This window comes from Cohnella sp. GCM10020058 (genome assembly GCF_042683485.1).
Classification (GTDB): domain Bacteria; phylum Bacillota; class Bacilli; order Paenibacillales; family Paenibacillaceae; genus Cohnella.
The window spans coordinates 173,015-230,685 of record NZ_JBHUJV010000016.1; the positions used below are offsets into that span (position 1 = coordinate 173,015).

A 57,671-nucleotide genomic window follows, 5' to 3' on the forward strand; every position below is an offset into this window, starting at 1 on the left:
TGGATGGCGAAGTCAGACGCGAACGATCGGGTTAAGCGTTCGGCCGTTTCGCCTGGACATCGTTCTTTTTAATGAAGTCATTGATTTCTTTATCCGCCTGGGCCAGCGATTTGTCGATGTCCATGCCTTCGATGATGACGCGATCGATGGCGCTGCCCATCGCAAGGCGAATATCGAACGGGTAAGACGGCTCCGGCAGCGCGTAAGGAATGATTTTTTCCATGATCGCCTGGAAGAACGGATCTGCGCTCGCCTCCGGATCGCTCTTGACGGCGTCGTTCAGCTTGTTCGTGATCGGGAACCGGCAGTAGCCCGCCGCTTTGAAGAAGTCGAGCATCGGCTCGTTATTGTCATAGAGCAGCCAGGAGATGAATTCGGCCGCCGCTTCCGGATGCTTCGCCTTGCCGTCGATGCCGAGGAACCAGCCGCCCATCGACGTCGTCGTGACGCCGGTCGCGCCGTCCGGCGTCGGCATCGACGATACGCCGATGTTTTTCATATCGACCTGGTCCTTGTACGCGCCGCGAAGCTGGCCAAGCCCCCACGAGCCCGAGAGCTGCATCGCCACTTTGCCTTCGCTGAGCGGCTTCAGATCGGACCAGCCGGACAACGGCTGCTTCGGTACGATCTTTTCGTCGTAGAGCTGCTTCCAGAATTGCAAAATCTGCTTGTGCTTGTCGTCGTTAACGGTCGCTTTCGACCAGTCTTCAGAGATGGCGCCCGTACCGAGCATATACTCGAGCTCCCACGAGACGATGCCCGCTTCGGCGGCCGGACCCGCCATCTGGAAGCCGTATTGTCCTTCTTTGGTCAGCTTCTTGCCGTATTCGATCAACTCATCCCAGCTTGCGGGCGGTTTCTCCGGATCAAGCCCGGCTTCGGCGAATTTATCTTTGCGGTAGTAGAACACGCCTGCTGGCTCGACGAACAGCGGGTAGGCATAATGCTTGCCCTTATACGTGACGGCTTGCTGGGCGATCGGGAACAGGTTGTCGAACGCATCTTGGCTGAGATAGTCGTCGAGCGGCAGCATCAGGCTGTTCGTCGCGTACTTGGCGATGACGTCCGTCCACGAGCTCTGTACGATTTCAGGCGCCGTTCCGGCCGCTTGCGCCGCTTTCAGCTTTTGCTGGTACGGCTCGCCGTTCGGCACGATTTCCAATTTAATGATCGTACTGTCGCTTTGCGCGTTGAATTCGGCAACCCACTTTTTCCACCATTCGTCCATATAGGGCTCGAATTGCAGCGCCCAGAACGACACCTCGACTTTTTCCTTGGGTTTGTCGGAGGCCGCGGAAGCCGTGTTCGCAGCCTGCTCCGAGGCCGGCGCGCTCGCGGACGGGCTCGGGGAATTGTTCTCGTTATGGTTGCCGGAACAGCCGGCGAGCAGCGTGAAGAGCACCGGCAGCCCTGCAACTGCGGCTAGCGTTTTGCGCTTGTAATTCGATATCATATTTTCAGTCATCCTCCTGAAAATTCAAATTGATGTTGCGGACTCCCCGCTCCGTGATAGCTTCATCGACGCTAAGGCATCGCCGCCGCACGTTCGTTCGCGACGCGAATCGCTTCGCTACCGCCCCGCTCGGTCAACACCTGCGCGACCATTTGCTTGAAGGCGGCATCGATGTCGGGATATTTGCCCAGCACCGCATTGTTAAAAAACAATTGGGTCAGATCCGTGTAATTAAATCGGTCGAGCGCGGGCTCGTACAGATAGTTGATTCTCGCGCCTTTATCTTGCTGAATATACTTCTGATAGATGGCGATATGTTTCTTCTCCAGATCGACGAGCGCTCTGGCCAGCGACGGATTGCCCCAGCCCCCGTCGACGTCCCACGAGACGAGCAGCTTCAAGTTGGTCGTCGGTTTTTCGACGTTCAGCGAATTCGGCGTTCCGGAAACGCTTTCAGCTTTGCGAAGATCGACGTATTGGCCGTCTTCCTTACGATAGTCCCGGTCCTCGATGCCCCAACGCATCAGCTCAAGTCCCTTGTCAGACAGCAGGTAATCGTACAAGCGCAGCGCGCGATCCATCTTTTCGTCGCTCATATGCGCCCCGAACAGCGTCGCGGAATAGTGGTTGAACTGGTTGGTCATCACCAGATCGCCGTAAGGTCCCTTCGTAATCGGCAATAAATCCACGATATCGTAAGGATCGGGCACCGTTTTCGCCAATTTGTCGAATAACGTGACCTGCATGCTCGTCGCCTCCAGCTGTGCTCCGACGGCGCCGATCTGTCCTGCCGCAAATTTGTCGCTGACCTGTTCCGGCACTTCGGTGGCGAAGTCGGAATCGATCAGACCGTCGTCATAAAGCGTTTTGACGAACTTCGTATAAGCTAAATACTTGTCTGAAATGTACGAAGGAACATAGCGCCCGTTTTCCTGAATCCAGCCGTTCGTCAGTCCGTACAGACTTTGCAGAAAAAGTAAGCCGACACTGCCGGGACTGAACGGAATCGTATCGGACTTGCCGTTCTCGTCCGGATCGCCGTCGCGCATCGCTGTCAGCAAATGGACGAATTCGTCGAGCGACGCCGGCATATCCGCAAAGCCGAGCTGCCGCATGTAATCCGTACGTACGAGAATGCCGACGGACAGATGCTGGTTTTCCGGCTGCCAGGCCAGCCTTGGAATCGAATAATGCCTGCCGCCGATTTTCATGTAATCGTATTGCTTCATGACCCTTTCAATGTTCGGATATCTCCCGAGATCGTCCGGCAGCGGCTTCAGAATGCCGCTCTCCGCCCATTTGATATACACCGACTTCGTTGAGGGATCATCGAGGGCCGGATAATAGAACATGTCGGGAACGTCTCCCGAAGCAACCATGACGTTAAGCTTGTTGGCTGCATCGGACCAGTTTAAGCTGACGAAATCGAAAGCGATGCCGAACATCTTCTCGAGCCGTTCCGCAATGTCGTCTTTCCCCCACTTCGAGCTTTCCATCCAGGCAATACGAAGCGTTTGTGCAGGTGCGGTTCCGCCGATGCCGTTGTTGTTCGCCGACCTGTCCAAGCCGGAATCGGATTTGCAGCCGGCGCCGCACAAGAACCATGAAATCGTTATCAATAAAACCAGGAAAAACCTTATCGCACGGCCCTTCATGCTGAACCTCCTTCTTGTGCTACGACATTATCGTATCCTAACCGGCTTGCCATTCGGATGGACTGTGTTCGGCTTCGACATGTCTTATTTTCGGTATTTCGATTTTTACGGTCGTTCCAAGGCCGGGCTCACTTTCCATCGTCAGGCCGTAAGCCGGTCCATAGATAAGCGCAATTCGTTTGGCGATATTCTCAAGCCCGATGCTGCGATTGCCGCCATGCATCGAAAAGGAAGATCCTGCCTCTCTCAGCATTTGATTGAGGGAAGCGAGCCGTTCCGGCGGCATGCCAATGCCGTTGTCCGAGACAATGATGACGATTCGTTCGTCCTGCACAGATGCCGTCAGCGTAACCGTTCCCTTGTCGTAGCTGTTTTCCAGACCGTGATAGAAGGCGTTCTCGACGATCGGCTGCAGCAGCATCTTGAACGTCCCGCACCCAAGGAGCGATTCCTCGATTTTCATTTCGAAAGCGAAGCGCTCTTGGAACCGAATGTTCATAATCTTAAAATACGCATTCAAAATATCGAGTTCTTCGCGCAAAGCGACGAAATCGTCCGCTTTGATGCTGTAACGGAAAATATGCGCCATGGCCGAGGAAATTTGCGCAATTTCATCCACGGCCCGGTATTTTGCAATGCTGCGGATGCATTCAAGCGTGTTGTACAGAAAATGGGGATTGATCTGGCTGTGGAGCGCGTTGACTTCGGACTGCTTCTTCTCGAGCTCCGTGGCATACAATCGCTCCTGCGTCTGCAGCAGCGACTCGTTCGCGGATTCGATTTTTCGCAGCATGCCGTTAATATGGAGGGAGATGATGCCCACTTCGTTTTTCCCGCGTACCTGGAGCCTGTAGCCGCCCTCTCTGCGGCTCGCCTGGACGATGTCGGCCAACAGATGAGAGATTTGCCGGTAAATGACGCGAATGAGGAAAAACCCGGCAACGAGGAAAAAAAGCAGCTCCAAAATGCTGATGACGAGCCCGCTTTGCTTTAACCCGGCCGTGTCTGTCGTAATGTCCTTAACCGGAATGGACAGAAAGATCGACCAGCTGTCGTTCTTCATCTGAGTGAATTTAAGCAGTTGCTTGTCCGTTTTGCCCGATTGTTCGCCCTTTGAACGAATTTGCGCCAGCTCGGCGCTGAAGTTGGAGGTGAGCGACCGACCCAGAACATGCTCCCGGTTGGTCGATAGAATCGTATCGTTGAGGCTGAAAGCCAGTACGGAGCGTGCCGATAACGGTATTGAATCGACGAGCGCTTGCAGGCTGTCCGCACTGCAGATGAAAACGCCGATCGCGATCGGCTCGAACGAGAAATCGCCCGGCATCGTTTTGAAAATGGGCTGCACGTAGGCATAATAATAAAAATCGCCTTCCGGATCGCGATAAGGGCCCGTAAACAGCGGTTTTTTGAGCGCATTTTCCTTGTCCAGCAGCTTCTGCATGTCGATGGCCTTAAAGATGTCGCCGGTCACGGCCGTAAACTCGTCCCCTGCGTTGGTTCCGATGTAATGATCCCGGCTTTCGAAAACGCGAATGCCTTTAATATAATCGGTCGAGTGAATGACATTGGAGATGTAATCGACGACAAGCGGGAAATACTCCGCCTTCTTCGACTTGTCCGGCGAATTCAAATATTCCTGCAGCAATCGGCTGTAGGCGATTTCGTTCGATTTATTTTGGATTTCCTTTTGCGTCGTCTCGACCCGACCCTGCACCTGCTCGATGATGGACGAGAAGTAATCATCCGCTTTGTTCCGCGTGATCAGGTCGAAGTTGACGTAATAATACGCCTGAAGAATGACATTGGTCATAACGGCCGTGAAAGCGAGCAAAATAAACAAATAAATCAGTTTGACGTTATAGAGCTTTTTCATGCGGGAATTCGCCCTTCCGATATTGGGCGGGACTAACGCCATAATTTTTCTTGAACAGCTTGCTGAAATAAAAGTAATCCTTGAAGCCGACCTTTTCCGAGATTTCGGCCATGCTGACATCGGATAGCTTCATATACTCACGGGCTTTGTCCAACCTCAGCTCGTTCATGTATTTCGTAAACGTTTGACCGGTTTTCTTGCGGAACAGCTCGCACAAGTATGTCGGGCTGATATGGAATTCCCGGGACAAGTCTCCCAGGTAAAGGTCATCGCTGTAATGGGCATGAATATGGCTGAGCAGCTTGCCGAAATCCTCGTCGGAAGCGCTCTGCTTCGGTTGGCCGATCGTATAGACGCCGCAGGTCTGATACAGATACTCCGCATAATCGGACGCGTTCTTGTGCCTGGCAGCCAATCCGTTGTAGGTGAGCGGCTCCAGCGCAGCTTCCGCGAATCGTTCTCCATACTTGTAACGGTAGAGCACCGCCAGACTGTTATGGAAATATTCGACCGCCTCGATTCCGAAGCCGGGCTGCTTGAACAGCGCAGGGAGCGAACGGCACAGATCGCCGAGCTCATCCGCATGCCTGGCGGAAGCGGCCGTGAAGAAACGATCGACCAGCTGCTTCACGGCCGCTGTGTCCGCGCGGGTATAACGGCGCAGCGGGGTATCGGAATCGAGGAAGCCTGAGGCGTGCGCCTTATTAGCCTGTTCCAGCAGCTTGCTCCAGTTGGCCGAGCGATTCGCCGCCTCGCTGAAGCCCGAGCCGGGAGAGCCGCCAGACCGTTCGGTCTCGCGCAGCAGGCGGTCGATCGCCTCGTCAACGGCCTGAGCGGCCGCAGGCGCGAAGTTCAGCAGAACCATATATTGTTCATAGCCTGCTTTCAAGATTAAGCTTGAAACCTCCTCGATCGTCAATGCCGACGCGATCTCGTTCGGAGCGACGCCAGAAAGCAGGCACGCCTGGCTGCTTGCGTAGCGGTTGCCCGGTCCGACGCCGGTTCGGTCGAAGAGTTCCTCGAAATCGAACAAATCGGCGCCGCGCTCGGAGACCGACCTCTCCGACAGATGGACGACCAGCTTCCGTGCGAGCTTGCGCAATTCCTCTTCATTGATGGGTTTGAGCAAATAATCGTACGCACCGTATTTGAGCGCGCTTTTCGCGTATTCGAATTCAGCGTAGCCGCTGACGATAATAAAATCCGAAGAGATGCCTTTCTCGCGGCACATTCGCAATAAATCCAGGCCCGAATAGACCGGCATGCGAATATCCGAAAATACGACGTCCGGCTTCAGCCGCTCGATCGCCTCCAGCGCAGCGACCGAGTTCGTCGTCTCGCAAACGACGGACAAGCCCGCCCGCTCCCATTCCAGACTGCTTTTCAGTCCCATAAGCGCCCACTGTTCGTCGTCCACCAGCAAGACCGTGAACATAGCTGCATCCCCCCCTTTGCTGAAACTTCCCTTTGCTGCCGGAGAGCCTTTTTGAATGCGCATACATTTTTATTAAAACATAGTTGTACGGTATCGAAAAGACCGTGATTGCAGCCATTGAGGCCACATCCCGGTCCTTCTCTGAGTTAAAATCTTCGCTTTGCCGCTTATCCGATGCGGAGGATCACCTGCTGCCCCGCCTTCAGCGTGAGCGGCTCCTCGAAGGAAACCTCGCCGTCGGCATCCGCACGGCAGGCAACCGCACGCATGGCGACCTGCGTTCCGTTAAGCGACGAGCCGTCCCCGATCCAAGCTTGAACGCGGCTTGTTTGCGTCAGCTTGGGGCTGCGGAACGTATTCAGCGTCAGCTCGCCATATCGCAGGTCGAGGCCGATCTCGCGCTCTGCGACCGTAACTTGCCCCCAGCCTTTGCCGACCGACCAGAAGCAGCGGAAAACCGGAACGCCGGTGCGGTCAACCGCTTCGGGCATGGCGGGCGGATGAAAACCGATAACGCCCGCCCGCATGTCATAGGTGAACCCGCTTAACGCTAGCAGCAGTCCGTAAGAAGCCATCGAGCGAACGTAGTTGCTGCCGCATTCGAATTCATTCCACGGATTGCGGCGTTCTCCGTCGTATCTGGCGCGAATCGCGTCCACGATGTCGAGCCCTTCCCGCACAAGCCCTTCATGAATCATGTGACAGGCCGCCTGATATTCGAACCCGTTCATGCACTCCCCGGCATACGGAATCGGGATTAACGGGCTGTTGTTGCGCGGATAGGTGCAAATCATGACGCCTTTCTCGTCGTTCAGCGCATAGATGCGGCAAGCGTTCGCATAATCCCGCATCGGGCCGACAAAGTTGTGGCGATAGATGGCCGACAGAGCCGACCTGACTTTCTCCCGCTCGAAAATATAGCCCAGCCCCGTCGTATGCGCGAACCATTGCCCGATCACCTGGTCGATATGACAGCCTTCCGCCACCTGATACTTGACTTGTCCAAGCTCGGGATCGACCGGATACTTCGTGTCGGTCAAATCGATCGACTGATAGAAGTAGTCGCCGTTGAACAGATGCCGATCCACCCATTCGCTGCCGCGCCGGAACAATTCCCGGTACGCATTCCCGTCCGGATCGCCGACCGCATCGGCCATTTGCGCGGCGGCCAGCAATGCCGCATGGTAATAGCCGTTCAGCCACGAGCTGGGTCCGTAAAGTTCCATATCCAGCGTGTGATGCTGCGTTCCTTCAAGCACGCCGTCCCGATCCGCATCCCACTTGTCGGCGTTTTCTTCGGACCAGGCATACTCGAGCGAACGCTTGACCCTCGGCCACTGCCGGCGCAGCCATTCGTCGTCGCCTGCAATTTTCCATTCGCGGTAAAACCGGACGATACTGCCGAGCTGCCCGTCGGCTGCGGCATGAAAATCGAGCTTGTCGCGCCCATCGGGCGGCAGCATCATGCGGAAAGCCATCCGCCCGCTATCGAAAAAGCAGTACTTGTATTCCGCCTCGCGCATCGTACGGGCGAGATGAGGGAACAGGAACGGCGTCACCTGTTCGTAGTTCCAAACATGCGTGCAGGAGCCTTCGCAGGAGCCTTCCTTCACGTGATTGCCTTCAAAGCCGTACAGCGTGCCGTCCGTCAGCCGGGCTACCGTCGGCGACTTGATGACGGACAGATTGGCGGAAACGGCATCGAGCACCGCTTCCGGCAGCGTCGAGGAAAAGAGGACGTCGCGGAAGGCAAAGGTCTGCGCTTCCAGCTCGCCGAGTCTGCTCCACACATGGGCGGCCGTATCGACGGAGTCGGAGAAACGCGTTGCGTAGTGGTTTTTCCATACGGGAGGCTTTTCGGCTCCCGGATTCCAGTAGTTGGCATAGTTCGGATAATGCCACGTCAGCACAAAGCGAAATGTCCGGCTCTCGCCCGGAGGAATCGACTGTCTTCCCGCCAACGTCGCCGTATCCTTATGATTGTGAATGACGTGATCCTGTTTCTTCCGTTCGTCATCATAGTCGCGCGGCTTGAACGGTCCGGGCTGATTGAATTCTTTCCAGAATACAGTGACGTTATCGAACCAGATGCCCCGAAACCAATATTTTTGATGACTTGTATCGGCCGCATCCGTGCTGATCGTCAAGCTGCCGTATTCCGTCTCCTCCTCGCCGATCGTCGCCGTGCCCAAGCGGATGCCTCGAAAGCCTTCCCGCTCCTCATAGCTGTTGACGGCTCCGCCTGCTGCCGGATTGGCCATGCACCCGGCCACCGTCACGTCCAGCGTCTCGTCGGTCACGTTCGTAATTTCGAAAGCAAGTATGGCTGCGGGAAGCGACGAATCGTCGTCGGCATGCGGAATGAACGGGCTGTACGCCGTCAGCTTCGCCCGTAAAGGTGAGGTCCCGCATTCTGCTGCGCGTCCGCTCCATTGCGCCTCGTCCCCGGCTGTGCAGTCTTCTGCCTCGTCGTCGGTAAAGGTTACTTCCGCGACCGGATACTGCCCCTTGAAGGAGGCCGTCCGGAAATGAGGGAAGCCGGACATCGACTCCCGCTGCACGCCATGCCCGTAACCGGCGTAAGGGGTATCGCCCGTGCCGTGGTACGGCGGCGCCAAATCGCCGTGAAGCACCTTGGCGAAAATGACTTCTTCCTCCTTTTCCGCCTTGACTGCGAAAAAGGAAAATCCGTTGATGCCGCCTTTGTTGGGGCGGTTGAAAATTTCCCAGTCGACGAGCCGGCCGTTGCCCGCCAGCCCGATGCTGCCCGTGCCGATGCCGCCGAGCGGGAACGAAATTTCGTTCGTATTTTTTCCCGTATACGTAAATTGTCGTCGCATTTGCCGTCAGCTCCTTAAATGACTTCGATCTCGTCCCGGGTCGGGAACGGCGGGAAAGGCGCGCAAGGAATCGTCTGGTACCAGTAGGCGACCGATGCCATGTCGTCCTGCCGCGGCAAATACCTCGTCTCGCCCCGCCAGCCAAGATCCTGAAGCGTCACTTTAAGATCGCTTTCGAATCGGATCGGATCCATCACATGCCAGCGGTACATGGAAAACCGCTGTTGGGATACGTAAAGTCCGTCTGAGGGGAGAATCTGATGCAGCCCCATATACGGAGTCGTGTAGGACGTATATTTTCCTTCTACATCCCAATCGTAGGCGCCGCCGAAATAATCCTCCGTCCCGGTTCCGCAAATCGTCGGAAACTCGCCGTCCCCGTCCATAAAAAACTTGATTTCTCCTTCGCCCCACCAATTACCCGCGCCGTTCAGGCCGACGAAAAGCGCCGTCCCGACATAGTGCCCTTCCCCTTTAATGCCGTCGACAATCGTATAATCCTGCTTGTAAGGGACGGGATTCGTCCGCCGGAACTGCGCGTGGAAATAAGCCGCGTTGTCCGGCACCTCGGTCAGCGCATAGTTGATCTGGAAGTATAGACCATTGTCTTTCGGCCCGATATTTTCGATCGTCATCTTGCAATGCTCGCGAAACGGCATTTCCCAAAAGCAGTTCAGACCGCGGTTCGGATTGACCGCGACCGGAACGGAGCTGATCTGGGCGTGCGGCCCGGTAAACGGTCCGCGCGCATTCGACTCCCAACCTAAAGCAAAAAAATCGCTCAGCGGACTTTCCACCGAAGGCGCTTCCAAACCGTCCCAGTAAATACGCAAAATAAAGTCGCGGCCGACATAACCCCCGAACCACATGCTCTGAATCGCTCCGGGACCGTCCACATCCGCAATGACTGCAGTCGTTCCTGCCGGAATGGCGATGCTCGGCGATATTTTCCAACCGCGCCCCAGTTCTCTCGCGCAATGCGAGCCTGTCCCTTGCTCGGCCATGCCGCCTTTTCCCTTATCGCCAGTCGGGTTTTCGGGACTGATCGAACGCGTTTTCGCTTTGGACAGAAGCGATAAATGGCCCAAATTCATGCCTAACCCATTGAATGGTACAGTCATCGGATAACCCCCGTTTAGTCAGTGCTGACCTTTACCTTATTACAAGGTCGCGGGGCATCCCATGGTCACGATTCGGAATGGACATGGATTAAATTCGGCATTTAAAAACCACAAAAGACGGTTGGCAACATTATCTCAGTAAAATGCGACTTACTTTATAAGAAGCAAAAAAGAGCCCGCTGCGCCCGCGTCGTCAGACGCGAGCAGCCGGCTCTTCTTCTTTTTTGCGGTTCGCCCACCAAATGCGGATGCCCAGCGGCAGCAACTGGCCGAACCAGCGAATCTGCCAAGGCTCGCGCTTTTTTTTTCGCCGCTCGCGGCGCTCGTCCGCAGGCAGATTCAGATACGCAACCGATCGCTCCGCTACATACTTCAGATAGTCTGTCGTATCGCTCATCGGGCTTTCCTCCCTCGCGATGCTTGATGAGTTCAGTTTGCCCGTTTACAACTCTTTATATCCTATTTGTATTAGAGATGCCCATGCGCCCCAGTCGCGTCCCGAGAAGCCCGGACGGCACCGCGAAGCTTGAAGCGTAAGGCTGTGCCTTCGCTTCCTTGTCGCCAAGCCTATGAATGAGATCGCTCTTCCCGAGCCACGCTAACGGCAAAATCTTCGCCCCGGACCGGAAGGAGACGGACGATCGAATGTTACCCTCTTATAAACACCGCTTCTGCGCAGTGTTAGTGTGCCTCTTGGCAGCCCATGGCTCGCTCCCGCTTCCCTCCGCCAGCGCGTACCATGCGGAAGCGGGCCTCGCACTGCCCTTCGCGGGCAGTCCGACGGCGCGGCATACGCTTCCCGCAGCGGACGTGCTGATCGACGCCGGACACGGCGGCATCGACGGCGGGACGCATGCCGGGAACATCCTGGAGAAGGACATCAATCTTGCCATCTCGCGCAAGCTCTATCTCATCTTGAAAAGCCGCGGCATGCACGCGGTGCTGAACCGGACCGGCGACTACGCGCTCAGCGACGACAATCGCTGGCTTCGCTCCTCGCGCCATCAGCGCGATCTGTCTCAGCGCAAGGGCCTTGCACGCGATATCGGCGCGGGCGTGTTCATCAGCGTCCACGTCAATTGGTCCAAGCGGAAATCGGTACGCGGACCGGTCGTGCTTCACCGGCTCGATGCCGGAAGCGCGCTGCTCGCCTCGCTTATTCAGGACAGTCTGAACAAGCAGCAGAAAACGAATGTCCCGCCGCTCGCGGGCGATCAGTTTTACGTGCTAAAAAAAGCCGGCCCCCCGAGCGTCATCGTCGAGACCGGCTTTATCAGCAATCCGGGCGATTTGAACATGCTTACGACGCCGGCGGGCCAAACGGCCATCGCCACCGCGATCGCCGACGGCATCGCGGCTTATCGGCTCGTAGGACTATCTGCCGGCGTTTTCGAACCAGGCTCGGATTCTAAAGATGTAGAACCCGGCAGCTCCGCACCAGGCATCAAGTAAGGCGAAGACGGCGAGAGAAGCTCGGACAGCTTGACGAACCGGACCGAGGTTTGGCGCAAACCGGGTACCGCTGCCGCAAGTTGTCCGGACGTAATGAGCCCCGGCGGACCTACGTGGCCGATAACTACGGTCCGATCATGCTTTTGCACGCGCGCCTTGAGCAGCAGCATTTGACCCGCCACATGCCTGTCCGTGTATACGTCGTCCAGAAATAAATCGTTCTGTAGCAAGGGCACGCCCATTTCGCGCGCCAGCTTCGGCACGACCGTTTTATAGGAAGTGCGGCTGTCCAGAAAAAACAAGCCGTGTTCCTTGCATACCTGCAGCACGATGCGCATGACGCGTTCGTCGGCTGTCGCGCGCGATCCCATATGATTGTTCATCCCGACCGCATGCGGCACATCGGCAATCGCCGCTTCGGTGCGCAGGCGGATCTCCTCGTCGGACAGGGAGGTCAATATCGCTCTTGGCCCGAGCCAGCTCGGCTTGCCTTTGACCGGCTCCATCGGCAAATGCACGATCACCTCCCGCCCTGCGGCATGCGCCGCTTCAGCGTCCGCCTGCGAGGTCGGCAAAAACGGCATGACTGCGGCCGTAATCGGAATCGGCAGCCGCAGCATTTCGGCCGTGCCTTTCATCCGGTTGCCAAAGTCGTCAATGACGACCGCAACCACATGTTCAGCCGGCGCACGCTGCTCGGCCGGCACGCTCGTTTCCGCCGCCGTCAGCGCCGGACGCGCGCTTAAGGCCATAAACACTGCCACCGCAAAGGCCGCCAGTCGAATGCCCCCTCTTTTCAGCAGCCGCTTCTTCCATCGCCATCCTTTTTTCATCCCGCATCCCCTGCCTTTCTTCATCCCGTTGTTCGCTCGGCTGTCTCATTTTGCGTGGAAATTACAGCCATTATGCGCACTGGGACAAGAAAAGTCGGGCGACATCCGTTATAATGGGAAATTATCTGCACAAAAGGGGCTGCCAGTCATCGAAAAGCTAAAAACGAAAATCCGCCAGGAAGGCCGCGTGCTCGGCTCTGACGTACTTAAAGTCGACGCCTTCCTCAATCATCAGGTCGACCCCGTTCTGATGGCCGATATCGGCGAAACTTTCGCCTCTTTATTTAAGGACGCCGGCGTTACCAAGGTACTTACGCTCGAATCATCCGGCATCGCGCCGGCGCTGATGACCGCGCTCGGCCTCCGCGTGCCGCTCATTTTCGCCAAGAAGCGCAAGTCGCTGACGCTCAAGGACGATCTGTGGACCGAGCGCTCGTTTTCCTTTACGAAGCAGGAAGAGAGCGAGGTTTCCGTCGCCAGGCAATTCCTCGCGCCGACCGATGTCGTACTCATTATCGACGACTTCCTCGCGAACGGACAAGCCGCCCAGGCGATGGCAGGCATCGTACTGAAGGCGGGCGCTTCCGTGGCCGGTATCGGCATCGTGATCGAGAAGGCGTTTCAGCCCGGGAGGCAGCTGCTGCTTGACGCCGGCTACCGCGTCGAATCGCTCGCCCGCATCGCGCGCCTATCCGAGGCAGGTATCGAATTCGAGGAATAAATCTTCCGCTAGGCGGATGAACAGACCAACAGGGCGACCGACCCGTATACTGTACCATCCCAAGCGAAGGAGTTGGCAGATATGTCGGATTGCCCAAAATGCGTTAGCAAGACCGTATACGATCCGCCGCAAACGGTATATGAGGACTATTACCACCCGCAACACGTGGAGGTCGTGCAGACCGTCGAGGTCGTCCGGCGCCATCATTGCGTCCCCGTCTACCATCACGTCACCGTATGTACGACGAAGGACGTATACTCCGACGACTTCGAAGGCGGCTACCGCGGCGCCACCCGCTCTGCCGGCGCGCCGCGCCGCCGCTGATCCGGACGGCTCGCAACGCAAAGAGGGACGAAGCAGAACGATCTGCTGCGTCCCTCTTTTTGTTTGGTGAGCGCACGGAAAACCGTGGAACGCTGCAGAAACTGCAACCCGGCGCGAGGTTACACGGGATTACCGCATAACCCTCATCCTTCTACACGCCGGACTGCGGCGATAAGCGCAAATGGGCACTAACGCCGGCTGTTTCATCACGTTCTTTGCAAAGTTATTGACGGATGCAGAATCCGGCAGGCGGATCCCGTCAGAGATGCGCCAAAACATTGACGAGCCTGCCGAACGGATCCCGCACGTAAAAGCGCCGCACGCCCCAGGGCTCGTCGACCGGCCCGTATTCGACGTCGAATCCCGCGCTTCGCATGCGCGAATGCGCCTCGTCGACGTCGTCGACTTCGACGGAAAAGTCCGGCACGGGCGTGCCGGAGCCACCCTCAGCAGCGAAGCTGATCTGCACCTTCATATCGGCGTCCGCCCCATACGTCGCGATCCATCCGTGGTCCATCAGGATGTCCAGTCCGAGCGCTTCCCCGTAAAACCGTTTGGCCGCCGACAAATCGGGCGCAGCGATGTTCGCCACAATCCGCTTTACCTTCATCTTCCGCCTCCTGTAGAAATGCGCGTCGCGCATCCCGTCATCGTTATGGGGTCTTTCGCCCGTAAACCATTCAGCATTCGATCGTCCCCTATGCACAAGTCACACGCCGTACAGCCATGCCGCCGCCGCTTCGACCTCGGTTCTCGAAAGCTGGTGCCCGCCGTTCTCCCAGTGCGTCTCGACACTAGCTCCAGCCGCGCCGAGCGCAGCAGCCAGCTCTTCGCTCTCGGCCATCGTGCAGAGCGGATCGTTGCGGCCCGCTCCGATAAAGACGGGTACGCCGGCCAGATCTGGAAGTGCGCTGCCGCGGCGCGGCACCATCGGATGGAACAGCACGGCTCCCTTCAGCGCGTTCTGGTGATGATACAGCAGACTGGCCGCGATATTGGCGCCGTTGGAATACCCGACCGCAACGACGTTGTGCCTGTCGAAACCGTACTGAATCGCGCTTTCGTCGACAAAAGCGTTCAGTTCAGCCGTCCGCGCAATGAGATCTGCCTCGTCGAACACGCCTTCTGCGATGCGCCGGAAAAACCGGGCCATTCCGCGCTCGGATACGTTCCCCCTGACGCCAAGCAGTCCCGCTTCAGGATTCAGCATACGGCCGACGCCGACCAGATCGCGCTCGGAGCCTCCCGTTCCGTGAAGCAGAAGCAGCGTAGGCGCATTCGGGCTAGTGCCCGGCTCAAAAATATGGATCATGGACATGGGATTCTCCTCCTTTTTAAATACAGGTCATCATCGTCAGATCGGCTGCAATCCGGCCTCGATGCGTTCCCGCTTCGGCTCCAGGAACGGCGGCAGCGCGAGCCGCTCGCCAAGTTGATCCAGCGGCTCGTCCGTATCGAATCCGGGACCGTCGGTCGCCAGCTCGAACAGGATGCCGTTCGGTTCTCTGAAGTAGAGCGACTTGAAATAAAAGCGGTCGACATAGCCCGAGTTGACGAGACCCGCCGATGTGATCTTCCCGATCCAGGCGCGCAGCTCCTCCTCGTCTTCCACGCGGAAAGCCACGTGATGCACCGCCCCGATGCCTTGGCGTTCCTGCTTCAGATCGTCGCGTTCCTCGAGGTGGATCTCCGTGCCGCTGCCGCCCTCGCCGGTCTCAAATACGACGATATCGGGCTGTCCTGCGACGTCGGATGCATACTGCCCCTTCCTTCTATAGCCCATCAGCTCCGTCAGCACCCGTTCGGTGCGTTCCGCGCGGAGAACCGTAAGCTGCACCGGACCGAGTCCGACGATGCCGAATTCTGCGGGTACCTCGCTCTTGTCCCAAGGCTTGCCGCCGGCGACGCCGGCATCGTGCTCGTCGGATACGAGGATGAGCCGCTGACCTTCAGGATCGCGGAAGGCCAGCGTCAGGCGCCCGCCGCGCTCCACGATCTCGTCTTGATCGACCTCGAAGTGTGTAAACCGATGCTGCCAATACGTCAACGCCGTATCGCCCGGCACGCGCAGCGAAGTCGCGGAGATGCTGCTCGTTCCCGGCCGGCTGCGCCATGCGGTAGGAAATTCGAAAAACGTGAGTTCCGTGCCCGGATTCCCTCGCTCGTCCCCGTAGAACAAGTGATAAACGGACGTATCGTCCTGGTTCACCGTCTTTTTGACCAGCCGCATCCCGAGCGTCTTCGTATAAAAGTCAACGTTGCCCGCTGCCGTGCCCGTGATTGCCGATACGTGATGAATGCCTTTGAGCTTGAGTTCCATCGTCTTCAACCCCCCGAGTTTATATTGCGCATTTCGTCGTAACGCGGTTCAATCGACTGCCTGTGACGCTATTGTCGACGTTCCTCTTCTGTAAGGCCTGACGCGGCTAGACCGCCCCGCCTTTACCGAGCAGCTTGAGCAAGCGGATCGCTTCCTGCTGCTCCTCTACGGTCAGAACATCCATCATGCCCTGGATCTTGCTCGCATGCCTCGGGAAAATGTCATCGAACAACGCCGTCCCTTTTTCCGTCAGCTCGGCGAACACGACACGGCGGTCCTCCCGGCTAAGCACCCGGCGGATCAACGCCTTGTCCTCCAGCTTGTCGATGTTGTACGTCATCGTACCGCTCGTCAGCAGCATCTTGCCGGCGATTTGCTGGATCGGCGTCCTTCCCTTCGCGTACAGCACCTCCATGATGCCGAACTCGGAAGGACTGAGTCCTTGGTCGCGCATATCCCGCATCGCTTGATCCATAAGGCTCCGGTGCGCCTTGGACAGTACGACGAACAGCTTCAGCGATATATTGTTATCCGATACGTCAGGATCCGACATGGTCGATCACTCCGATTCGCTTTATCTCAATATCATTTATCTTAAATTAAAGATATCATGCCGATTGAACCTTGTCAACCCGACATATCCGCCACAAATGTCTCATACATTGATTCAGACAAGCATATCTGGTAGTATATAAAAGAATAAATCAAGCCGTAAGTCAAATACCCCTTTCCGAATGGAAAGAGGTGGAGGTCGCATCAAGCGCCAACTTGACGGTCTCCGTTATTTGATTGCCCGGCTCACGAGAGCGAGGTGAACAACATGGCAAAGGACGTTCGCTGCGAAGTCAATTCCTGCCGCTTCTGGGCAGAAGAGAACCATTGCAGAGCGGAAAGCATTTTTGTCACGATGCACAGCCGCAAGGAGCCTTCCAAGTCCGAAGAGACGGACTGCGGTACGTTTGAAGTAAAGTAAGCCAATAAATGCTTGAGAGGAGAAGGAACTTCGCCGGTTCCTTCTTTTCTTTTTGAATTATAACAGGGCTGATAATGATTATCAAGCTTAATTAGAACATTTCGCCGAATTGCTTAGAGCATCTCCAGAATCAACCCGGCCGTCTCCTCGATCGCACGCTCCGTCACGTCGATAACGGGACATTGCAGACGATCCATAATCCTTCCCGCGAACTCGATCTCCTGGCGAATCCGGTCCGGCGACGCATAATGCGCCTGACTCGGCAGGCCTAGCGCCTTAAGCCGCTCCGAGCGAATGCGCGTGAGCCGCTCGGGATCCATCGTCAATCCGATCAACAGACGGTCTTTCCCCTTCATGAACAGCTCTTCCGGCGGCTTGACCTCGATCGTCAGCGGGTAGTTGGCCGTTCGGATGCCTTTGTGCGCGAGGTAGATGCTGAGCGGCGTCTTGGACGTCCGCGATACGCCAACTAGCACGACCTGCGCCTTGAGCAGGCCGCGCGGGTCCTTGCCGTCGTCGTATTTGACCGCGAACTCGATCGCCTCGATCTTGCGAAAATAAGATTCGTCCATCTCGTGCAGCAATCCGGGCTGATACTTCGGCGCGTCGTTAAACGTGTCGATAAACGCCTGCATCATCGGCCCCATGACATCGACTGCGCGTATGCCAAGCCTGAGCGCTTCCTCGCGCATCGTGTCCCGCAGCTCCGGCTGCACCAGCGTATAGGCGATGAGCACGCGCTTGCCGACCGCTTCCTTCAATATGGCCTTTACCTCGTCCTCGCTCTTGATATGACCGAAGCGCCTTATGACCGCTTTATCCGTCGCGAACTGGCGCAGCGTCGCCCGCGCTACCGCTTCGGCCGTATCCCCGAGCGCATCCGAGCACACGAATATCGTATGCTCCCCATGGTCAGACATCTCGTCTCCCCCATCCCTTGCCTTCTATGTAATCTCGGTCAGATCGACCAGCGCCTGCGTCATCGTCGTCTTGGACACGCGGCCTACGACCTCGAGCAGCATCCGACGGCCTGTGCCGTCGCCGCTCGCCGGCTGCACGACCGGCATTCCGCCGATCTGATGGTGAAGCAGCTTCTTCGCCGCATCCCAGAGCGAGTCCTCCGGCGTCACTGTGACGATTCTCGGAAAGCGGGTCATCACCATACTCACCGGAATCGATGCCGCGTTGGGATTGCCCAGCGTCACCTTCAACAGATCCTTGATGGTAACGAGACCCGCGAGATAGCCTTCGTTGTCCGTCACCGACAAAATGCCGGTATTTTCCACGAACAGCGAGATGACGGCATCGTTCACGCTGGCCGTCTCCTGGATGACGACCGGCCTGCTCATCATGTCCTTCACCTTCAGCGCAACCAGCCGATCCCTGGCCCTGCCGTCCGCAGTCAGCTGGCGTCCGGGAAAATAACCGACCTTCGGCTTGGCGTCGATAACCCCGAGCATCACCAGCACAGATAAGTCCGACCGGATGGTCGGACGGCTGATGCCGAGCGATTCGGCGATCTGATCCCCGGTGATCGGGGCATGGCTGCGCACGCGCTCGATAATGGCAAGCTGTCTTGGCGTCAGTTCGATTGGTGCTCCCTCCCGGCTGTCCTAACTATTGCGAGAGCTTCTCCAAAAGGGGCATCCGCCCCCGCCGGACTCCGTCAGGACCTTTTTCGGAGTGAAGCTATGAATAGTGTACAGGATTGATTAATAAGCCGCAATATTGGGCGAAAGCGGCGCTTCGGCGCTGCGAACGGCCAAGTCGAGCAGCAGCGGCTTGCTGGGCAGATGATGAAGCGAGCGGATATGCCGGATCGTCCGCGTCTTCGCCCGCATGACGATCGAATGCGTCTCCGCGCGGTCGCCCGGCAAGTACCGCACGCCGCCCATGAATTCGCCCGGCGTCACGCCGGTCGCGGCAAAGATGACGTCGCCGGTGCCGACCATGTCGTCCATCGTCAGCACTTTCTCCGGATCCGCCAGTCCCATCTCGAGACAGCGGTCGTATTCGCGCCGGTCCGCAGGCATGAGCCGACCCTGAATCTCGCCGCCCAGGCAGCGCAATGCGGCCGCGGCCAGCACGCCCTCCGGCGCGCCGCCCGAGCCGACGTACAGATCGATGCCCGCTTCGGGGAACGAAGGCGCGAGCGCGCCGGCAACGTCCCCGTCGGACAGAAATTTAATGCGCACGCCGACCTCGCGCAGCGTCCGCACGATATCCGCATGCCGGTCGCGATCGAGCAGCATGACCGTCAGCTCCCGGACGGGCTTGCCCAGATGCTCGGCAGCCGTGTACAACGTCTTCTCCAGCGGATCGGACAGGCTTACCTTGCCCGCAAGCTCAGGGCCGACGGCCAGCTTTTCCATATACATGTCAGGCGCATGCAGCAGGCTGCCCTTGCCGGCCACGGCGATGACGGACATCGCGTTGTTCAGTCCGCGGGCCACGATCTCGGTGCCCTCGAGCGGGTCGACCGCAACGTCTACCTCCGGTCCCTGCGCGCTGCCGACGGCTTCGCCAATATATAGCATCGGGGCTTCGTCCATCTCCCCTTCGCCGATGACGACCGTCCCTCTGACCGATACCGAATCGAACATCGCGCGCATAGCGGACGTAGCCGCGCCGTCTGCGTGATGCTTGTCCCCTCTGCCCATCCATGGCGCGGATGCCAGTGCCGCCAGTTCCGTTACCCGTACGATCTCAAGCGCCAGCTCTCTCTCCATGTCTCCAGCCTCCGAAATTTCAATTAGTGTGTATTTTTTATATATAATATACTCTAATAACGAAATAGTGCAACATAAATAACGTGAAACAAATAAATAATGCTTCAAAGTTTCAAGCAGCATGCTAATAATGAAGCCAAAATAGACAAATAGGACGAAACAGAGGAATATCCTGCTTCGTCCCATTTGCATATGTGATCTGTGGCTGCTCCTCTTAACCGTCTGAGGCAAAGTGGTTCTGGTTAGAGCTACACAGTTAGTCCACCGCAGCACCTGATTCAAAGAGGCGCTGGGTAGCGCCTCTCATCTGGACCGCAGCACTCGTGGAGGCAATAAAACCTTTTGAGAGCGCCCTTCCTGGATATTGTTGTTTATTAAGTTCCCATGCCGTAATCCGGTGAGCCGTACACTTCGACTTCCACGTAATGCTGCGACGGGTTGTTCTGATTCCCGTTCGCCCACAAGCGGACGTACCTGGCCGCGGTCAACGGGAAGTTAACCGTCTTGCCGGCCGCATTGTCCGCATACAGCGCGTCCGTACCCGCGCCTTGTCCGGCCGTGTTGTCGGCATCGTTGTTGAAGACGGTCGTCGTTGCGGATGCCGGAAACGTCGGATCGTTGGATAGCTGAATAATGACGTCGTAATAGATCCTGTCGAAAGTAACGAAGTGCCAGACTTTCACCTGGTCGAGCCTGTATTTCTGCCCCAGATCGAGCTGGATCCACTGCGGACTGGCTGGCCCGCTCACAGGGCCGTCCTGATTGGCGAAGGCGTCGAACAGGCCGTTGGTGATTCGGAACTTATTGCCGACCGCGCTGCTGCTGGTGATCCGAGATTCGGGTACGTTCAACGCTACGTTTTTACGCCCCTGCAGCGGCGAGGTCGGCGTAACAGCCGGTACGCCCCAAGCCTGTACTTCCGTGTAGTGCTGCGTGTCATACTTGCTATTCCCGTTCGACCAGAGCCGGATATACCGCGCGTTCGTTTTCGCGAACGTGATGTCTTTGCCTGTCGCCGTCTCCGCATATTCGGCGTCCGTCCCTGTCCCCTGGGCGGCGGAATTGTTGGCATCGTTGTTGAAGACGGTCGTCTTCGTCGCGAAGGTGGAATCGTTGGACAATTGCACAATGACGTCATGATAGGTGCGGACGTCCGTTGCGGTGTAGTAATGCAGCAAGTTGATTTTATCCAGCTCGTAGCTGCGGCCCAGATCGATCTTGACCCATTGCGGTCCGGTATCGTCCATGTTGGAGAATGCCGCCGTAGAGCCGTCGGTCAGCCGTTCGGGGAAGCTGAGCGCGCCGCTCGCCGTGATCGTCGTCTTGCCCAGTGCCTGGTTCTTATAGACGCCCGGGTTGTAATCCGTCATCACGAACAGCCCGGTATCGTCCGCATAGGCATTCCCGGTCGCTCCGGCCGCTCTCCAGATACGCACCCTGGCGGACGTGTCGGTCGCCCCCGTCGTAAATTCGACTTCCTTGCGCACGTACTGGTTCGCCGTGCTTTGAGAGACATCGATCGCGGCGCCGCCGTAATTCAGCACGCCTACGTTAATGGACTGGCCGCCCGTGTCCGTATAAACCCAAGCGACGAATTTATATTTCGTATTTGATGCAAGCCCCGTGATCAATTGCTCGACGCCGCCTCCCGCGCCCAGCTTCAACCGCGTCCGCACGCCGCGCTTGCGGAAGTCCGAGTTCGCGTAAGTGCCCTCAATATTGCTGTCGGTAGCGGTAGCTGTGGACGGCGAGGTCGTCCACGGTGTCCAGCCCTCCAGATTCTTCTCGAAGCCGCTGTTGTATATCAGGTTCATGTAAGGCGTCACGACCGGACTGTAGGAGGACGGCGCGGTCGCGGACGTTCCGGCCGTCCAGTCCGTTCCGCCGTATTCGTAAGCTCCCGCGTCCGGCGCGGCGTCGACATAACCGTCCGTGATGCCCGGGATGACAGCCCCCATGTTAACGGCCGTCGAGTCGATATTCAGCCGGTAATTGTTGTTCGCGGCATTCGCGAAGTTGAGTCCGTCGCCCGTTATCGTGTTGAAGCCCCGGACTACGTCATCCGTCAGGGACGCCGCGTTGGTGAAAATGTTGTTGAATACGCGCGTGCCGTACAGCTCGGTCTTGTACGGACTGGACGAATCGCCGCCGTAGCCGATGCTGGCCGTCAGGTTGTTCACGATCGTATTGTTGTAAATAAGCTTGTAGTTGCCAGGCGTGTTCATCTGGATGCCCACGTCGTTGTTGTAGATGACGTTATGATGCGCGACGACGTTCTCGGTGTAATTGTCGAAATACAGTCCGACCCGCGTTTCGTTCGCCGTGCTGCCGTGTACGGCATCGTGAATCAGATTGTGGTGGATGTTGCTGTTGCCGAGATCGGTCCCCCATGCGTAGATCAAGGCGCCGTCGCGCGACAGCCACATGCCGTTCGAAATATCGTTGTAGGAAATCTCGGCGATGCCGTTGTTCCAGTAAATAATGTACCGGCCCGAATTTTCCATTTTGTTGCTGCTGATGATGTTATTGGTGCCGCTCGACAGCTTGAGCAGCGGATCGTAGGAAGCCATATAGCTTCCGTCGTGAATGTAGTTGTTGACGATCCGGTTATTGCTGCCATCGATATTGATCAGCGTGCCGGACGAATAGGCAATCGTACTGTTTTTGATCTCGTTGTTGTCGCCCACGATGGCGATGCCGCCGTTCAGCTGATCGGGATTCGTCGTATTTTGGGAATAGTTCGAGAAGTAAACGTACTCGGCCTTAACGCCGTCCAGCAGGTTGTTGTTCGAGCCGTTCATCGTGATGTTGGCGGCAAACGTCTGAATGCCGGCGATCTGAATATCGTTTTTGCCGTTCAGATTAAAGGCGGTTTTACGTTTTTTGACCTCGACATTGGTCGGCGTCCCCCCGCCAGGCGCTCATAAATAGACTTTCTGGGCCGCTGCGTCGACGTACCACTCGCTCGGCGCATCCAGAGCGGCGAGAATGCCGCTGAGGAAATAAGTGCTGCCGGCTTTGGGATACAATGCGGAATAATCGCCGGCAATCGATGCATAAGTAAGTACGCCGGTAGAGGCATTGTAGCTGTCCACCTGGCTGGTCATCCCTTGATAAGCGTTGCCGCCGCGCACCCAGATCTTGGCGCCGTTCCAGTTCACGCCGGTCGAAGTCAGATCCGCATCGGTGATCGTGTTCAGCCCGCCGTTGTCGGCCACGGCTGCGCCGTTCATCAGCCCGGGCAGATTGTAGGCGCTGATATTGGGCCAACGCGCCTCCCACAGCGGGGTCACGGCCGTGCCGTTATTTATGAACAATTGATTCTCCTTGCCCAGGTCCCAGGTCAGATTGGCGGAGTAAATATTGCCGCTGTGCACGCTCCAGCCGCTGATCGGCTCAGTGCCGCTGACGACAACGGTTGCGCCTGCAGCCGCTTGGTACCGGATCGGCGCGCCCGAAGTGCCTGAATTCGTCGGCGTTACCGTCTCCCTGTACGTGCCGGATTCAATCATGCACGTATCGCCGCCCGTCATCGCCGCTGCGCATTGGCTGATCGTCTTGAATTTACTGGCCGAACTCCCCGTACCCGTCAGACTTCCGGAAGATGCGGACACATAATACGTCGTAGGCGCGGCGTTCGCTCCAGGCGGGGGTAAAAAACCTGCCGCAAGCGCCAACACACCGGCTATGCTGAGCGTGCGAACCCAATTTGATCGAACAGACATCATACTGCCTCCTCTTGAATCGAATTTGGATTGCACCCAGAACATAGCAGGAAAACAAAGAAGGGAAAGTGCAAGATCTGCACTTTCCTCAATTTATCGACGATTCGGAACTGCGATATTTGAATCTCGCGATCGGACATTCGGCCGCACATAAGAACCAAGCCGGTGTACATACATATGGGGATAGACGTTAGCCGAAAAGGAGCCTTCCGACTGATGGACGATAACGCGAAAAGCATCCCGGCAGGACCGATTAAAGTGCCTCAGCCGGTCCGCAAGGACGGCGCCGGGGGTCCCGACTTCGGGCCCCGCGACGTGCTCAGGGATCTCGAGAATCCGGATATGCTCGTCCCGCCGGCGACGGACGCCGGCCTGCTGCCCAACATGAAGTTTTCGTTTTCGGACGCGCATATGCAGTTAAACCATGGGGGCTGGTCGCGGGAGATCACCGTGCGCGATCTGCCGATCGCGACGACGCTCGCCGGCGTCAACATGAGCCTTGTCCCCGGCGGCGTGCGCGAGCTCCATTGGCATCAGCAGTCCGAATGGGCGTACATGATCTGGGGCTGCGCCCGCATCACGTCGGTCGACGCGCAAGGGCGCAACTTCATTGCCGACGTGGAAAAGGGAGATCTGTGGTTTTTCCCGGCCGGGCTGCCGCATTCGATCCAGGCGCTTGCGGAGGGCTGCGAGTTCCTGCTCGTCTTCGACGACGGCAGCTTCTCCGACCTCAATACGCTGTCGATCTCGGACTGGGTCGCGCACACGCCGAAGGACGTGCTGGCGGCAAACTTCGGCGTGCCCGAATCCGCGTTCGACGGCCGGCCGGACCGCCAGGTGTACATTTTCGAGGATCGCGTGCCCGGCCCCCTCGCATCCGAAGCAGTCGAGTCGCCGTACGGCGCAGTCCCGCTCTCCTTCAAGCACAAGCTGCTCGCGCAGGAGCCGCTCCGGACGCCGGGAGGCAGCGTGCGGATCGTCGACTCCTCCAACTTCCCGATCTCAAAGACGATCGCCGCCGCGCTCGTCGAGATCGAGCCGGGCGCGATGCGGGAGCTGCACTGGCATCCGAACAACGACGAATGGCAGTATTATCTGACCGGACAGGGCCGGATGACCGTCTTCGGCGGCAACGGCATCGCCCGGACCTTTGACGTCAGGGCGGGAGACGTGGGCTACGTGCCGTTCGCGTTCGGCCATTATGTGCAAAATACGGGAACCGAGACGCTGTGGTTCCTTGAGATGTTCCGAAGCGACCGGTTCGCCGACATCTCGCTGAACCAATGGATGGCGCTCACGCCGAGAGACTTGGTCCAGGCGAACCTGAACGCGTCGCCGGCGCTGCTGAACGCGCTGCGCAAGGTCAAGTGGCCGGTCGTCAAATATCCTTAAGGACGGCCGATAAACGTCCCCTTCGGCGAGACGGACGGGGTAGACGGCGACCTGTCCGCATAAAAAGGCGGGTTATGACCGACGAAAATCGGGGAAACGGCAAAAACCGCCGGAGCGAATCCGGCGGCTATGGTGCGCGTATTTACGGAAAGCAAACTTTAATCGGGAGACTTGCGTCTTGGCCCGATCAGCGACCAATCAATATCTCCCCAGCCCAGGCCGTAAGCGGGCGAATCCGGCCGCAGCCGGTAGCCACCCTCCTCCCCCGAGGCGAATAACGGATCGGCGACGACGGAATTCGCCTCGAAGCGGCCCTCTGAGACCGAGAGCCACGTCTCCCAATCGTAGTCGAAGCCCCAAGCCGGATTTTTCCCCAGCGGGACCGCCGTTTCCGGCAGCTCGCCCGAGACGCTTCTTGGCGTGCCGCTGTTCCAATACAAATTGCGGTCCGCAAGCGTCAGACGCTCCTGGCTCCAATTGACGAACCCGTACATCCTGCCTGAATTGGATACGATGTTGCGCTCGATCGTCAGGTCCCGATTCGCCTCGCCGACCATCTCTTGGGTGCCGATCGCGTTTATGGCATCCGCATTATCGACGATTAGGTTGTTCACGATCACGTTGCCGATGCCCTTTGCGAAAATCGCCATCCACAGCTTGCCCGTATTCGCGCTGTACAGATGATCGAGCACGTTGTGCGTGACCGTGAAGCCGTCTGAGGCGTCGTCGAGATAGATGCCGAAGCCGAACGAAAAACGAATGCCGCTGTGATGCAGCCTGTTGCCGCGGATCTCATTGCCGAGACCGACGCCCCACGACTCGATCATGCCGCCGTCCTGGCTGTCGGTCATCACGTCCGAGATGTCGTTGTACCGAATCCGGTTATTTCGCGCGAAAAGGAAATCCCAGTGGTTGTCCCATGTTACGGGAATGCCCCACAGCGTCATCGGCATCGCCCCCTGGCGGACGCCCTTCATCGAGATGCCGTATCGCGGCATATGGGCGATCCGGTTGTGCGCGATCTCGCATCCGCCGCATTGATACAGCTGGATGCCCGCCCCATGGCCGACCAGCTCGCCGCCGCGCACAATTTCGTTGTCCGCGATTAGATGCCCCCGGTTCAGGTTCGCTTCTGCGGGGGCGCGGAATTCGCCTTCCCCCGGCGCATAGCCGACCGCGTAGATGCCGTGATGGCCGAAGCGCTCGATTGCGTTGCGGGTCAGCTTGACGTTCACGGCGCAGCGGTCGAGGAATACGCCGGACGAGCCGGACAAGCGGAGCAGGCAGCTGTCGATCTCGACGTCCTCGGCGTCGCGAATGTACACAAGGCCGTTGCGCTGCCCTTCGGGCTCTGTATTGGCCGATTCCTCGTCCGAGACGATCCGGTAATCGTCGTAAAAGTCGGTGAAAGCCAATTCCAGCCCGCGAAGGGAGATGCCCGATACCGGACGGTCCGCGCCTTCTCCGACGATCTCGACCACGCGATGCAGCGCGGGCGCGATCACGCGCTGTTCAAGCGGCGTCCCCGAGACGGGTCGGTAGTAGATCGTGGCGGCACCCTCGTCAAAATGGAATTGGCCCGGCTCTCGCAGGTATGCCAGCGAGCCTTGCAAATAATAGCGCGAGCCGCCGCCGATGCCCCAGGTGGCCGGGCGCGCGAAGACGATCCGGTGCGTCTCCGCGTTCGCCTCGCGAACGGGGATCGTCTCGGAAAACCAGTTCCACTCGCCTTCTCCCGGCCATACGAAAGCCTGCATGCCTACACAGTCCCGCGCTGCAGCCATGAATGCTGCCGCGTCGCTCGCAGGAAGCTCCCCGATGGAGATGCCGTCCCGCTCTCCGCCGAGCTCTGCCGCATGCCCGGTCTCATAGTAACCGGCGGCCGGCAGCCTCGCCTTGGCGATTCGCGCGCCGTCCGCATACAGCGTGCGCGGACGCACCCCCTGAGGCACCGGCGCTCGCCAGATGCCGTTCTGCCACGGTTCCCAGTCCGCGATCTCGACGCCTCCACTGAGGACGGGCGGCTCTGCAGACCCGCTCTCGTCATCCCCCCTATATGTGATCCTGCAACGGCCGCCGCCCGTATCCGCGCTGCCGAGCCGCAGCGGCTCGGACAACGTGTACGTTCCCGCGCGAATGCGGACGTCGATCCGCCCTTCGTATCCGGCGGCCGCCAGCGCGCGTGCCGCCGCCTGCGCTGCATGTATAGCCTTGTACGGACGCGATGGGCTGCCGTCCGCCGACTCGCCAGCGCGACCGGCCTCGCGGCCCGCGTCGACGTAAATCTCCGCGACGCCCCCGTCAAGCTCCGCAATCTCCCGGACCAAGCTGTCGCCCCCGCCGACCACGGTATTCTTTTTCCGATCGTCCATCTCGGTCGTCCCCTCCTTGGCGCATGCCCTCATGCCCTTTCGCTGCCTAAGGCAGCCGGTACGCGGCCTCTAACGCTCCGCATGCCGGCTGCCTCCGTCAGGTCAGGCCGATTCGATTATTGAAGCGGCGCCAGATAAGCGCCGTCGATGACGACGAACGCGCTTGCGCCCGGCGTCTTCCAGCCGACCGCAACATGGTCGCCGCCGCCTTCTTCCTTGTGCAGCACTTCGACGTAGTAGCGCTGGCCCGCCGTCAGCGTGATGGAGCCGGATTGCTGTGTGGACGCGTTGCGGCCCCATTCTTCTTCGTTGGTCCAGTCGACGACTTGGCCGATCATGACTTTGTTGCCTGCTGTACTGTCCGTGCTCAGGTACAGCTGGCTATTGTTGTCCCCCGCGATGGCGAACTGGTACGTGCCGGTCACGGTCGGCAGGATATACCCGCGAATCCGGTCGCCGTAGTTGTCGCCCCAGTTGGTAGGACCTTTGAGGCTGGTCAGGACCGCCGTGCCCGTCGGCGTCGTCGTCAGCGGGATGCTGGCGACGGTCGGACCCGTGATGCCGGTCCAGTATTCGCGGACGATCGTGCCAGTCGGCGTCGTGCCGCCGGAGGCGTTGGTCGTGACCGACAGCGTGCCGCTGGCCGCCGACTGGTTGCCGGCTGCGTCCTTGGCCTTCACCGTAAAGCTGTAGGTCGTGCTGGCTGCGAGGCCCGTAACCGTGTAGGACGTCGCGCCGGTCGTGGAGCCTGCGAGCGTGCTGCCGTTATAGACGTCGTAGCCGGTCACGCCCACATTGTCCGTGGAAGCCGTCCACGAGAGGCTGATGCTGCTCGCCGTTTTGGACGGCGAGGTCAGTCCCGTCGGCGCCGTCGGCGCTTGCGTGTCGCCGGCCGGGGCGTTTGTCGTTACCGCCAGCGTATTGCTGGCGGCAGACAGGTTGCCGGCGGCGTCCTTGGCCTTGACGGTGAAGCTGTAGGCCGTGCTGGCCGAGAGGCCCGTCACGGTGTAGGACGTGGCGCCGGTCGTGCTACCTGCCAGCGTACTTCCGTTGTAAACGTTGTAGCCCGTTACGCCCACATTGTCCGTGGATGCCGTCCAGGACAGATTCACGGCGTTCGCGGTCTTGGACGGAGAAGTCAGTCCGGTCGGCGCCGTCGGCGCTTGCGTATCCCCGCCGCTGCCGCCGCCGCTAGCGGTGTTCACGTCGCAAGTCTTGTAATAGCCTGGCGCCGGGTCGACGCCGAAGCCGTTGTTCGAGCACATGACGGTGGTTGTATACGTGCCGTAAGCATAGCTGCCGTTCGCGCCGTAGCGCACTTCCTTCGTTCCGGTGAAGTTGCAGGGATTGTTTTCGCCCGCGCAATTCACCCAGTTCGCGAGCGGATTCGTCGTGACCGTGATCGCGTTGCTCGCCGCCGAAATGTTGTTGGAAGCGTCCTTGGCCTTGACGGTCAGCGTGTACGCCGTGCTCGGGCTGAGGCCCGTCAGCGTGACCGACACCGCGCCGGTCGTAGAGCCGATCTGGGTGGTGCCGTTGTAAATGTTGTAGCCGGTCACGCCCATGTTGTCCGTAGACGCGTTCCAGGACAGCGTGATGCTCGTATCGGTCTTCGCGGTGTAGGACAGGCCGGTCGGCGCCGTCGGCGCCTGCGTGTCGCCCGCGTCCGTCGTCACGGACAGCGTATTGCTTGCCGCAGAAACGTTGCCCGCCGCGTCCCTCGCCTTGACCGTAAATGTATACGTCGTGCTCGGCGTAAGACCCGTCACGTTGTAAGTCGTCGCGCCGGTTGTGGAGCCCAGCATCGTGCCGTTCCGGTAGACGTCGTAACCGATGACGCCGACGTTATCCGTGGAAGCGGTCCAGGACAGGTTGACCGTCACGTTGGACTTGGAAGGCGCCGTCAAGCTTGCAGGCGCGCTCGGCGCCGTCGTGTCGGGCGGTCCCGAAAAGACGTTGATCGTCTGCTCCTTGATGTTGGCGCGGCCCGTGTTGTCCCAAACGACCAACGTCACGCGGTAGTTGCCGGCCTTCTGGTACGTATAGGTCGGGCTGACCGTCGTGACCGGCACGCCTTCGCCGAAATCCCACAGATTTTCGGCAATCGAGCCGTTGTCGGTTGACGTGTTGGTGAACGTTACGGACTGTCCGAGCTGAACGCTCGTCGGCGCCGTGAAGTTCGCGGTCGGCTTGACGTCTCCAGCGTAGCCGCGGCTCGTCAGCTGCGTGTTGGTGCCGTTTCCGGTGACCGTATTGTTCGCCCACTCGAGATCCGATGCGGACGACGGATACTGGTCGATGGACGGACCGCCGTTGTTCGTGATGACGTTATTCACGAAGCTGATGCGGTCGGTGCCGGACGCCGTCGTAATCTCGATCGCCTTGCGGCCGTTGTTCGTAATCGTATTGCTGTCGAAGGTGATATTTTTGGAGTTGCCGTGGATGCGGACCGCGTTGCCGTCGTACCCCGGATAGGCGGCCGCGGGATTGCCGATCGGGCCGTCCTTGATCGTATTCTTATAAAAATATTGGAACTGCTCCGTCTCGCCCGTGCCCTCTCCCTGCAGCTGCATGCCCCACATCACGATGTTTTTGATCGTGTTGTAGTTCCACAGCTGGTAGCCGGTGCCCGGCGACTGCTGCATGCCGACCTGCTGGCCGCCGTCGACCAGGTTGTCGGAGGTGACGGAGTGGTTGGACATAATCTCGAGCCCGATGCCCTTGACCGTATTGTCGGTCGTATGCACCGTGTTGCGCCGGATCGCGTTGTACGCCGAACGGACGACGGACAGCCAGTGGTCGACCTGATTGTCCTCCACGATCGAGTGGTTGACGTTTGTGTGCAGCTCGATGCCGAGCCCTTCGTTGAAGATGCCCGAGCCGGTGATGACGTTGCTGCGGATGACCGCGCCTTCGACGCCGTCGTTCACGAAGATGCCGCCGCGGCCCGTGTTCGCGATCGTGTTGCCTTCGATGAGCGGCGCATTGGAGCCCCAACCGACCCGCATCGCGGCCCCCCACATCGAGCCGGTGCCCATATTGACGAAGTCGTTGTTCTTAATCGTCACGTTCGGCGCGGCCGACATCAGGATGCCGAACGGCGCGAACCCGCTCGTCTTGGCCAGATTTTTAATCCGGTTGTCATGGATGTTGTGCCCGCTGCCCGGCTCGCTCCAGATGCCCGCGTCGAGCGTCGTGCTGTTATTGGCATCAAGCGTCAGCGCGCCGATCTCAACGTTGCTCGTGTTGTTGAGCGAGACCATGGCGCCGGTACCGGTGCCGTTATACTTGAGGATCGTCGTGTCCCTGCCCTGGCCGAGCAGCTTGACGCCCGTCTTTCCCTGGAGACTGCCGGATAAATAGTAGGTGCCGGAAGGGACGTAGACCGTGTCGCCGCTTGCCGCGGCATTGATCGCGTTTTGAATGGCCGTCAGATCGTCCGCGGTATCGCTTCCATTCGCACCGTAAGCGGTTACATTTACGGTAGCGGCAAATGCGGCAGGTGCCGGAATCGCCGGCGCCAGGATCGTCAACGCGCAGAACACGCCGGCAGCTTTACGACTGAATATAGCCGACAAACCGTTCTTTTTAGACATCTTCACGAATCCCTCTTTTCGAATATTGGATGATATGGCTCCGCTTCGCTCCGTGACGCTAGCCCGCGCTGCGGGCTTTATATTCGACGGCGCCGCACTCACCTCCTCCATGACTCCATCGTGCCACGATGCGAACCGCCGATAAACTGTACAAAGTTGGAAAAGCAAGCCAATGGGGCTATGAATTCCATCAATAACTCTGTTCCGCCTGCAGGAGCTGCATGCGAGAATTCTTTCAGGCAACCGGTTGCAATTCAAAGCGTTTCCATTTAAAAATAGAGAAATCAGGCCTGCAGCGGGAAGGAGCACGACGAAATGAAGGGGTTCGGGTTCGGATTCGGGTTTTATAAGTCCAGGCGATATTTTCAACGCGTCTTGTTCTCGATCTTGATCGCCATGGCGCTCGTCCTGACCGGCCTGTCCGCCGTCAATTCCTATGTGCTCGAGCGATCCGTCCGAAGCGTGCAGGAGGATTCCAATCTGAAGGTATTGACGCAGATCCAGTACAATCTGTCTTATATGAACGAGATCATCGTCCGGCTGTCCAGCTTCGCGTACGGCGACAACTTTCTGATCCCGCTTATGTACTCGGAGCCGCTTCCGCAGATGGATTATATCCGCGGGTACAACGAAATGGAGAAGCTGATGGAGAGCTCTTCCTTTCTCCATTCGATGGCCGTCTACAACGCAGGCAGCGGCGAGCTGTTCGGCTCCTCGAGCGAATTTCTCGTGGACGGCGGCGAGACGAAGCAAAGAATGCTGGATTGGCTGCTCCGTTCGCCCGCCCCGCTGCCCACCTCCAGGCTGATTCCCGTCAGCCTCGGCGAAGACGACGGCAATAATGACGGCAATGTCGATGCGTTCGCCTTTATCGTGACGGACGCGCTGCGCGCCTATGATGGAAAAGAATCCGCGCTTATCCTGTATATCAAGCCGGATTGGGTATTCGACAGTCTGCGCAGAATGAACGGGGGCGGCAGCGGGCAAGGCGCGATCTTTATTCGTACGCCTGACGGCCGTCTGCTGTCGGACGGTCAGTCGTCAGGCGTGTACGCGCCCGACCCGGAAGCCGTTACCGCGCTCGTCTCCGACGACGATCCCGAACGGGAAGCATCGTCCGGATTCGTCGTCGGCAACGCGGGGGCCGGCAAGAGCATCGTGACCTTTATGCGGGGAATCGGCGACTGGACCATTTTGTACATTCAGCCCTATGCGCCGGTCATGAAGGAAGTCGCGAAGACGCGCGAAAAGGCGCTGTTCGTGACAGGTGCATTTCTGCTGATCGCGACGGCCGTCTCGTTTTGGCTGTCATTCAAACTGTACGGTCCGATCGACGCGATGCTGCGCCGCATTCGGCCGCATCTTAAGAACGGTATGGCAGACGGCGGCGCGAACGAGCTCGACCTCATGGGAGACAACGTGCTGCGGCTGTCCGAGAAGCTGCGGGAGATCAGCGCCGAGCAGATCGTCGAAAAGCATTATTTGCGTACATTTCTGTCGGACGGCGGCAGCATTCCCGAAGCGGATATGGCGCAACTGATCGAGCGCCACGGCTTGCAGCTCGCTGGCGCCGGCCCCTACTGCGTCTGCGTCCTGCGCATCGATCGTTACGCCGACTACGAGCGCGCGACGACGCCTTTCGCCAGAAGGCTTCACGCTTTTGCCATCCTCAATATCGCGCATGAGCATTTGGCCGGCGATTACCGCTGCGAAACCGTGGACATGCACGACGGACTGTCGGTGCTCGTGTTGTCCGGCTCCGGCGTGAGCGAGCGCATGGAAAAGGCTCGGCCGATCCTCCAGGAAATCCAGGATACGATCGAGCGATATTACGGACTGTCGCTGACCTGCGGCATCGGCGATCCCGTATCGAGGCTGAGCCAGCTCTCCGCCGCCTATCGGCAAGCCCATCAGCTTTGCCTTTATACGTTCGCCCAAGGCTACAAATCCATTATCGTACCCGCTGACGTTCGCGCCAATCTAACCGGCGGGCGGAGGACGCTGCCGCCGGATATCGAGCGGAGATTGACCGAAGCGCTGAAAAAGGGGCAATTGACGAATGCGGGTGGAGAGCTTGAAAAGGCGTTCGCGCTGCTCTCGGAGTTCCAGTACGACGACATGAAACGCGCCGTATCCGATCTCGCGTGGGCCGTCAAAAACACCGCGACCGACATGATCAACAACCGGCTCGCCGCGATCCCCGTGGACCCGGAGCAAATCCCCAGGATTACGGAAGGGGACCGGTCGCTGGAGGACATCTATATGTCCTTTCTGTCCGTATGCGCGCAAATATGCGAAGCCCAGCGCCCGTCCGGCTCGGAGCGCTACGAATGGATTGTCGGGACGATCAAGGCGCTCATCGAGCAGAAGTTCCAGGACCCGAATCTCAGCCAGCAATCGATCGCCACCACCGTCAAGCTAACCTCCGCATACGTAGGCAAGCTGTTCAAGGACCAATGCGGCACGACGGTCACCGAGTACATGAACGAAGTGCGGCTCGCCCACGCGCGCAGGCTGCTGCTCCAGACCGACGACACGATCGCAGACATCATGGACCAATGCGGCTACTCGAACCAAAGCTACTTTTTCCGCCTGTTCAAGGGCAAGTTCGGCAGCACGCCCAAGGAGTATCGGATCAAGCGATCGTTGAGCTCGTGAACGGTGAAGTCGGTCAATCCCCGGCGGTTGGTTCGGCCGAATAACGATGTGCGGCATTCTTATTTGGCCGGTCGGCGGTTGGTTCGACCGAATAACGATGTGCGGCATTCTTATTCGGCTGGTGGGCGGTTGGTCCGACCGAATAACGATGTGCGGCATTCTTATTCGACTGGTGGGCGGTTGGTCCGACCGAATAACGATGTACGGCATTCTTATTTGGCCGGTAGACGGTTGGTTCGGCTGAATAACGATGTGCGGCATTCTTACTTGGCCGGTCGGCGGTTGGTTCGGCTGAATAACAATGTGCGGCATTCTTATTTGGCCGGTCGGCGGTTGGTTCGGCCGAATAACGATGTGCGGCATTCTTATTTGGCCGGTCGGCGGTTGGTTCGACCGAATAACGATGTGCGGCATTCTTATTCGGCTGGTGGGCGATCGAATCTGCTGCATAGCGATTCGTCAAATCCTTATTTGTCCTGAATATACGCCTGAGCTGCAAATTTACGATCCTGCACCTCTGACACTGCGAGCTGCAAGAAAAGAACGAAGCCCGCCGGCTTCGTTCTTTTTGCATTTCCCGCCACTCCCGCCACTTCCGCCACTTCCGCCACTTCCCCCCTGCCTCCACGCCTCATTCCCGCTCCCTTTTCCCAAAAAACATATGAATTCGCAATTAATACACGCCCGTGGAACAGTTATTCGAACATCGAATCGTATAATCGGCATTCCGCTCATGGCATGATGGGGTCATATCCAAGATGGAGGTGATCCCCATGGCCAAGACCCAAACCGTCAAGCTAAGCGCCGCGGATTCCCCCGTCCCGGGCGATTCGCAGGCAAGACGTACCAGCTGGATCCGCAACGAGATCCGGCTATTCCGCAAAAACCGAGAGCTGCTCATCCTCGCGCTGCCGGGCATTCTGTTCAAGCTTGTCATCGCCTACCTGCCGATGATCGGCCTCATCCTGGCGTTCAAAAACTTCAGATATGACCGCGGCATATTCGGAAGCGAGTGGGTAGGGTTTCGGAATTTCGAGTTTCTGTTCAAAGCGGAAGACGCGTACCGGATTATTCGCAATACGCTGCTGTACAATTTCGCCTACATCATTACAGGGACGATCGCGGCGCTGCTGCTGGCGCTGCTGCTGAACGAGCTGTCCGGACGGTTGATGAAAGTGTACCAGACGGTGCTGTTCCTTCCCTTCTTCCTCTCGATGGTGCTCGTCGGCTACATCGGCAACGCGTTTCTCGATTTTGAGAACGGCTTCGCGAACAAGGTGCTCGCTTTCCTCGGACTGCCCGAGCACAACTGGTATTTGGAAACGGCGCCGTGGATCTACATCCTGCCGCTGATCGCATTGTGGAAAGGCGTAGGCTTCTCGACGCTCGTCTACTACGCCGGCATGACGGGCATCAGCACGGAATACTACGAAGCCGCCAAGCTCGACGGCGCGACCCGCATCCAGATGATGACCCGGATCACGCTGCCGCTGCTCAAGCCGCTCGTCATTATCCTGTTCATTCTCGGACTCGGCAACATTTTCCGCGGCGACTTCGGGCTTCACTACTTCATCCCGAACAACGTCGGACCGAACTTCCCGACGACGGACATCATCGACACTTACGTGTACCGCGCGCTGACGAAGCTCGGCGACATCAACTCCGCGGCCGCCGTCGGATTCCTTCAGTCGTTCGTCGGTCTCGTCACCGTCGTGTCCGCCAACTATATCGTGCGTCGCATCGACCGCGACAACGCGCTTTTCTAAACCGGAGGCGAATCCGCTATGGCTCTCAAATCGAACAATTGGTTTATCAACGCATTTTTTATCATCGTCTGTCTGCTCATCGTCGCGCCTTTCATTCTCGTCGTCTCCATCTCGCTCTCCTCGGAGGACAGCCTGTTCGAATACGGCTACCAGTTCATCCCGAAAGTATGGAGCGGCGAAGCTTACCGGATCGTTTTCGAAAAACCGGATACGATTTTGCGGGGTTACGGCGTGACGATCATGATCACGATCATCGGAACGTTTTTGTCGCTATTGCTCACCGCGCTCATGGCATACCCGATCTCGCGTCGCGACTTCAGGTACAACCGGCCCCTCACGTTCTACGTGTTCTTTACGATGCTGTTCAACGGCGGGCTCATTCCGTTCTACATTCTCATGACGCAGTACCTGCATCTCAAAAATTCGCTCGCCGCCTTGATCATCCCCGCGCTCATGAGCCCGTTCAACATTATGATCATGAAGGGGTTCCTGGACAAAATCTCGCCCGAGATCGTCGAATCGGCCAAGATCGACGGCGCGCGCGAGTTCCGGATCTTTTTCCGGATCATCCTCCCGCTCTCGACGCCGGCGCTCGCGACGCTCGGACTGTTCATCGCGTTCGGTTATTGGAACGAATGGTACAACGCGCTGCTGTTCATCGACAACGACAAGTACATTCCGCTGCAGCTGCTGCTCGTGCGCATTTTGTCGCAGGCCGAATTTCTCGCGAATTCGCCGATGGCGCAGGTGTCCGACAAGCTCCAGTTCGCGCAGTTCCCGACGCTGTCCGTCCGGATGGCGATGGCGATTGTCGCGAGCGGTCCGATGCTGCTCGTGTTTCCTTTCTTCCAAAAGTACTTCGTCAAAGGCATTACGGTCGGCTCGCTTAAAGGCTAGAGTCGGCTTGGCACGATAAAATGCTGCCGCCGCATATTAAGGGAGGTGATCGGCTTTTGGGGCGGCAGCAGGTCAGGCACGGGAGCACGGCGTATTAAATAATAAGGGTCCATTCAATGGAGGGTTCAGAGATGAGAAAAGGAAAAAAAATTCCGCAGTACATGCTGCTGCTCTCTATGGCCGCGCTCGCGGCTTGCAGCAATAACAACAACACCAACACGGCCAGCCCTAGCGCGTCGGCAAGCGATGGCGCATCCGCGACGGCAAGCGCTTCCGCCAGCCCATCGGCCAGCGCGGAGGCGACTCCGGAGGAGCTGCCCGAGGTCAAACTCACGTTCATCTATCCCGTATCCGCCAATCCGGGTCCCGACCAGAAGCTGGTCAACGACGAGATCAACAAGTATCTGAAAGAAAAAATCAACGCGACCGTCGATCTGAAACCGCTGACATTCGACGAGTACGAACCGAAGCTGAACGCGATGCTCGCCGCCGGCGAAGCGTTCGACATCGCCTGGAGCTCCAAAGGCTGGCTCGGCAACTACCAGCCGTACATCGATAAAGGCGCCTATCTCGAGCTGCCGGACGACATGATCGCCAAGTACGCGCCGGACGCGCGCGCCAACATTCCCGACAAGTTCTGGCCGGACATGAAGGCTGCCGACGGCAAGGTGTACGGCATCCCGATCTATCAAATCGCGGCCAAGCAGAAGAGCTTGATCATTCAGAAGCGCTTTATCGATAAGTACAACCTCGACGTCAGCACGATTCACTCGTACCAAGACATCGAACCGTTCCTGAAGACGCTCAAGGACAACGAAAAGGGCATCGTTCCGCTCGGTCTCGCGCAAAACTCCAACGGCCTGTTCGTCGATCCGAACGCCGTATGGCCGGACGGCGCAGCCGTCGGCTACAAAAAGGACGATACGTCCTACGCCATGATCGGCAAGATCGATTCGCTTGAAGCCAAAAAAGACTTCTACCAGACCATCCACGGCTGGTACCAAGCCGGCTACATCAACAAGGACGCGCCCGTGCTCCAGAACATTAACGACCTGAAGGGCAAAGGCAATGTTGCCGTATCGCTCGAATTCACGTCCAAGCCGGGCGGGGAGATCGGCGAAAAAGCGATCAACGGGGGCAACGACGTCGTGTACGTCCCGATCTCGGACAGCTACTTTACCGGTATCGCGAGCGCCATGCACGTCATCAACAAAAACTCCAAAAACCCCGAGCGCGCGCTCATGCTGATCAACCTGCTCAATACGGACAAATATTTGTATAACCTGATCTGCAACGGCATCGAAGGCAAGCACTACACGAAGACGGACGACAAGTTCATCGCGCCGATCGAAGGCTCCGGCTATGCGCCGAACGGCGACTGGGTGTTCGGCAACCAGTTCAACGCCTTCTTGAAGCCCGGCATGGATCCCGACACCTGGGAAAAGACGATCGAGCTGAACGACAAAGCCATCGTACCGGTCAGCAACGGCTTCTCCATCAACGAAGAAAAGATCAAAGCCGAAGGCGCCAACATCAACGCCGTAACGAATGAATACTCGACCGCGCTCGAAACCGGCGCAGTCGATCCGGCCAAGATGCTCCCCGAGTTCGAGAACAAGCTCAAGGCCTCCGGACTCGAGAAATACGAAACCGAAGTCGCCGCGCAATGGGACGCGTTCTTGAAGGGTAAGGGACTGAGATAAGCGCAAGAGAAAGAGATAACGGCAAGGGAAAGAGAATGATAACTCGCTAACCGAATCGCGCGAGCGGCCGTCCGGAAGGACGGTCGCTTTTTAGATTGGGGACTGAATCGGCCGCCGTCTACCATCGCCTTTTATTGAGAAGGCGATCAGATTGCTCGCTGCATTGCTTCGCTAATCCCCTTCAGTAGGGCAGTCGTTCGGCTTTCACACGGCCTATTTCCTCTCATCCCCTTCTGTAGTGAAGTCGTTCGGCCTCCTCGCTTCCTCGTTTCACTTATCCCCTTCTGCAGTGAAGGCGATTATCCTTCTCGCTGCCTTGTTTCGCTTATCCCCTTCTGTGGTGAAGGCGATTAAACCAAACTTCAGATTACCTTATACGTCTTTGGCAAAACCGTGTAACTCATCGCTTTACCTTGTGAGGACCGGTTTGATTTTAAGTAACCTTTGGTCTCCAGCGACTGCAAGCTGGCACTAGTTTGATAAAAGCTAATTTTAAGTGCAGCTATTACTTCTACCGGCTTAATTTCGCTGCAATGCCTTCCAATCCAATGAAGAATAGCTCTCTCATACAACGTGAGCTGAGCCGCTTCCGATCCCGCTCCGTACGCCCACGCGGATAGTGCCGCTAACAACGTCTGTTGACAGCGCTTCGGTTTTTCCAACAAATCGTCTCTTGAGAAGCGAAGCATGTGCCAGCCGTCCATGAGCAAATGATTTTGCCTCTCCAGGTTGTCGCCGAACCTGAATCGACTCACGTCGCGTAAATGCGTACCGTAGGCGTCAGCTTCCAAAATCAGACCCCGATGCAACCCGAAAGGCATGTAGGCGAAATCGACGAATCTCTGTCCGTCCTTAAAGTCGGAAACTTCCCACTCCGGATGAAGATGATCGAAGCTGCCAAGCGCCGGCCACCATAGATTTTTAAGCAACAATCGCTCGTTGTACGAATCCATCTCCATCAATCGTCTTTTCCTTTCACCCTGACTATGGCGAATAACGCGCGACATCCATTCATCGTAAGCTTTTTGAAACAACACTTCGGACATAAACTAACCTCCTTAGAAAATAGAAAAGGCCGCTCCTCCGAATGGATTCGGATAGAACGGCCTGTGCTTCAGGCAACAAAATATGTAAATTAATCATAAATAAGATTGAGACTTTTGACAAGGCTTTTTCTACAACTCCTTACGTCTTTGCCTTGACGTGCAGCGCCTTCCTCCGCCATTTCGCGATGCCGCACCGACCATCGCCTCTCTTAGTGCAGGCGATCCGCGTTTCCTCGCCCCCGCGCCGCCCATCGCCTCTCCTAGTGCAGGCGATCCGCCTCCTCGCACCGCCGCGCCGCCCATCGCCTCTCCTAGTGCAGGCGATCCGCCTCCTCGCACCGCCGCGCCGCCCATCGCCCATCGCCTCTCCTAGTGCAGGCGATCAGCCTACACTGCCTATCCGCCCCGCGCCTGCCCCCTACTCCAGCACCTTCTTCAACCGGTACTCCTTCGGCGTCACGCCGAACGTCTTCTTGAACAGCTTGAAGAAGGTACTCTCGTTCACGTAGCCGACCAACTCCATGACTTCCTTGATGCTGAAGCCCTTCGTCTCCAGATAGGCCTGCGCATGCCGCAAACGCACGTCATTCATGTATTCTCCCACCGACACGAACTCGCTCGTTTTGAAGATCCTCCCCACATAAGCCGGCGTCAGGTGCAGCATCGCCGCGATGCCCTGGAGGCTCAGGTTACTGTCTTTATAGTTGGTCTCGATCATTTCCTTGATGGCGTCGGTCAAGGCGGCGTTCTTGTCGGCGTCCGTGCGGGACAGCTTGTCGTGGATCTCGCGGATCGCGGCGCCGATCAGTTCGCGCACTTCCTCCATCGTTTCCTTCTCGAGCGCCTCCCGGCTGAGCGAGCTCAAATCAATCGGCAGCGAGACGAGGCGATTGCGGTTGAGATCCCGAACGGCGGATTTAAGCAAGTCGACGAGATGCAGGATGCCATGAACGATATGGTCGAAATGGCAGGCTTCGAGCCCTTGAACAATCGCGTCCGCCGCAGCCGCGCTATCTTCGGGACGGTTGGCGCGGATGCTCTCGACGAGCTTCTTTTCCGCTTCCGCAGGGGCGTCGTACTCCGTCTTCCTCATCCGCTCGCCGACCGTCTCCGGCGTCAGAATGGCGCGATGGCCGAACAACAGCTTGTACTGGGACAGCCGGATCGCCTCGCCATAGCGCTCGGTGATGCCGATATGGCTGTCGCAGCTCCCGCTGACCGTCAGCGACAGGGACAGCTTGTAATAACTGCCGACGACCTCCTGAACGCGGCGCAGCAGCCGAGTCAGCGTCTCCGTATCCGCGCCTTCGCCCGCCGGGCTTACGAGCATGGCCACATGGTCGCCGCGCATGTCCGCGATCTCGCAGCGGTACGGGCCGGGACGCATGATCTCCTCGGCAATGTTCCCGATCGCGAACGTATAAAGCGCGCGCTGTCCCGGCGTCGTCGTTCGCTCGTATTCGGCGATGCCGTCCACCTTGACGACGACCAGCCGGTACGGCCCCGCCGGATCGATGTCCAGGCCGTTCAAGGCGATGTTTTCCTGAAATTCCTCGCGCGACAGCGACGGGCTGTTGGCGACAAGCGTGCGGAGATGATAGTTGCGCACGATCCGCTTCTGCTTGTCCTGCTCGCTCGACGCCCAATGCAGCTTCTCCAGCATCGAGCTGTAGACGGTCGCTACCGCCGAGAACTCGTCGTTGTGACGCGCCTTTGCATCTCTTCCCTGCGGCTCGCCCGGCTTAATCCCGATCTGGCTGAACATCCGTTCGATCGGCCGGTACAGCTTGTGGGCGATCAAAAAGGTCAGCAGAACGCCCAACAACAGAACGACGGCGATCACGGCCACCGAGGTCGCGCGCATCTCGCGGATGCCGCCGGTGACGACGTCGTAGGGCTGCACGCTTACGATTTTCCAATCCGTATCTTTCATGCTCATATAGGTGACCAGCTGCTTTTCCGATCCGCCCAGCTTGCCGGTAAAGGAGCCGAAGGGCGCAAGATTCGCATTTGTCCGGCGCGCCAACGCCTCTGCAAGCCGCTTCGTGTCGGTCCTTGCCGCCCCGCCGCCGCCCGACATCATCACGTTGCCCGATGCGTCCAGCATGTAAAGGCCGGATCTGGCGGGATCGTCGAACACATTTACCGATTGCAGGTTATCGTACAGCCATTCCGGCTTAATATTGACCACGAGCGCGCTCTCCCGCCCGTTGCGGACGGCACCGAAATTTTGATAGAGGACGATCGAGAAAAAATCGATTTTTTCCGCGTTGCCGCTAAAATTCATGGGCAGCAGCTTCATTCGAGGCAGCTTTTCTTCGCGCTTCAGCAGCGAGACGAGTCCGTCCGCCATCGCGGCGTCCGGCTTGTTCATGCTGAGCTGTCCGACCGGATAGACCTGATCGTCGTAGCCGTTGTAGACGAGGATCGAATGGAGAAAAGACGAAGACAAATACGCCTGCTTAAGCGAGTTCATCGAGCGGATGACGGTCATCTCGTCATAGCTCGGCAATGTAAACAGAGGCGAAATATTCGGATCCATAAAAAGCGAAACGGCCAGATTGTTCAGCGCCTCCGTCATGTACGAGACGTTGTACTGGATCTGGTTCATGACCTTGCGGGACGAATCCTGCTGCATGCGGACCGAGCTCCGCTCAGCGTTGTACTGGAGCGCCAGCGAGGCGAAAACGAGCACGGCGATCATCAGCACGCTGACCGACAATAGCATACGCGTCAGGTACTTTTTGGATTTGTAGGCTTGCAGCATCTTCATGACGATTTCCTCCCACCGGAAACGAGTGCGTGTCAGCAATAACAGCATCTCATACGGCAGCAGGACGCTCTACTGTACAATGTTCGAATTGCTGCTCCAGCGCGGAATCGGCGCATGTTCAAGCATGCGAATTCCGATTGCCGGCGACCGAGCGGATGGAAATCGCGCTATTCGGTCAGCTGCACAACCCGCGTCTCGCCCGGTGCAAGCCGAATGCGCGGCCAAGCCGCGCTCGCGCAAACGCCCAGCGGCAGCGCCGCCTCATTGGACGTCTCCGACAGCAGCTTCACCGAAGCCGGCCAGGGCGTCGGATTCGTCACGCGCAGTGCAGCCCCGCCGCCCGCCGTCGTCTCCAGCCCGCACGTCATGTGATCGGGCGCCCATACGAGCCCCGTGTCGTGCTGAACGTAGATGCCCGGCACCTCCGCATACATAAGCATGTTCGAAGTCTCGCACCAGCACGAGAGCGGCAGCGCTTCGCCTATGAGGTCCGTGCCTTCCCAGTCGCTCATGTTGACGCGCTCGCTCATATAGCCGGGCGGCATGTCCTGGCCGTCCCAGCCCATGACCGGCCGGTCCGCGCGGGATAAGTATTGGTTCATATTGCGCGCCGTCTCCGTCAGCTGATCCATGTAGCGCCGGCGGCCCGTCGCGCGGAACAGCTTGAGCAGCGCGTCTCCGGACAGCGTGCAAATGCCTGGTGCGCTATGCTTGTTCTGCGCGTTCGCGATGACCGAGCCGGCGGTGCGCATGCCGAGCTTGCCGAAGGTCGACGAAGCCGGGAAAACGAAATCGTACGATACGCACCAGGACAGGCATTGATCGGCCGCCTCTTCCGCCCTGCCGATCCACAGCCGATCGCCGGTCGTTTCGTAGAGCGCCATATAAGATTCGAGAAGCGCAAAGGCCGATTCGCTGTCCGGGCATTGAAGAATCTCGCCCGGACCGCCGGTCGTGATGCCGGCCATCGTAAACCGCCTATAGTAGTATTCGCCCGCCTCGCACGCGACGGACACATATCGCGCTTCGCCCAGCAAGCGGCCGCACCATGCAAGGCCGCCGGCGGCCATCGCGCCGCCCGCCGATCCGCCGACGAGCAGCTCGCCGGTGTCGTGGTTCACCCACTGGCCGAATTGTCCGTACGTGTCCCATAAGCGGACAAAAGCGTCCGCCAGCCGCCGCAGTCCCTGTAGCCAAGTCACGCTTGCCGAGCGGAATCGCCTCCAGCGCCAGCATATGCTTGGCTGCGAAATACAGCGCATCCGCGCTCTTGCGCACGATATGCCATCGCTCCGGCGCCTCCCGGTCCGGATCGCTACCGAATTCGTCCCCGTACCAGCGGCCGCGGTAAAAGACGCCCGGAAAAAAACCGGCGGCCGTCTGTCCGCCGAATATAAAATCGAGCGTACGCAGCGCCCGCTCTCGCGATTTCTCGCCGCCCTCGAGCAGCAGCGCATAGCTCGACATGCCGCCCCCGACCCAGCCGAGCTGCCAATCCTGATGCTTCTCATCCACTGTGCCGACCGCATAATAGCCGTGCTCGCCGTTCCAATTCATCGCGTTAAACTTGGCTTCCTGGATCGCCCAGGCTGCGGAGAACGGAAGCGTTGCGAGCAGCTCCGGCCTGCCGGTCATTGAATTGCGTACGGCGGCGAACGCTGCGAACAGCCGCCGCACGCTGCCGCAAGCGAACAGATAAACGTGAAACTTTAAATTCAGGCGGTCGCCGTTGGCATAATCTGCCCCGCTGTCGCCGGATGCGGCCGCCGTCGTACACATCTCGTACTTTGTCTCTTCGCGCACCCCTGGCGCGCGAAAGGAGATCGCCGCCGCGCGGCGATCCGCAGACTCCTCGATATGAATGGACGTCTCGCCAAAATCGGTGCGCTGCTCCGTAAGCAGGATACAGCCTCTTCCGCGGTCCGGGTCGTAATAGGCAACGGCCGGCGTCGCAGCGTCTCCTGCCAGCAGATGGAGCGACGAAGGTCCGTCGCCTGCCGCAAGCCTCGGGATATCCGTGACGAGCGCCGGCGCGTCCGGCCCGCGCTCCTCGATCGACGTCCAGCATGGCGCGTAATCAAGCTTGCGCGCCTCGAAGCGGTTCCCGCCGTATACGGCGCCGGGTACGAGCACGTACGCCGATGGCGACCAGGCGCCGATCTCAAAGCGCACCTCTGCCGCCGTCCCCCGCGACGTGCCGCAATGGAGCCAGTCCGTCTCGATCGCGAACCCTCCGTAAGGGCCGGCCAATGCTGTGCCGTGCGTCCGGATCAGCCATTCGCCGCCCACACCGCTGTCAAGCGTCGTCCCCGCGATCTCGTTGGCCGGTCCCCGCCAGTCGACTCTGCTGAAGCCTATGCGGCTGGCACGGTCGATTCGGTTGGAAAGGAAAGCGATCCGGATTCCTGCGCTATCGAGCGCCGCGGCTGCCTGCCGAAGCTGATTTTTATCGTGCGCCGTTTGCAGCTCCATGTACGATCCGCTCCTCTGTCGATGAATCAGAACGGCAACATTAAAGCACGGCGCAGACTTAAACTGAACTATGAATAGTGCGCATAGCTGTGCATATCTGTGAAATCGACAAATTGCCAACGTCTCATCCGCTGCAAGCGCGCCTAGAAACGGCCGCCAAGCGCATAGCCGGCCCAGGCGAGCGCGATGCCCAGCACATAGCTGCCCGCCACATAGACGATCAGCGATCGCCAGGCCCTGCTTCGCCAAAGCTGAATATTTTCCGCGTTAAAGGTGGAGAACGTCGTGTAGGCGCCCATGAAGCCTGTCCCGACAAGCAGCGAAATCCCGCTGCCCCCGACTGCCGCAACGATGCCGAGCAGAAACGATCCCGAAAGATTGATCAGCATCGTAGACACAGGCAGTCTCGCCTGGAATCTCTTTTTCCCCCAAATGCCGATGCCGTATCTCGCGCAAGCGCCGAAAAATCCGCCGAGCGCCACCAGACCCTCATGACCGAACGTCACGGTCCCACCACCTCGCGGTTTTTCGCTGCCGGCCGTCTCTCGCCAAGCCTGAAGCCGGCCCATGCAAACAACAGCCCGCCGACCACGCTCGCGCCCACATAAAGCGCCGCTTCCCCGGCTCGTCCGTCGCGCAGCAGCGTCAGCGTCTCCACGCTGAACGTGGAAAAGGTCGTGTACGCGCCGATCAAGCCGGTACCGATCCCGAGCCGCAGCCATTCGGGCATGCCCGGTCGCGTCGTCGCCCATGCCGTAAACAAGCCAAGCGCTAGACATCCCGACAGATTGATAACGAGCGTAGCGAGCGGGAACGTCATATGCCACCAGGAATGCGTCCACAGCCCGGCCTCGTACCGAAGCAAGGCGCCAATGCTGCCGGCCAAACCGACCGTCCCTGCGTATTTCATGCCAAACCTCCGTCGTCAACCGAATAGATTCATCTTAGACATCCGAGAGGAGTTCCGTCAATGCATGCCCCCGCAGCGTAAAAAAGCGTCAGGGGCAGATTGCGATAACGAACTTATGGATCCGCATGTCGTCGCCAGCGTCGTTTTTCGCCGCAATACCTGCATATATAACATATATACATCAATTTCCGCCGATGCCGAACCTTTTGGACTTAATAGATGCGAAAGCGCAGGTATTTTCCTTCATCAGCCCGATTTACGGCTTGGGCTCTGAAATTACCTGCACATTTGCATGTATTTCATCAGATAAAGTTGGTCGGCAGAAAATGCATGTATAAATGCAGGTTTTTTGAGCCGGCCGAACATCCGAACAGCGCCGATACGCCGAAAGCGCGCGCTTACCTTTCCGTAAATTTGCGATCAAATCTCTTAAAAAAAGAGAGCGCCAGCGCGCTCCCTCGATTATCTTTCTTCCTATTTATAGGTTACACGGTGTTGTACGCTCCCGCGATCCTTAGCCCTGCTTGACCGCATACCGTTCGCGGGCGGCTTCGGTCGCCTCGACCATGTTGCGCAGCGAATCGACCGTCTCCGTACGTCCGCGCGTCTTGAGTCCGCAGTCGGGATTGATCCAAAACAAGCCCGGATCGAGCACGCGAAGCGCGCGGTCGATCATTTGCGTCATCTCGTCCGCAGAAGGCACGCGAGGGCTGTGAATATCGTAGACGCCGAGCCCGATGCCCTTGTCGTACGTGTGCTCCTCGAAAATGCCGATCAACTCGCCATGGCTGCGCGACGTCTCGATAGAGATGACGTCAGCGTCCAGCGCGCTGATCGATTCGATAATATCGTGGAACTCGCTGTAGCACATATGCGTGTGAATCTGCGTCTCGTCCTTCACCGTCGAGGTGGACAAGCGGAACGCGCGCACCGCCCAGTCCAGGTAATGCGCCCATTGCTCGCGCTTCAGCGGCAGGCCTTCGCGGAGCGCCGGCTCGTCGACCTGGATCATGCCGATGCCTGCGGCCTCAAGCGCCTCTACCTCGTCCCGGAGCGCCAGCGCGATCTGGTAAGCGACTTCCTCGCGCGTCTTGTCGTCACGAACGAACGACCAGTTGAGAATCGTGATCGGACCGGTCAGCATGCCCTTCACAGGCTTCGACGTCAGCGATTGCGCATAGACGGTCTCGGCGACGGTCATTGGTTCAGGCAGCTCCACGTCGCCGTAGATAACCGGCGGCTTCACGCAGCGGGAACCGTAGGACTGTACCCAGCCCTTCGCCGTGAAGGCGAACCCTGCAAGCTTCTCGCCGAAAAACTCGACCATGTCGGTGCGTTCGAATTCGCCGTGCACAAGCACGTCGAGTCCGATGTCGTTCTGGATTTCGATCCACTCGCGGATCTGCGCTTTAATGAAGGATTCGTAGCTCGCAGGCGACAGCTCGCCCTTGCGCCACTTCTGCCGCGCGCCGCGTACTTCCGGGGTCTGCGGGAAGCTGCCGATCGTCGTCGTCGGCAATGGCGGCAGCTGCCACTTGGCATCCTGGACCGCGCGGCGGGATTCGAATACGCTCGCGCGCGCCGCCGGCTCCGATGCCAGGGATGCCATGCGCGCACGGACGCGCTCGTTGGTACGCGCAGAGGAGCGCTGCAGCGCTTCGCGGCTGCGCTCTGCCGCTTCCAGGTCGGCTGCGATCGCTTCGACGCCTTGGCGTCCAGCCTTGGCGAGCAAGACGAGCTCAGCGAGCTTCTCGTCGGCAAAGGCAAGCGCGCCTTGCAGCTCCGCCGGCAGCGCGGTCTCGCGTGCCGCGCTGACCGGCACATGCAGCAGGCTCGACGACGGCTGCACGACAATCCGTTCTGCTGCGACAGCGCTGCGGAGCACGCTTAGCGTCTCCCACTTGCCGCGCAGATCGGCTTTCCAGATGGCGCGGCCGTCGATCAGACCGGCACCGAGCGTCTTGTCGGCCGGGAAGCCTTGCTCGCGTACCGCCGCGAGATTGCGGCCCCCGTCGTGTACGAAGTCGAGCCCGATGCCTTGTACCGGCAGCGACACAACGAAGCTGTACGCGTCAACCGACTCGAAGTACGTTTGCAGCATGATGGAAGTTCCCGGCGCTTCGCTAGTCAACGCTTCATAGATGCGTTTTACGCGGGACAGGTCATCCTCCGTCAAGCTCGTGGCCAGGATCGGCTCGTCCACCTGCACCCAAGCGACGCCTTCGGCTTCGAGCTCGCGCAGCACCTGTGCATAAAGCGGCAGGAGACGATCGATCCACGTATCCAACTCGGCGGCGGCATAACCTTTGGACAGCTTCAGGTACGTGTACGGTCCGACGATGACCGGACGGCCTTCGATTCCCAGCTCCGCCTTGGCTTCGCGGTAGGCCGCAAGCGGACGGTTGACCGTCAGCTGCGGGCTGACGCCTGCGCCAAGCTCCGGCACGATGTAGTGATAGTTCGTGTTGAACCACTTGGTCATCTCGCTCGCCGCCGAATCGCGATTGCCGCGCGCTATCGCGTAGTAGGTCGGCAGATCGACTTCGCCGCCCCCGTAGCCGAAACGTTCGGGCACGATGCCGAACATCGCCGACGTATCAAGGATATGGTCGTAGTACGTAAAGTCGCCCACCGGAATGGCATCGATTCCTTTATCGCGCTGCTTCTTAAGGTTATCCAGACGAATTTCCTTCAGCGTCGCGTGCAGCGTCTCCTCATCCAGCTTGCCGGCCCAATACGCTTCCAGCGCTTTTTTCCATTCGCGGTCTTGCCCGATGCGGGGATACCCCAGATTGCCGCTCTTCATATATGCCTTCTCCTCTGCCTTCCAAGTATGGAGCAAAGCGTCCGCACCGGTTCAATCGGCGCCCGCTTTGTCTGCTAATTGAAAGATAGCACAGGCATCCGGATATAGCGTAACTTCAAAATACTATTGCCGGCTATAGCCGTCGGCTATAACAAAGACCGATGCAGGCTCATTCGACCGCGATCGCCTGCTGCAGCGCCTCGACATAAGCCACCGCCAGCTTCGATAGCGCCGCATTCTGATGGCTGATCCAGCCGACATGCAGCGTCTCTTCGCTCGCGAGCGGAACCGGAATGATCTCGTTTCCGTTCAGATCCGCGCTCAGCACGCCTGTCGAGATCGTGTAACCGTTCAATCCGATGAGCAAATTAAACAAGGTCGCGCGGTCGTTCACCTTGATGCTTTTTTTGTGCGACAGCGTGCTCAGGATTTCCTCGGAAAAATGGAACGAATTGTACTCGCCCTGCTCGAAGTGGAGGTACGGATAGTCGTCGAGTTGGTCGATCGACACGACCGGATGTTTCGCAAGGGGGTTGTTCACGCTGACGAATATATGCGCTTTGGCGGTAAACAGGCTCGTAAACTTCAGGTTCGCATCGCGCAGGAGCCGCGTGATCACCTTGGCATTGAACTCGTTGATATACAGGATGCCGATCTCGCTGCGCTGGCTTTTGACGTCCTGAATGATCTCGTGGGTCTTCGTCTCCCGGAGCGCCAGCTCGTATTCGTCCTGCCCCTGCTCGCGGACCAGCTGGACGAACGCGTTGACGGCAAACGCATAGTGCTGCGTCGACACGGAAAAATGCTGCGGCGCGGGCTTCGCGCCAAGGTAGCGGTTTTCCAGCAGCTCGGCCTGCTCGATCACTTGACGCGCATAACCAAGGAACTCGGCGCCGGCCTTCGACAGCGTGATGCCTTTGTTCGTGCGTTCGAAAATCGTGATGCGGATCTCTTCTTCCAGATCCTTGATCGCGTTCGAGAGACTGGGCTGGGAGATGAAAAGGCGCTTGGCGGCTTCGTTCATCGAGCCGCGGTTCGCGACCTCGATCACATAGCGCAATTGTTGAAGCGTCATGGCATCGTAATCCTTCCTGCTTGGTCCGTTTTGCCTTTCATCATACCACAAGGCAGCGCGCGGCCGTCGTCTTCGAAGCGAAAAAGCGGCAGGCTCGATATGATTTCGCCCCTGTTGAGGCGCATTTTCGCAAATGTAGCTCTATCCGGAGTCTCTTTGCCATGGCCAGTTGGCTCTGCCTCGTCATGTAGCTCTGGATGGAGGCTTATCGCCCCCCAGGCATGCCGGCCGCTCCGCCACATCGCTCCTTGCCGGAACAAACCATAAACGCAAACAGGACGATGCAGGAGATACTCCCGCTTCGTCCTGTTCAACAATTCCAAAAAACAGCCGTTAGCCCTCAAGCACACGCTGGCCGTAATAGAGACCGGGCTGCAAGCCTGCGGGGCAGGCGAACATCGCGCTGGCAATATGGGAAACATAAGCGTTCAAAGCATCGCTCTTTTGCATCAAGCGGAGCATCGGCAGAAATTGAACGTCTGGATCGCGCTGGTAGCTGATGAACAACAGGCCCGCGTCGACGTTGCCTGTCCGTGGATCTACTTTGTCCGTATAGGAATAAGCGCGCCGGTGAATCTGCTGCTTGGTCTCCTTGGCCAATCGCACATGCGATTGCTCCGGCAGCCTGGAGGCGTCGACGGCGTCGAATTCTCCCTTCGCGCCGAATGCCGCGCCGGATACTTTGCTTCTGCCGAAGGTCGCTTCCTGATCGGAGAGCGACGTGCGGTCCCAGCTCTCCAGCTTCATCTGGATCTTGCGGTATGCCAGATAGGAACCGCCGCGCATCCATGCCGGCTCGTCACTCCCCGCCCACACGACTTCGTCATACCCTTGCGCGGAGTCGTGCAGCTGGTTGGCCGTGCCATCCTTGAAACCGAACAGATTGCGGGGCGTCTTGCCCGGGGTCCCGCTCGCAAAGCCTTCTTGCATCCACTTGAGCGAGGCGCGGCCGGTCGACAGCCGGATCAGGTTGCGGACTGCGTGAAAGGCGACCTGCTGATCGTCCGCGCATATTTGCAGGCAAATATCCCCGCCGGAGATGCTCGGATCGATATTGTCGCGGGCCATGCGCGGAATGTCCTTCAGATGCAGCGGGATGGCGGCGGCCGCTCCAAAACGATGGACGCCGTCGCGTACGAAAAACGAAGGCCCGAAGCCCAGCGTGACCGTCAATCTGGACGGCGGCAGCTCGAGCGTTTCTCCCGTATCGGTCGGCGGTACGAGCGGGTTGTCGCCCAGGCTCATCGTACCGCCCTTCGCGCTCAGATCGCAGAATCGGGTCCAGTCCTTCAGCATCGCGATGAGATCTTTTTTGCTGCCGGTCGTGATGTCGAACGCCGCCAGATACAAGTACGTCTGCTGCGGCGTGACGATGCCCGGCTGGTGGTCGGCGTACATCGGGACAATGTCTTCTTCCGATTGGGCGGAGGCCTTCGCCCCCTCCCCCCGGGGCTTGGGAATGCCAAGAATCGCACCGATGCCGGAGGCACCGATCGCGATTCCGGCACCGACGGTGGCCGACAGCTTCAGAAAATCCTTGCGCGTCATGCCTGTCCGATTCGGTTCCATAATAAGTTTGAGCTCCCTCCGTTATTTAGAGGATGGCGGCGGTTTGCGACATCAGCTCCGACAGCGCACTGAGGCGGTCGCTGATATCGCGGATCTGATCCGTCGTCAACTCGGTATAAGCGACGTACTGACCGTCCTTGATGAAGCCGGACAACGCCTTCTCCATATCCTGAAATGCCTGGTCAAGCTTGTCGGCCAATTCGACGTTACTCTCGTTGAGCGCCGGAATGATTGACAGGTAGACCGTCTTCGAGCCGTCTACGTTAGAAGCGAGGTCGACGAGATCGATATGCGAATAAAGTTCTTCTTCGCCGGTAATCTTGGAAGTTGCCGCTTCGTTGAGCAGCTCCATGGCGCCGGCGACGACCGTCTTGGGATCAAGCTGGAGCTTTTGAACCTCAGCCTGCAGCGACTTGACGTCGGCGATCAGCTGATCCGCAAATTTATCCTGACCTGCCAGCGAGTTGTCGACCCACAGCGCCTTCTCGATCTCGTGGAAGCCGGTCCAGGTACTCGGATCGTCGACGTCGGCCAGCCGGGCGTCGATCTTGGGATCGAGGTCGCCGAAGCTCTCGGCGATCGGCTCGATGCTCTCGTAGTAGACGCGCGCCTTGACGTATTCGGCCTTGGATTTATCGATATCGCCCGCCTTGACGGCGTCGACGAATGCTTGCGTTTGATCGGTCAGCTTGTTCGTCTGGTCAACCACATATTGCTGATACTTTTTAACGGCTTCCTTCAGCAGCTCGGACGAGCTGGCCGTCGAAGGCTTGGCGTTTTGCAGCTTCGTGAGCGCATCGACGAGGCCGTCGGCATTGGCCTTGAGCGCGTCGAAATCAATCTTGTCGTACGCCGAAGCGGAGAAGATCGGCATTTCGTACTTTTCCACATCCGTATACTCGAGCGGGAACGTTTGCCGTACGGCGTTTTCGAACGACAGCCACGTTTCGTTAATCGTCTTGCCGAGACCTTTGACGCCTTCCGCGTCTTTTTTCTCGATAAGGCTCTGCAGCTGCTTGGTCTGATCGAGCAATTGAGCCGTCCCCGTCTGAATCGCGCTGGAGCCTTCGGTGCCGGTCGTTGCCGATACCGGAGAAGCGGCCGTCGTCGAGGCCGGAACGGAAGCCGAAGCGGATGCGCCGTCATTGTTCGACCCGTTATTACACGCGGATAATGCCAGCATTCCTGCAATAGTAACAATACCAATGGACGTTTTCTTCATCATTATAACGATCTCCAGTCATCTGGCGCTATGCGCAAAATTAGGTTTTTTTGAAACTTAGGATAGAACTTCGCGACGGCGCCTGCTCCGCACCATGGACCAAATGACCGCGATGCAGCCGCAAGCCAGGAAAACGAGCTGCGGCAAGGTGCTGTACCACGAAGGGTACAGGCTGAGCGTCGAGAAATCGGGCAGCGCCTCGTTCACCGTAGACGGCAGCACGCCTGCCATCTGCAGGCTGTGAATACCGGAGCCCATAAATTTGAAGCAGAGATAAAACACGATGAGGCTCGATCCGAGAAAAAACGGACGAAGCGGCAAGCGCGATCCGGCCTTGACGATGACAAACGCGACCGCCGCCAACACGAGAAACCCGGCAGCGATGCCGGCGACCAGCTCCGCCGCGGACATTTTTCCGGACATGCCGATCAGGAAGATGACGGTCTCGAGTCCCTCGCGCACGATCGCAAAAAAGGAGAGCAGCGCAAGCGAAAACATGTGCCCGCCGGAAAGCGCGCGCGTGCTCCGCTCGGCAAGGAGCCGGTTGAAGCGCTTGGTGTCCGAATGGCGGTGCAGCCAGTAGCTGACGTAAAGCAGCATCGCGCTGGCGCATACGCCCGTCCAACCGTTGATGAGCAGATTGTTGTGTCCGAATGCGCTCGAGGACAGCAGCAGCACGACCGCGAACCCAGCTGCGATGCTGGCCAGGAGACCAGTGACGGAGCCGCCGACGACCCAGCGTCTGGCAGGCTTGGAGCCCGCACGCTTGGCGTACATGAGCAAGGCGCCGACAACGAGCAGTCCTTCCAGCCCTTCGCGAATCGGGATAAGCGCCGCGTCCCACCACGAGTACTTCGCATCGGCGAGCGGCGCCAGCCCTTCGATCAACCGGTCGATCACGGGTGCGGCAAGCGCTCTTTGATCCGCATTGCTCAGGTAGCCGTCCAGCATCACCAGATCGCGTTCGGTATCGTTGTAAACGCGCTGCGATTGGCTCACAACGTCGCCTTCGACGGAGAGCCATTGCTGCTGCAGCTGTTTGACCCGTTGCCCCGCCGCTTCCCAATCCTGCTTGTTGGCCAGGTTACCGGCCTCGCGAAGCTTGAGGATATAGGTCGAGAGCGTCATCTGGCTTTTCCCGCTGTTGTCGGCATAGGCGCCGTCTTGCAGATTGATCACGGAAAATCTTAGATTGCCGGCCTGCGACGAGGCCTCGTCCATCTTCCCGCTTAGCATCGCGAGCGACAGGGCAGCGATCTGGCCGTCGATCTCCAGCGCGAGATCGAGCGAACGCTGCTTGACGTCGTTCTTGCCCTTCGCCCACCACTTTTTAATCGCAGCCAGATCCTGCGCAGCCGCTTCGGCATTGCCTGCATCCAGGTGCGAGACAAGCGCTTCGGTCTGCAAGGACGCATCGGCAGCATGCGTCGAATCGGTCGCGGCGAACAGGGGAGCGAACGGCGCGATCGTCCATATGAGCATGGCAAGGCATACGATCCTTGCAAAAAAGGTGCTTGCGGAAGGCCGTTTATGCCGCTTCAATGTATGTGGTCGCCTCCATGAGCCTGGTTCCAAGCTATTTGAAAATGATTCTCAATATTAAGCATTATAGGAGCGTTTAATTTGAGTGTCAATGCATTTTACTTAGAATAGAAGAGGGCTGCGAGGCGTCTTCTTGGACGCTCCGCAGCCGCGGCATAGGTATATTCGTCGCAGCGCGTCAATCCGCGCCTTCGGCAGCCATGGGCTCGCGCCTCGAAGCCTTCCCCTTCCGAATCCGGGAGAGCACGCCGTAACGCGGAGATCCGAGGAAGCTCGCCGCGAACAAGAGGCCTGTCGCGAACGCCATCGAGCCCGAGATCGACGTATCGAGCCAGGTCGCGATCCCGTAGCCGATCCAGGCGGACGAGGCGCCGAACGCGGCGCCCAGCGCCAGCATAACGGATAACCGGTCGGTCCACAGGTAGGCTGCGGAAGCCGGCGTGATGAGCATCGCGACGACCATGATCGCGCCGACCGCATCGAAGGAAGCGACCGTCGTCACCGACACGAGCGACATGAACGCATAGTGCATCAGTACGGCGGGAATGCCGAGACTTGCGGCCAGCGCGGGGTCGAACGACGTAATTTTCCACTCTTTATAGAAGGCGATTATCGCCGCAAGGGCGACGGCAAGCACAAGCGAGAGCAGCGCGACCGCCTCGGGTACTTCGCCGACGAGCGGGAGCGTCATCGTTTCCCAAGGGATAAAGGTAATTTCGCCCATCAGCGTATGCTTGACGTCGAGGTGCGCGTTGCCGACCTGCGTAGCGATCAGCACGACGCCGACCGCAAACAACGTCGTGAACACGATGCCGATCGACGCCTCCTGCTGTACGCCGCGAGACTGGAACCATTGCACCAGCACCGCCGTCAGCAACCCGGCGCATACCGCTCCGATCAGCATGTGCACGCCGCTAAGTTGCCGCGTGACCATGTAGGCTACGACAATGCCAAGGAGGACGGTATGGCTGATCGCATCGGCCATCATCGCCATGCGGCGCAGGATGAGCAGCACGCCGATCAATCCGCAGGACATGCCGACAAGGGAAGCGGTCAGGAGAATCCAACCGGAATAGCTCATCGTCCCGCCCCCTCTCGTGCCGCGATCGGACTTGAGACCTTGGAAGCCAGCCGTCGCCTGCTCGCGCGCTGTCCGATGTACAGGACGAGCAAGCCCTTGCTCGCACCGAAAAACAACGATATCGCGAACGTCGCTGATGCCGCCAGCACGATAAACGGTCCCGTCGGCCAGCCTGCGCCCATGGCGCTGAGCAAGGTCCCCGCCGCGCCGGCGCCGCCGCCGAACGCCGCCGAGAGACCGACCGTCCATTTAAACGAGTGGGTCCAGTAACGGGCGCTGACGGCGGGGATGATCAACAGGGCCGCCATCAACACGACGCCCGCCGCCTGGATGCCGACGACGATGACAAGCACCAGAACCGCCAGGTAGATCCCGTTCATCAAGCGCACGGACAATCCGAGTCCCGCGGCGTAGGCGGGATCGAACAGGAACAGCTTCCACTCCTTGTACCCGAGCAGCGCGACGAGCAGGACGACTGCCGCGGTACCCGCCATCAGCTTGACGTCATCCGATACCATCGACGCTGCCTGACCGAAGATAAAGCTGTCGAGTCCGCTCTGGCTGCCGCCGGCCGTCCGGTTCACGAACGTAAGCAGCATGATTCCGAGGCCGAAAAAGACCGACAAAACAATGCCCATCGCGGCATCTTCCTTGATGCGGGTCGACGAGCGGATCCAATCGATCAGGAGCGCGCCGAGCAGCGCGCTGACGGCGGCCCCTGCAATCATGACGGGCAGGTTTTTGGTGCCGATCAGCACGAAGCCGACGATCACGCCGGGCAGCGCGGCATGCGACAAAGCGTCGCTCATGAGGCTCTGCCGCTTCCAATAGGCGAAGCTGCCGATGATGCCCGCCGCCATCCCCAGGATCAGCGTACTGAGCAGCACCCACTGCGCGTTGTGCGAAAGGATCGTGTTCATCCGGATTTCCCCTCCAGCCAGCGAAGCATGCCGCCGTAGGCCGCACTGAGCGACTCCCGGGTAAAAGCCTCCGCCGTCGTGCCGTGGGCGACGACCGTCCGGTTCAGCAGCAGCACCCGGTCAAAGTAATCCTCCACCGTCTGCAGGTCGTGATGAACGACCATCACCGTCTTGCCATGGCGCTTGAGCCGCTGCAGCGTATCCATGATGACCCGCTCCGTCACGGCGTCGACGCCCGCCAGCGGTTCGTCGAGCATATAGAGATCGGCATCCTGCGCGAGCGCCCGCGCCAGGAACACCCGCTGCTGCTGGCCGCCCGAGAGCTGACTGATCTGGCGGCCTGCATAGTCGGCCATGCCCATCTCGGATAACGCGCGCATCGCCAGTTCCTTATGCGTCCGGCCCGGGCGCCGCAGCCATCCGATCTTGCCGTACAGGCCCATCGTCACCACGTCCAGCGCATCCGTCGGGAAGTCCCAGTCCACCGAACCGCGCTGAGGCACATAGCCGATGCGCGACTTGACCTTGCGGAAGTTCGTGCCGAAAAACGAGACATCGCCGGAAAGCCGCGGATGCTGATCCAGCAGCGTCTTGAGCAGCGTCGACTTGCCTGCGCCGTTCGGCCCGACGATCGCCGTCAGCGTACCCGGCTTAATTGCGAACGTCACGCGTTCCAGCACCGCGGTTTTCCGATACGAAGCGTTCAGATCCTTGACCTCGAGCACTGCCGTCATATCAACCCTCCTTCGAGGCAAGCGCCTCGCCGATCGTGTTCACATTGTGCCGGTACATGCCCAGATACGTGCCTTCCTCCGTACCGCCGTCGCCCATCGCGTCCGAATACAATTGGCCGCCAAGCTGGACGCTTAGCCCTCGCTTCTTGGCTCCCTCGATGACCGCTTCGATCGACGCGGGATTGATGCTGCTTTCTACGAAAACGGCCGGTACGCCGCGATCCACCAGCAGGTCGATCGTGTCCTCGATGTCGGACAGCCCGATCTCGTCTTCCGTGCTCAGCCCCTGCAGGCCGACGACCTGAAGCCCGAGCAGGCGCCCGAAATAGCCGAAAGCGTCATGCGCAGTTACGAGCACTCGCCGCTCCTCGGGAATGCGGCCCAGCTCTTCCAGCGCTTCCGCCTTCAGCTCGTCGAGCTGCTTGAAGTATGCCGTCTTGTTTGCCTCAAAGTATGCCGCATCCGCATCCGAATACTTCTTCAGCTCCGCGGTCGCCGCGCCCAGCGCCTGCTTCCACAGGTCGATATCGAACCAGATGTGCGGATCGGTCGCGCCCTTCGGATCCTTCAGCAGCCGCTCCTTCGGCAGCGTCTCCCCGATGGCCAGCACCGGCCGCTCCTTGCCGATCTGCTCGAACACCTTTACCATATTCGCTTCAAGATGAAGTCCGCTGTAAAACACGATGTCGCCGCTCTGCAGCTTCTTGATGTCTCCTTGCGTCGCCGCATACAGATGCGGATCCACGCCCGGCCCCATCAGACTGTTGACTTCGACCCTGTCACCGCCGATGACGGCAAGCGGTTCCGCGATCTGCGCGATCGTGGTGACGATTCGGATTTTGCCGGACTGTCCGCCTTCGGCAGACCTCCCGCCATTCGCGCAAGCGGTGTTGATCAGAACGATAACCGCTAACAACAATACCAGTGCAACTCTTTCCAGCCTTTTGGTCAGCATTTCGGCCCTCCCCGTAATGGTCGTTCCTCCTGCGGCAAAACCTGTACGTCAAATACTTGCGGTCGATTACTTGTACGGCAATTACTTGTATGGCAACAATTTTGTTTCCTTTGGGAAACTTTTGTTGTTATATACAAAATAATTACCCAAGGGCAATTTGTCAATCCTTTTTTTGGGCGGTTTGTCCGGAGAGACGAGGTGGATATGGGAGGATTTCGGACACCGAAAGCGACGAATAGCGTCTCCTGTGTCCGTTGAACAGAAAAAAGGGACGGTTTGCGCGAAATAAGCGATCGCGGGTCCAAAGCGCATCCACAGCCCGGAGTCGCACCCTATAGCGGAGCAAGACATAATAAAAACGAGAAGAAGCAGGCCGCAACGCCGCTTCTTCCCGTTTTGTCGCGGCCGGTCATCCGGCATCTCGCGTACTACGCGTTTAACGCCTTTACCAGCGCTTCGAGATTCTTTTTCATGACGCCGATGTAGTCGAGTCCCTCTTTCTTTTCCTCGTCCGTCAGACCCTCCAGCGGATTCAGCACATCCGTCTTCGCGCCGATCTCGTCCGCGACGGTCTGTGCGACCTGGGGATCGACCAGCGTCTCGAAGAAAATCGTCTTCACTTGATGCGACTTTGCGAACTCCACGATCTCGGCCATCTTGCCGGGGGACGGCTCCTGCTCGGGCGACAGTCCGGCGATCGGCACCTGCTGCAGGCCGTAGGCCTG

The 57,671-nt window shown here is 58.7% G+C and carries 45 protein-coding genes and 1 pseudogene (1 of these 46 cut by a window edge); 9 read left to right on the top strand and 37 right to left on the bottom strand.

The window, feature by feature from the left end:
* Window positions 1-31 precede the first annotated feature (31 nt).
* The 7 genes from ACFSR7_RS27205 to ACFSR7_RS27235 form a co-directional block, all read right to left on the bottom strand.
* Window positions 32-1,453 (bottom strand): ABC transporter substrate-binding protein, encoded by a 1,422-nt coding sequence (locus ACFSR7_RS27205; RefSeq protein ID WP_378167088.1) that lies wholly within the window; start codon window positions 1,451-1,453, stop codon window positions 32-34.
* A gap of 71 nt (window positions 1,454-1,524) precedes the next feature.
* Window positions 1,525-3,108, bottom strand: a complete 1,584-nt coding sequence (locus ACFSR7_RS27210; protein WP_378167090.1) for an extracellular solute-binding protein — start codon at window positions 3,106-3,108, stop codon at window positions 1,525-1,527.
* Between the two features lie 37 nt (window positions 3,109-3,145).
* Entirely contained in the window at window positions 3,146-4,984 is a 1,839-nt protein-coding gene (locus ACFSR7_RS27215; protein ID WP_378167092.1) for a sensor histidine kinase, read from the bottom strand.
* Window positions 4,968-6,419: a response regulator transcription factor gene (locus ACFSR7_RS27220; RefSeq protein ID WP_378167094.1), complete on the bottom strand. Its 1,452-nt coding sequence runs from the start codon at window positions 6,417-6,419 to the stop codon at window positions 4,968-4,970. Before ACFSR7_RS27220 ends, ACFSR7_RS27215 begins: the two co-directional genes overlap by 17 nt.
* Before the next feature lie 167 nt (window positions 6,420-6,586).
* Window positions 6,587-9,259: a GH116 family glycosyl-hydrolase gene (locus ACFSR7_RS27225; protein ID WP_378167096.1), complete on the bottom strand. Its 2,673-nt coding sequence runs from the start codon at window positions 9,257-9,259 to the stop codon at window positions 6,587-6,589.
* A gap of 14 nt (window positions 9,260-9,273) precedes the next feature.
* Entirely contained in the window at window positions 9,274-10,380 is a 1,107-nt protein-coding gene (locus ACFSR7_RS27230; RefSeq protein WP_378167098.1) for a glycoside hydrolase family 172 protein, read from the bottom strand.
* Window positions 10,381-10,573: 193 nt separating this feature from the next.
* Window positions 10,574-10,777, bottom strand: coding sequence for a YqzE family protein (locus tag ACFSR7_RS27235; RefSeq protein ID WP_378167100.1), 204 nt, complete (start codon window positions 10,775-10,777; stop codon window positions 10,574-10,576).
* Window positions 10,778-11,025: 248 nt separating this feature from the next.
* Here ACFSR7_RS27235 and ACFSR7_RS27240 point away from each other — a divergent pair, with 248 nt between their 5' ends.
* Window positions 11,026-11,832 (top strand): N-acetylmuramoyl-L-alanine amidase family protein, encoded by an 807-nt coding sequence (locus tag ACFSR7_RS27240; protein ID WP_378167101.1) that lies wholly within the window; start codon window positions 11,026-11,028, stop codon window positions 11,830-11,832.
* Window positions 11,833-11,840: 8 nt separating this feature from the next.
* Here the strand turns inward: ACFSR7_RS27240 and ACFSR7_RS27245 are convergent.
* A pseudogene (locus ACFSR7_RS27245) lies at window positions 11,841-12,611 on the bottom strand (divergent polysaccharide deacetylase family protein); the annotation flags it as partial.
* Between the two features lie 202 nt (window positions 12,612-12,813).
* Here ACFSR7_RS27245 and ACFSR7_RS27250 point away from each other — a divergent pair.
* Together ACFSR7_RS27250 and ACFSR7_RS27255 are read left to right on the top strand one after the other, a co-directional pair.
* Window positions 12,814-13,386 (top strand): xanthine phosphoribosyltransferase, encoded by a 573-nt coding sequence (locus tag ACFSR7_RS27250; RefSeq protein WP_378167195.1) that lies wholly within the window; start codon window positions 12,814-12,816, stop codon window positions 13,384-13,386.
* An 81-nt stretch (window positions 13,387-13,467) separates the two neighbouring features.
* Window positions 13,468-13,710, top strand: a complete 243-nt coding sequence (locus ACFSR7_RS27255; protein ID WP_378167103.1) for a hypothetical protein — start codon at window positions 13,468-13,470, stop codon at window positions 13,708-13,710.
* Window positions 13,711-13,969: 259 nt separating this feature from the next.
* Here ACFSR7_RS27255 and ACFSR7_RS27260 read toward each other — a convergent pair whose 3' ends face one another.
* The 4 genes from ACFSR7_RS27260 to ACFSR7_RS27275 all read right to left on the bottom strand — a co-directional run bounded on the left by ACFSR7_RS27260 (window position 13,970) and on the right by ACFSR7_RS27275 (window position 16,583).
* A complete protein-coding gene (locus tag ACFSR7_RS27260; RefSeq protein ID WP_378167105.1) occupies window positions 13,970-14,320 on the bottom strand; it encodes a VOC family protein in 351 nt (116 codons plus the stop codon).
* A gap of 99 nt (window positions 14,321-14,419) precedes the next feature.
* Window positions 14,420-15,022, bottom strand: a complete 603-nt coding sequence (locus ACFSR7_RS27265) for an alpha/beta hydrolase (RefSeq protein ID WP_378167197.1) — start codon at window positions 15,020-15,022, stop codon at window positions 14,420-14,422.
* A gap of 42 nt (window positions 15,023-15,064) precedes the next feature.
* Window positions 15,065-16,030 (bottom strand): ring-cleaving dioxygenase, encoded by a 966-nt coding sequence (locus ACFSR7_RS27270; RefSeq protein ID WP_378167107.1) that lies wholly within the window; start codon window positions 16,028-16,030, stop codon window positions 15,065-15,067.
* Between the two features lie 106 nt (window positions 16,031-16,136).
* Window positions 16,137-16,583: a MarR family winged helix-turn-helix transcriptional regulator gene (locus ACFSR7_RS27275; protein ID WP_378167109.1), complete on the bottom strand. Its 447-nt coding sequence runs from the start codon at window positions 16,581-16,583 to the stop codon at window positions 16,137-16,139.
* Between the two features lie 267 nt (window positions 16,584-16,850).
* On the opposite strand from ACFSR7_RS27275, the gene ACFSR7_RS27280 reads away from it, so the two are divergent.
* Window positions 16,851-17,003: a DUF1540 domain-containing protein gene (locus ACFSR7_RS27280; RefSeq protein WP_282908061.1), complete on the top strand. Its 153-nt coding sequence runs from the start codon at window positions 16,851-16,853 to the stop codon at window positions 17,001-17,003.
* A gap of 113 nt (window positions 17,004-17,116) precedes the next feature.
* On the opposite strand, the gene ACFSR7_RS27285 is transcribed toward ACFSR7_RS27280, so the two are convergent.
* From ACFSR7_RS27285 to ACFSR7_RS27305, 5 genes are all read right to left on the bottom strand, one after another.
* Window positions 17,117-17,923 carry a pyruvate, water dikinase regulatory protein gene (locus ACFSR7_RS27285; protein ID WP_378167111.1) on the bottom strand — a complete coding sequence of 269 codons (807 nt, stop codon included), beginning with the start codon at window positions 17,921-17,923 and terminating at the stop codon, window positions 17,117-17,119.
* A gap of 24 nt (window positions 17,924-17,947) precedes the next feature.
* Window positions 17,948-18,595 carry a helix-turn-helix transcriptional regulator gene (locus ACFSR7_RS27290; RefSeq protein WP_378167199.1) on the bottom strand — a complete coding sequence of 216 codons (648 nt, stop codon included), beginning with the start codon at window positions 18,593-18,595 and terminating at the stop codon, window positions 17,948-17,950.
* Window positions 18,596-18,715: 120 nt separating this feature from the next.
* The gene (glpX, locus tag ACFSR7_RS27295; protein ID WP_378167113.1) at window positions 18,716-19,732 is read right to left on the bottom strand and encodes a class II fructose-bisphosphatase; all 1,017 of its coding nucleotides are present in this window, start codon (window positions 19,730-19,732) and stop codon (window positions 18,716-18,718) included.
* A gap of 374 nt (window positions 19,733-20,106) precedes the next feature.
* Complete coding sequence (locus tag ACFSR7_RS27300) at window positions 20,107-22,533, bottom strand: galactose-binding domain-containing protein (protein WP_378167115.1); 2,427 nt, start codon at window positions 22,531-22,533, stop codon at window positions 20,107-20,109.
* A 120-nt stretch (window positions 22,534-22,653) separates the two neighbouring features.
* Complete coding sequence (locus tag ACFSR7_RS27305) at window positions 22,654-23,457, bottom strand: hypothetical protein (RefSeq protein WP_378167116.1); 804 nt, start codon at window positions 23,455-23,457, stop codon at window positions 22,654-22,656.
* Between the two features lie 216 nt (window positions 23,458-23,673).
* Between ACFSR7_RS27305 and ACFSR7_RS27310 the strand changes: the two genes are divergently transcribed.
* Window positions 23,674-24,849 (top strand): oxalate decarboxylase family bicupin, encoded by a 1,176-nt coding sequence (locus ACFSR7_RS27310; protein WP_378167118.1) that lies wholly within the window; start codon window positions 23,674-23,676, stop codon window positions 24,847-24,849.
* A 158-nt stretch (window positions 24,850-25,007) separates the two neighbouring features.
* On the opposite strand, the gene ACFSR7_RS27315 is transcribed toward ACFSR7_RS27310, so the two are convergent.
* Entirely contained in the window at window positions 25,008-27,221 is a 2,214-nt protein-coding gene (locus ACFSR7_RS27315; protein ID WP_378167120.1) for a right-handed parallel beta-helix repeat-containing protein, read from the bottom strand.
* Window positions 27,222-27,337: 116 nt separating this feature from the next.
* Complete coding sequence (locus ACFSR7_RS27320) at window positions 27,338-30,817, bottom strand: fibronectin type III domain-containing protein (protein ID WP_378167122.1); 3,480 nt, start codon at window positions 30,815-30,817, stop codon at window positions 27,338-27,340.
* Between the two features lie 315 nt (window positions 30,818-31,132).
* On the opposite strand from ACFSR7_RS27320, the gene ACFSR7_RS27325 reads away from it, so the two are divergent.
* A complete protein-coding gene (locus ACFSR7_RS27325; protein ID WP_378167124.1) occupies window positions 31,133-33,475 on the top strand; it encodes a helix-turn-helix domain-containing protein in 2,343 nt (780 codons plus the stop codon).
* A gap of 13 nt (window positions 33,476-33,488) precedes the next feature.
* Here the strand turns inward: ACFSR7_RS27325 and ACFSR7_RS27330 are convergent, their stop codons facing one another.
* Both ACFSR7_RS27330 and ACFSR7_RS27335 read right to left on the bottom strand, forming a co-directional pair.
* Window positions 33,489-33,938 (bottom strand): hypothetical protein, encoded by a 450-nt coding sequence (locus ACFSR7_RS27330; RefSeq protein WP_378167125.1) that lies wholly within the window; start codon window positions 33,936-33,938, stop codon window positions 33,489-33,491.
* A gap of 4 nt (window positions 33,939-33,942) precedes the next feature.
* A complete protein-coding gene (locus tag ACFSR7_RS27335) occupies window positions 33,943-34,086 on the bottom strand; it encodes a hypothetical protein (protein ID WP_378167127.1) in 144 nt (47 codons plus the stop codon).
* A 162-nt stretch (window positions 34,087-34,248) separates the two neighbouring features.
* Here ACFSR7_RS27335 and ACFSR7_RS27340 point away from each other — a divergent pair, with 162 nt between their 5' ends.
* From ACFSR7_RS27340 to ACFSR7_RS27350, 3 genes are all read left to right on the top strand, one after another.
* Window positions 34,249-35,241, top strand: coding sequence for an ABC transporter permease (locus tag ACFSR7_RS27340; protein WP_378167129.1), 993 nt, complete (start codon window positions 34,249-34,251; stop codon window positions 35,239-35,241).
* A gap of 18 nt (window positions 35,242-35,259) precedes the next feature.
* The gene (locus tag ACFSR7_RS27345) at window positions 35,260-36,138 is read left to right on the top strand and encodes a carbohydrate ABC transporter permease (RefSeq protein ID WP_378167131.1); all 879 of its coding nucleotides are present in this window, start codon (window positions 35,260-35,262) and stop codon (window positions 36,136-36,138) included.
* Between the two features lie 131 nt (window positions 36,139-36,269).
* Complete coding sequence (locus ACFSR7_RS27350; RefSeq protein WP_378167133.1) at window positions 36,270-37,841, top strand: ABC transporter substrate-binding protein; 1,572 nt, start codon at window positions 36,270-36,272, stop codon at window positions 37,839-37,841.
* Between the two features lie 362 nt (window positions 37,842-38,203).
* Here ACFSR7_RS27350 and ACFSR7_RS27355 read toward each other — a convergent pair whose 3' ends face one another.
* The 16 genes from ACFSR7_RS27355 to ACFSR7_RS27430 form a co-directional block, all read right to left on the bottom strand.
* Window positions 38,204-38,887, bottom strand: coding sequence for a DNA-binding response regulator (locus ACFSR7_RS27355; RefSeq protein ID WP_378167134.1), 684 nt, complete (start codon window positions 38,885-38,887; stop codon window positions 38,204-38,206).
* Window positions 38,888-39,305: 418 nt separating this feature from the next.
* A complete protein-coding gene (locus ACFSR7_RS27360) occupies window positions 39,306-41,660 on the bottom strand; it encodes a helix-turn-helix domain-containing protein (RefSeq protein ID WP_378167136.1) in 2,355 nt (784 codons plus the stop codon).
* 167 nt (window positions 41,661-41,827) lie between these two features.
* On the bottom strand, window positions 41,828-42,730 hold the full coding sequence (locus tag ACFSR7_RS27365) for a YyaL domain-containing protein (RefSeq protein WP_378167138.1): 903 nt from the start codon (window positions 42,728-42,730) through the stop codon (window positions 41,828-41,830).
* On the bottom strand, window positions 42,639-44,132 hold the full coding sequence (locus ACFSR7_RS27370) for a hypothetical protein (protein ID WP_378167139.1): 1,494 nt from the start codon (window positions 44,130-44,132) through the stop codon (window positions 42,639-42,641). The genes ACFSR7_RS27365 and ACFSR7_RS27370 overlap by 92 nt, the downstream gene beginning before the upstream one ends.
* A gap of 143 nt (window positions 44,133-44,275) precedes the next feature.
* Window positions 44,276-44,638 carry a fluoride efflux transporter CrcB gene (gene crcB / locus ACFSR7_RS27375; RefSeq protein ID WP_378167141.1) on the bottom strand — a complete coding sequence of 121 codons (363 nt, stop codon included), beginning with the start codon at window positions 44,636-44,638 and terminating at the stop codon, window positions 44,276-44,278.
* On the bottom strand, window positions 44,635-45,042 hold the full coding sequence (crcB, locus tag ACFSR7_RS27380; RefSeq protein WP_378167143.1) for a fluoride efflux transporter CrcB: 408 nt from the start codon (window positions 45,040-45,042) through the stop codon (window positions 44,635-44,637). The genes crcB (ACFSR7_RS27375) and crcB (ACFSR7_RS27380) overlap by 4 nt, the downstream gene beginning before the upstream one ends.
* A gap of 514 nt (window positions 45,043-45,556) precedes the next feature.
* A complete protein-coding gene (metE, locus tag ACFSR7_RS27385) occupies window positions 45,557-47,848 on the bottom strand; it encodes a 5-methyltetrahydropteroyltriglutamate--homocysteine S-methyltransferase (protein ID WP_378167145.1) in 2,292 nt (763 codons plus the stop codon).
* A 169-nt stretch (window positions 47,849-48,017) separates the two neighbouring features.
* Window positions 48,018-48,923 carry a LysR family transcriptional regulator gene (locus ACFSR7_RS27390; RefSeq protein ID WP_378167146.1) on the bottom strand — a complete coding sequence of 302 codons (906 nt, stop codon included), beginning with the start codon at window positions 48,921-48,923 and terminating at the stop codon, window positions 48,018-48,020.
* A 333-nt stretch (window positions 48,924-49,256) separates the two neighbouring features.
* A complete protein-coding gene (gene efeB / locus ACFSR7_RS27395; RefSeq protein ID WP_378167148.1) occupies window positions 49,257-50,492 on the bottom strand; it encodes an iron uptake transporter deferrochelatase/peroxidase subunit in 1,236 nt (411 codons plus the stop codon).
* A gap of 25 nt (window positions 50,493-50,517) precedes the next feature.
* Entirely contained in the window at window positions 50,518-51,717 is a 1,200-nt protein-coding gene (efeO, locus tag ACFSR7_RS27400) for an iron uptake system protein EfeO (protein ID WP_378167150.1), read from the bottom strand.
* Between the two features lie 54 nt (window positions 51,718-51,771).
* Window positions 51,772-53,196, bottom strand: coding sequence for an FTR1 family iron permease (locus tag ACFSR7_RS27405; protein ID WP_378167152.1), 1,425 nt, complete (start codon window positions 53,194-53,196; stop codon window positions 51,772-51,774).
* Between the two features lie 238 nt (window positions 53,197-53,434).
* Window positions 53,435-54,337 carry a metal ABC transporter permease gene (locus tag ACFSR7_RS27410; protein WP_378167154.1) on the bottom strand — a complete coding sequence of 301 codons (903 nt, stop codon included), beginning with the start codon at window positions 54,335-54,337 and terminating at the stop codon, window positions 53,435-53,437.
* Window positions 54,334-55,257: a metal ABC transporter permease gene (locus ACFSR7_RS27415; protein WP_378167156.1), complete on the bottom strand. Its 924-nt coding sequence runs from the start codon at window positions 55,255-55,257 to the stop codon at window positions 54,334-54,336. Before ACFSR7_RS27415 ends, ACFSR7_RS27410 begins: the two co-directional genes overlap by 4 nt.
* Complete coding sequence (locus ACFSR7_RS27420; protein WP_378167158.1) at window positions 55,254-55,991, bottom strand: metal ABC transporter ATP-binding protein; 738 nt, start codon at window positions 55,989-55,991, stop codon at window positions 55,254-55,256. Before ACFSR7_RS27420 ends, ACFSR7_RS27415 begins: the two co-directional genes overlap by 4 nt.
* Before the next feature lies 1 nt (window position 55,992).
* The gene (locus tag ACFSR7_RS27425) at window positions 55,993-56,946 is read right to left on the bottom strand and encodes a metal ABC transporter solute-binding protein, Zn/Mn family (protein WP_378167160.1); all 954 of its coding nucleotides are present in this window, start codon (window positions 56,944-56,946) and stop codon (window positions 55,993-55,995) included.
* 428 nt (window positions 56,947-57,374) lie between these two features.
* A protein-coding gene (locus ACFSR7_RS27430; RefSeq protein ID WP_378167162.1) for a metal ABC transporter substrate-binding protein crosses the window boundary here: on the bottom strand, window positions 57,375-57,671 show its final stretch. The gene runs 666 nt beyond the window's last position; only the last 297 of its 963 coding nucleotides appear in the window; its start codon lies off the right edge, out of view; its stop codon occupies window positions 57,375-57,377.

Bases quoted from the DNA above. Each gene is read 5' to 3' on its own strand.
- ACFSR7_RS27275 (WP_378167109.1), bottom strand. From the start codon at position 16,583: ATGTCGGATCCTGACGTATCGGATAACAATATATCGCTGAAGCTGTTC.
- ACFSR7_RS27355 (WP_378167134.1), bottom strand. From the start codon at position 38,887: ATGTCCGAAGTGTTGTTTCAAAAAGCTTACGATGAATGGATGTCGCGC.
- ACFSR7_RS27310 (WP_378167118.1), top strand. From the start codon at position 23,674: ATGGACGATAACGCGAAAAGCATCCCGGCAGGACCGATTAAAGTGCCT.
- ACFSR7_RS27415 (WP_378167156.1), bottom strand. From the start codon at position 55,257: ATGAACACGATCCTTTCGCACAACGCGCAGTGGGTGCTGCTCAGTACG.
- ACFSR7_RS27285 (WP_378167111.1), bottom strand. From the start codon at position 17,923: ATGTCTGACCATGGGGAGCATACGATATTCGTGTGCTCGGATGCGCTC.
- efeB (WP_378167148.1), bottom strand. From the start codon at position 50,492: ATGGAACCGAATCGGACAGGCATGACGCGCAAGGATTTTCTGAAGCTG.
- ACFSR7_RS27305 (WP_378167116.1), bottom strand. From the start codon at position 23,457: ATGTCTGTTCGATCAAATTGGGTTCGCACGCTCAGCATAGCCGGTGTG.
- ACFSR7_RS27220 (WP_378167094.1), bottom strand. From the start codon at position 6,419: ATGTTCACGGTCTTGCTGGTGGACGACGAACAGTGGGCGCTTATGGGA.
- crcB (WP_378167143.1), bottom strand. From the start codon at position 45,042: ATGAAATACGCAGGGACGGTCGGTTTGGCCGGCAGCATTGGCGCCTTG.
- ACFSR7_RS27255 (WP_378167103.1), top strand. From the start codon at position 13,468: ATGTCGGATTGCCCAAAATGCGTTAGCAAGACCGTATACGATCCGCCG.
- ACFSR7_RS27270 (WP_378167107.1), bottom strand. From the start codon at position 16,030: ATGGAACTCAAGCTCAAAGGCATTCATCACGTATCGGCAATCACGGGC.
- ACFSR7_RS27325 (WP_378167124.1), top strand. From the start codon at position 31,133: ATGAAGGGGTTCGGGTTCGGATTCGGGTTTTATAAGTCCAGGCGATAT.
- glpX (WP_378167113.1), bottom strand. From the start codon at position 19,732: ATGGAGAGAGAGCTGGCGCTTGAGATCGTACGGGTAACGGAACTGGCG.
- ACFSR7_RS27240 (WP_378167101.1), top strand. From the start codon at position 11,026: ATGTTACCCTCTTATAAACACCGCTTCTGCGCAGTGTTAGTGTGCCTC.
- ACFSR7_RS27215 (WP_378167092.1), bottom strand. From the start codon at position 4,984: ATGAAAAAGCTCTATAACGTCAAACTGATTTATTTGTTTATTTTGCTC.
- ACFSR7_RS27360 (WP_378167136.1), bottom strand. From the start codon at position 41,660: ATGAAGATGCTGCAAGCCTACAAATCCAAAAAGTACCTGACGCGTATG.
- ACFSR7_RS27205 (WP_378167088.1), bottom strand. From the start codon at position 1,453: ATGATATCGAATTACAAGCGCAAAACGCTAGCCGCAGTTGCAGGGCTG.
- ACFSR7_RS27410 (WP_378167154.1), bottom strand. From the start codon at position 54,337: ATGAGCTATTCCGGTTGGATTCTCCTGACCGCTTCCCTTGTCGGCATG.
- ACFSR7_RS27420 (WP_378167158.1), bottom strand. From the start codon at position 55,991: ATGACGGCAGTGCTCGAGGTCAAGGATCTGAACGCTTCGTATCGGAAA.
- ACFSR7_RS27265 (WP_378167197.1), bottom strand. From the start codon at position 15,022: ATGATCCATATTTTTGAGCCGGGCACTAGCCCGAATGCGCCTACGCTG.
- ACFSR7_RS27230 (WP_378167098.1), bottom strand. From the start codon at position 10,380: ATGACTGTACCATTCAATGGGTTAGGCATGAATTTGGGCCATTTATCG.
- ACFSR7_RS27345 (WP_378167131.1), top strand. From the start codon at position 35,260: ATGGCTCTCAAATCGAACAATTGGTTTATCAACGCATTTTTTATCATC.
- ACFSR7_RS27370 (WP_378167139.1), bottom strand. From the start codon at position 44,132: ATGGAGCTGCAAACGGCGCACGATAAAAATCAGCTTCGGCAGGCAGCC.
- ACFSR7_RS27390 (WP_378167146.1), bottom strand. From the start codon at position 48,923: ATGACGCTTCAACAATTGCGCTATGTGATCGAGGTCGCGAACCGCGGC.
- ACFSR7_RS27210 (WP_378167090.1), bottom strand. From the start codon at position 3,108: ATGAAGGGCCGTGCGATAAGGTTTTTCCTGGTTTTATTGATAACGATT.
- ACFSR7_RS27225 (WP_378167096.1), bottom strand. From the start codon at position 9,259: ATGCGACGACAATTTACGTATACGGGAAAAAATACGAACGAAATTTCG.
- ACFSR7_RS27280 (WP_282908061.1), top strand. From the start codon at position 16,851: ATGGCAAAGGACGTTCGCTGCGAAGTCAATTCCTGCCGCTTCTGGGCA.
- ACFSR7_RS27405 (WP_378167152.1), bottom strand. From the start codon at position 53,196: ATGCTCATATGGACGATCGCGCCGTTCGCTCCCCTGTTCGCCGCGACC.
- ACFSR7_RS27425 (WP_378167160.1), bottom strand. From the start codon at position 56,946: ATGCTGACCAAAAGGCTGGAAAGAGTTGCACTGGTATTGTTGTTAGCG.
- ACFSR7_RS27235 (WP_378167100.1), bottom strand. From the start codon at position 10,777: ATGAGCGATACGACAGACTATCTGAAGTATGTAGCGGAGCGATCGGTT.
- ACFSR7_RS27320 (WP_378167122.1), bottom strand. From the start codon at position 30,817: ATGTCTAAAAAGAACGGTTTGTCGGCTATATTCAGTCGTAAAGCTGCC.
- ACFSR7_RS27350 (WP_378167133.1), top strand. From the start codon at position 36,270: ATGAGAAAAGGAAAAAAAATTCCGCAGTACATGCTGCTGCTCTCTATG.
- ACFSR7_RS27300 (WP_378167115.1), bottom strand. From the start codon at position 22,533: ATGAACGGCTCGAACAACAACCTGCTGGACGGCGTTAAGGCCGAGTAC.
- ACFSR7_RS27315 (WP_378167120.1), bottom strand. From the start codon at position 27,221: ATGGACGATCGGAAAAAGAATACCGTGGTCGGCGGGGGCGACAGCTTG.
- ACFSR7_RS27260 (WP_378167105.1), bottom strand. From the start codon at position 14,320: ATGAAGGTAAAGCGGATTGTGGCGAACATCGCTGCGCCCGATTTGTCG.
- metE (WP_378167145.1), bottom strand. From the start codon at position 47,848: ATGAAGAGCGGCAATCTGGGGTATCCCCGCATCGGGCAAGACCGCGAA.
- efeO (WP_378167150.1), bottom strand. From the start codon at position 51,717: ATGATGAAGAAAACGTCCATTGGTATTGTTACTATTGCAGGAATGCTG.
- ACFSR7_RS27340 (WP_378167129.1), top strand. From the start codon at position 34,249: ATGGCCAAGACCCAAACCGTCAAGCTAAGCGCCGCGGATTCCCCCGTC.
- ACFSR7_RS27365 (WP_378167138.1), bottom strand. From the start codon at position 42,730: ATGGCCGCCGGCGGCCTTGCATGGTGCGGCCGCTTGCTGGGCGAAGCG.